The following is a 57,671-nucleotide window of genomic DNA, read 5'->3' as shown; positions in this document are numbered from 1 at the left end:
AGGAATGGGCACGGGGAACGTTTGTCAAACCGACGCTGATCGAGCTGGAAAGCGTAGACGAACTGCAAAAGGAGATATTTGGCCCGGTATTGCACGTCGTGCGGTATCAAAGCCAACATCTCAATGCGCTGATCGAGCAGATTAATGCGGCAGGATATGGTTTGACGCTGGGCCTGCACACCCGCATTGATGAAACCATCACGCGCGTAACCCGTCATGCCAGAGTGGGCAACCAGTACGTCAATCGCAATATGGTCGGCGCCGTGGTCGGCGTTCAGCCGTTTGGCGGCGAGGGTTTGTCCGGCACTGGACCGAAAGCGGGCGGGCCGCTCTATCTTTACCGGCTGTTGTCATACAAACCGGATGACGCGGTGCTGAACGGACTGGCTCGGCGGGATCGCGGGCAACCGGTGGATGACAGCGCGCGAGTGACGTTATTGACAGCATTGCAGGCATTGGAAAAATGGGCCGTTGCCGAGCAACATCGTGATTTGGCGGTGATATGCCAGCAATATGCGGTGCAAGGATTGGGCGGCACAACGCGTCTGCTGCCGGGGCCGACCGGAGAACGCAACACCTATACGTTGACGCCGCGTGAGCGCGTGTTGTGCCTGGCGGATAACGATGAGGATGCGCTGATTCAACTGGCCGCGGTGCTGGCAACGGGAGGACATGTGCTATGGGAGGAGACGATGTTCCTGCAAGCGCTGTATCGCCGTTTGCCGGATGTCGTTCAATCACGTATTCAGTTCAGCCAGGACTGGCGGCAAGACGATCGGCGATTTGATGCGGTAATCTATCATGGCGATGCGGATCAATTACGCCAATTGAGCCAACAGCTTGCCGAACGTCAAGGCCCGATCGTTTCCTTACAGGGCTTGAACCGCGGTGAAACCCATATCTTGCTGGAGCGGCTATTGTATGAACGTTCGCTGAGTATTAACACCGCCGCCGCAGGGGGCAACGCCAGCCTGATGACGATTGGCTAACCCCGTGGGAAGATTGTCCCCTTTCCTTTGCGGGAAAGGGGAAACTGGGTCAGTTACGGTACAGCACTTTAATCAGGTGATAGCCAAACTGGGTTTTCACCGGGCCGACGGGCTTCAGTAACTCGCAGGAAAAGACCGTTTTATCGAAGGCGGGCACCATGTCGCCTTTGCGAAATTCGCCCAAATCGCCGCCGTTACGTTTTGACGGGCAGGTGGAATATTGTTGCGCCAGTTTCTGAAAGTCGGCGCCCTGCTCCAACTGCGCCAGAATATCATTAGCCTGCTGCTCGGTATCCACCAGGATGTGCAGTGCTGCTGCGGTATTTGCCATGTCGTTACCTATTTAAGAGAGAGAGATTCCTGTACGCAATGTAACATCTGCAACGTCAGATGTGGATTGCGGCGTGCTTTCCGCGATGATCATTCCCCGCTCAAGATTGATTCTGCTTTCTGCTACAATCCCTTTCCGTTTGATGAGTGAGCAATATCGTTATGCGTTTAAACCCCAGCCAACAACACGCTGTCGAATTTGTTACCGGCCCTTGTCTGGTGTTGGCGGGGGCGGGTACGGGCAAGACTCGCGTTATCACCAATAAAATTGCGCATTTGATTCGTCAGTGCGGGTATCAGGCCCGGCACATCGCCGCCGTAACCTTCACCAACAAAGCGGCGCGTGAGATGAAAGAGCGGGTATCGCAAACGCTGGGGCGTAAGGAAACCCGCGGGCTGATGATTGCAACCTTTCATACGTTGGGGCTGGAGATCATCAAGCGCGAGTACGCGGCGCTAGGTATGAAAGCCAATTTCTCTCTGTTTGACGATCAGGACCAGATGGCATTGCTGAAAGAGTTGACCGAGCAGTGGCTGGAAAACGACAAAACGCTGTTGCAGCAGTTAACGTCGACGATCTCAAACTGGAAAAACGATCTTGTCGATCCCTCCGGCGCGGCGGTAACGGCGAGTTCCGAGCGCGATAAGCTGTTCGCCCACTGCTATTCGCTGTACCACGACCATCTGCGCGCCTGTAATGTACTGGATTTTGACGATCTGATCCTGTTGCCGACGCTGCTGTTCAAACGTAATGATGAAGTGCGGGAACGCTGGCAGAACCGCTTGCGTTATTTGCTGGTGGATGAATATCAGGACACCAACACCAGCCAATATGAACTGGTGAAATTGCTGGTGGGTAATCGGGCGCGGTTTACCGTGGTGGGCGATGACGACCAGTCGATTTATTCCTGGCGTGGTGCCCGGCCGCAAAATCTGGCGCTGTTGCAGCAGGATTTCCCAACGCTCGAAGTCATCAAGCTGGAGCAGAACTACCGTTCTTCCGGCCGCATTCTGAAAGCCGCCAATATCCTGATTGCCAACAATCCGCATGTTTTTGAAAAACAGCTGTTTTCAGCGCTGGGATATGGTGATGAGCTGAAAGTGATTACCGCCAATAACGAGGATCACGAAGCCGAACGCGTGGTGGGCGAGCTGATTGCGCACCATTTCATCAAAAAGACCCAGTATGGCGACTATGCCATCTTGTATCGCGGTAATCACCAATCCCGGCTATTTGAAAAAATGCTGATGCAGAATCGTATCCCTTACCGGATCTCTGGCGGCACATCGTTTTTCTCGCGTCCCGAGATAAAGGATCTGCTGGCGTATTTGCGCGTTCTGACCAACCCGGATGACGATAGCGCGTTCTTGCGTATCGTCAACACGCCAAGACGCGAGATTGGACCGGCGACGTTGAAGAAGCTTGGAGAGTGGGCAAATCAGCGCAACAAAAGCCTGTTTAACGCCAGCTTTGACCTGGGGTTGGGGCAGTCACTGACCAGGCGCGGGCTGGAGTCCCTGCAACGGTTTACTGAGTGGCTGGCGGACATTTCCCGTCTGGCCGATCGAGAACCGGTGGCGGCGGTTCGCGATCTGATCCACGGGCTGGATTATGAAAGCTGGCTGTATGAAACCTCGCCCAGTCCCAAAGCCGCAGAAATGCGGATGAAAAACGTGAATCAGCTTTTTAGCTGGATGACGGAAATGCTCGAAGGTTCAGATCTGGATGAGCCGATGACGCTGACGCAGGTCGTCACACGCTTCACCCTGCGGGATATGATGGAACGAGGGGAAAATGATGAAGAACTGGATCAGGTACAGTTAATGACGCTGCACGCCTCGAAAGGCCTGGAATTTCCCTATGTGTTTCTGATCGGTATGGAAGAAGGGCTGTTACCGCATCAAAGCAGCATCGATGAAGACAATGTCGATGAAGAGCGGCGGCTGGCGTATGTCGGTATTACCCGTGCCCGGCGCGAACTGATATTTACCCTGTGCAAAGAGCGGCGTCAATACGGGGAACTGGTGCGTCCCGAACCCAGCCGTTTCCTGCTTGAGCTACCGCAGGATGATTTGATTTGGGAGACTGAGCGCAAGGTGGTCAGCGCTCAGGAACGGATGCAGAAAGGACAAAGTCATCTGGCCAGCATCCGTGCACAGTTGGCGAAAGCCAAAGGGGAGTAGCGTTCCCTTGTTTAAAGGCTTCAACACCTCGATCAGCGAGGGCCTTCTTCCAGCATAAGCGGCCAGTGGACATAGCTCTGCCAGCGGCTTTCCTGCTCCAGAGCTTCTGTCCGCAACGGGTGTTGCGCCATCCATCCCGCCGGCAGAACGACCCGTAAAACTTCACCTTCTGCGCGCAGACGCACCGCGGGGAGCGTGTCGTCTCGACGGCGGCTGGCGAAAATAATCGCCAGACGCAGCAGGCGGCACAGACGCTGGGCCTCTGCAACCGGCAGCGCATTTTGCTGACTAAGCGGTATCAGGTCGACATGGTTGCTTTGATTTTGTAACAGCGTGGCCAGCAGTTTTTTTTGCGCCGGGGTAAAACCGGGAAGATCGCTGTTGCGGATGAGATAGGCCGCATGTTGGCAGGATTGGCGGAAATCAATACTCAGACCGATTTCGTGAACCAGACAGGCGCTTTGCAGTAGCTCACGACATCGATTGTCCAACTGCCAGTCGCGCGCCACTTGTTGCAGGAAGTTATCGGCCAGCGAACTCACCCGCTCGGCCTGTTCAATATCCAGCAAATAGCGGCGTTGCAGATTATGCAGAGTCCGGTGGCGGATGTCCTGCTCAATCGGTAGATGCAGCATGCCATACACCAGGCCCTCGCGTAGCGCGCCGCCGGCCAGCGTCATGGTTTTTATGCCGAGTTCCTGAAATATGGCCAGCAGGATCGCCAGCCCGCTGGGGAAAACCAAGGCTCTTTCCAGCGTCAGACCTTCAATTTCAAGCTCTTCCAGTTTGTCGCACTGGATCGCATGCTGTTTTAGCTGCTGGAGTTTCGCCAGCGTGATGTATTCGTCCATCCCCTGCGCGACCATAATCTCTTGCAGGGCCTGTACCGTACCCGATGCGCCGACGCAGATTTGCCAGCCCTGTTCGCGCAATGAAGCCGCAACCGGACGCAGCATTTTTCGAGCCGCCTGTTCAGCACGCTCAAAATTTCCTGCTTCCAGATTACGATCGCTAAAATAACGCTCAAGCCAGGTCACGCAGCCCATGGGCAAGCTGATGAGCCTGGTTGTTTTGGCGCCCAAGCCGGTTGCCAATTCCGTACTGCCACCGCCGATATCCACCACCAAACGCTGATCCGGTCCACCCGTGGTGTGGGCAACACCCTGATAAATCAGCCGGGCTTCTTCTTCACCGCTGATAACCTGAACCGGTAATCCCAGAATTTGTTGGGCCTGTCGCAAAAATTCGTCGGCGTTGGTGGCCTGCCGTAACGTGGCGGTGGCGACGATGCGTACCTGTTCCCGCGGGATATCCTGCAATCGTTCTGAGAACAGTTGCAGACACTGCCAGCCTCGCTGCATCGCCTCCTGCGATAACCGATTCTGATTATCCAATCCTGCGGCAAGACGTACTTTCCGTTTTATCTTTGCCAGCGTCTGAATGCTGCCTGCGGCTTCCCGGACCACCAGCATATGAAAGCTGTTGGAACCGAGATCGATAGCTGCATAAAGTGAAGAGGCGCTTAGCATTCGCGATCAACCCGGCCGTTTACGATTGTTACGGGGCGCTCCGCTGCGGCGCGAAGCGTTATTTCTGCGCGGGCCGTGATTGTTACGTGTCGGGCGCGTTAAGCGCTTGGGCGCCGGTAAATCGGTAAGTAGTGCATCGCTGTTGTATTTGCTGACCGGAATACCGTGACCAATGTAGGTTTCGATAGCGGGCAGATTCAGCGCGTATTCTTCACAGGCCAAACTGATGGAGAAACCGCTTTGGCCTGCGCGACCGGTACGGCCGATACGGTGGACATAGTCTTCACAATCATCCGGCAGATCGTAGTTGAAGACATGCGTGACTGACGGAATATGCAGCCCGCGTGCCGCTACGTCAGTCGCAACCAGAATGTCCAGATTGCCGTTGGTGAATTCATCCAGAATACGCAGGCGTTTTTTCTGCGCCACGTCACCCGTCAACAGACCGACGCGGTGGCCGTCGGCGGCCAAGTGGCCCCAGATATCCTCACAGCGGTGTTTGGTATTGGCGAAAATAATGCAGCGATCCGGCCACTCTTCCTCGAGCAGCGTCTGGAGCAGGCGCATTTTTTCTTCATTAGACGGATAAAATAGCTCTTCTTTGATGCGGTGGCCGGTCTTTTGATCTGGTTCGACTTCCACAGACTCGGCGTTATTCATTTGTTCAAAAGCGAGTTCACGTACGCGATAGGAAAGCGTCGCGGAAAAAAGCATGTTTAGTCGCTGGGTTACCGGCGGCATGCGACGGAACAGCCAGCGGATATCTTTGATAAAGCCGAGGTCGTACATGCGATCAGCTTCATCCAGAATCACGACCTGAATTGCGCCCAGATTAATATGATTCTGTTTGACGTAGTCGATTAGGCGGCCTGTAGTGCCAACCAGAATATCGACGCCGCTTTCCAGTACCTTAAGCTGTTTGTCGTAGCCATCGCCGCCATAAGCCAGACCAAGTTTCAATCCTGTCAGGCGAGAAAGGGCTTCTGCGTCAGAGTGAATTTGCACGGCTAATTCACGCGTCGGCGCCATGATTAAAGCACGCGGCTGATTGATCTGACGCTCTGCGTTTGCAGGATGCGAAAGCAAATAATGGAAAGTAGACGCGAGAAAAGCCAGCGTCTTGCCAGTACCGGTTTGCGCCTGACCTGCTACATCACGCCCTGACAAAGCCAGCGGCAATGCTAACGCCTGAATAGGTGTACAGTTATGAAACCCTTTACTTTCAAGAGCTTCGATAACCAGCGGGTGCAGGGCGAAGTCGGAAAACTTCTGTTCTGTTAAGTGTGTTTTGCTCATAGTGTGATAGAATATCAGCTAACTATTGCTTTACGAAAGCGTATCCGGTGAAATAAAGTCAACCTTGTTGTTGGTTAATGCTACACCAACAAGGTAAAGATAATCCTGTGGAGTAAAACATGAGCGATAAAATTATTCACCTGACCGATGACTGTTTCGATACGAAAGTATTGCAGGCTGAGGGCGTAACCCTGGTTGATTTCTGGGCTGAGTGGTGTGGTCCCTGTAAAATGATCGCTCCAATTCTGGATGAAATTGCAGAAGAGTTCTACGATAAACTGACGGTTGCCAAGCTCAATATTGATGAGAATCCGGCGACTGCGCCGAAATACGGTATTCGTGGTATTCCTACTCTGCTGTTGTTTAAGAATGGCGAAGTGGCGGCGACCAAAGTGGGTGCGCTGTCTAAAGGACAATTGAAAGAGTTCCTGACCGCCAACCTGTAATTCGTCTTGTATTTCCATTCCTGAGGGTGGCAGCCAACATGAGTAATTCTCTATTGACCGCTTGCCGCCCATCAGGAAGCGTGTTAGATTCATCAATACTGCATATCGTACTTACCTACGTTTGAGCCCTTAAGCTTAAACCTGAAAGTTTGAATCTAAAGTATTATTCTGTGCCAAAACCGGAAAGTCATTGATTTACAAAAACGTTTGTTACTGGTTTGGGCAATCTAATAGTTTTAAAATAATTGGTTTTAGTATCTTCGATCCCTTGCTGTCGTTTTGCGCAGACTCTGCATGCGTTAAGAACGCAACAAAACGGGGGTTCGGTGGTTGAAGGTTATTATAGAGGCACGGATGACCCTGCCATACCATTCACGTTAATAGTTCGAGATTTACCCCGAGTTTAAGAACCCACCACTATGAATCTTACCGAATTAAAGAATACGCCAGTTTCTGAGTTGATTACTCTTGGCGAAAATATGGGACTGGAAAACCTCGCTCGCATGCGCAAGCAGGATATTATTTTTGCCATTCTCAAGCAACACGCGAAAAGTGGCGAGGATATTTTCGGCGACGGTGTGCTGGAGATATTGCAGGATGGCTTCGGCTTCCTCCGTTCAGCAGACAGTTCCTACCTTGCCGGTCCTGATGATATCTATGTTTCCCCCAGCCAAATCCGCCGTTTTAACCTTCGTACTGGTGACACCATTTCAGGAAAAATTCGCCCGCCGAAAGAAGGCGAACGCTATTTTGCCCTGCTGAAAGTTAACGAAGTCAATTACGACAAACCAGAAAACGCCCGCAGTAAAATCCTGTTTGAAAACCTTACTCCCCTGCACGCGAATTCCCGCCTGCGTATGGAGCGGGGTAATGGATCCACAGAAGATTTGACGGCCCGCGTACTGGATTTGGCAGCGCCTATCGGCCGCGGTCAGCGTGGTCTGATCGTAGCTCCGCCGAAAGCGGGTAAAACAATGCTGCTGCAAAACATCGCACAAAGCATTGCCTACAACCATCCTGACTGTGTGCTGATGGTGCTGTTGATTGACGAGCGCCCGGAAGAAGTGACCGAGATGCAGCGTCTGGTCAAAGGAGAAGTCGTTGCTTCTACCTTTGATGAACCGGCTTCCCGCCATGTTCAGGTTGCCGAAATGGTCATCGAAAAAGCGAAGCGTCTGGTTGAACATAAAAAAGACGTCATCATTCTGCTGGATTCCATCACACGTCTGGCGCGTGCATATAACACTGTGGTGCCTGCTTCCGGTAAAGTATTGACCGGTGGTGTGGACGCCAACGCCCTGCATCGTCCAAAACGCTTCTTTGGCGCCGCCCGAAACGTTGAAGAAGGCGGTAGTTTAACGATCATTGCCACCGCACTGGTTGATACCGGATCGAAAATGGACGAAGTGATTTACGAAGAGTTTAAAGGCACCGGTAACATGGAGCTGCATCTCGCGCGTAAAATTGCTGAAAAACGTGTATTCCCGGCTATCGATTACAACCGGTCCGGTACGCGTAAAGAAGAATTGCTTACCACGTCTGAAGAACTTCAGAAAATGTGGATTCTGCGCAAGATCATTCACCCGATGGGTGAGATTGACGCGATGGAGTTCTTGATTAACAAGTTGGCGATGACCAAAACTAACGATGAATTCTTCGATATGATGAAGCGTTCGTAAAGCACAGATGAACTCGGGGAACGCCACGCAGGGTCGTGGCGTTTTTTATATCTGTACCGGTAAATGGGGCGTTATTTGAACCATTTAAGGTAATAAACTGCGTTCTTTTAGACTATGCTGACCGCCAGGAGGCAGGCTTATCCTATTCGAGTTGCAGGACAACACGTTGTCGTTTTGAACAACGCATATGCAGCTTGAAGTATGATGAGTCGATGTGATGTTGCCTTGCTGAATGGAGAAGTATCATTGCGATTGGTAGTATTCAAGGCGTAAACCGAGCATATATTAAGCAGCCACAGCGAGCTGTGAACGGTGAATTTACTCATTATGAGTATCGAATTATTAATCATTTTCCTGTTTTCTCTGGGCTTCCTGTTTTTTGCTCGCCAGGTGGCGAAAAAGATAGGGCTTGTCGATCGCCCGAACTACCGTAAACGGCACCGGGGAGTAATTCCTTTGGTTGGCGGAATTTCCGTGTACGCCGGGATTTGCTTTACCTTTCTGATCACCGATTTCTACATTCCCAATTTCCGACTTTACCTGTTTTGCGCCGGTGTGCTGGTGTTTGTCGGCGCGCTGGACGACCGTTTTGATATCAGCGTGAAGATCCGAGCTGTCGTGCAGGCATGCGTCGCGGCCATCATGATGGGATTCGCAGGACTCTCCTTACATAATCTGGGAAACATTTTGGGGCCGTGGCAAATGGGACTGGGGCCTTTTAGTTATCTGTTCACGCTGTTTGCGGTCTGGGCCGCAATAAATGCCTTCAACATGGTCGACGGGATTGACGGATTATTGGGCGGATTATCCAGCGTCTCGTTTGGTGCGATGGGGATATTGCTCTATCTGAACGGCCATATGAATCTGGCACTGTGGTGCTTTGCCATGATCGCCGCTACGCTACCCTACATTCTACTGAATCTCGGCGTTTTCGGTAAACGCTTCAAGGTGTTCATGGGCGATGCCGGGAGCACGATGATCGGTTTCACGGCGATTTGGATACTGATTCAGACCACACAAGGTAACCAGCATCCGATCAATCCAGTTACCGCATTATGGATTATCGCGATCCCTCTCATTGATATGATTGCGATTATGTATCGCCGCTTACGTAAGGGGATGAGCCCGTTTTCTCCCGACCGCCAGCATATTCATCATTTAATGATGCGGGCGGGCTTTACGTCCCGGCAGGCTTTTGTATTGATTACATTAGCAGCAGCACTACTGGCGGCGATCGGCGTACTTGGAGAATATCTCTCTTTTGTTCCAGAATGGACTATGTTGGCATTATTCTTGCTAGTGTTTTTGCTCTATGGCTACTGCCTGAAACGCGCATGGCGAGTCGCGCGTTTTATTAAGCGAATCAAACGCCGCATGCGGCATACCGATGAGCAGAAGCTGTTACCTTGACCAAATAACGTTGGGGAAGTAATGAAATCAGAGAACCTGTCTACCATGGATACGTTAGTCGATAATGAGTTGGACATTCGCAGCTTAGCTCGCGCGCTGTGGCGCGGTAAGCTTTGGATCATCGCTGTTGCGTTGCTGTTTGGCGCGACGGCTTTACTCTATTCCTACTTGGTAAAACAGGCGTGGAGTGCGATGGCGATTACCGATAAACCGACGGTAACGATGTTAGGCGGGTACTATTCGCAGCAGCAGTTTCTGCGCAATCTGGATGCGAAAGCCTTTTCTGTCCCGCAATCGGAACAGCCTTCTATTTCCGCCGATGTTTATAATGAGTTCATCATGCAACTGGCGGCATATGACACCCGCCGGGATTTCTGGTTGCAGACCGACTATTACAAACAGCGTCAGGAAGGGGACGTGAAGGCTGATGCCGCGCTGCTGGATGAGTTGGTGAATAATATTCAGTTTACGCCGCGTGATGAGGCTAAAAAAATCCTTGATACGGTGAAGCTGGTCGCGGAAACGCCCGCCGATGCCAATACATTACTTCGTCAGTATGTGGCGTTTGCCAGTCAACATGCGGCGGGCCACTTGAATGAAGAGATCATGGGCGCATGGGCGGCCAGAACCATTTTTATCAAGTCGCAGATCAAGCGGCAGGAAGCCGTCGCCAGGGCGATTTATGAACGTGAAATCCGTAGCGTCGAACAGGCGCTGAAAATCGCCCAGCAGCAAGGCATAAGCCGTAGCCAGACCGATACGCCGACGGATGAGCTGCCGGCATCAGAAATGTTTTTACTGGGAAGGCCAATGTTGCAGGCACGTCTGGAGTCTTTGCAAGTCAGCGGGCCGCACTATGATCTCGAGTACGATCAAAATCGCGCCATGCTGACCACTCTGAATGTCGGGCCTACACTTGACGCCGATTTCCAGACCTACCGTTACTTGCGTACGCCAGAAGAACCGGTGAAGCGTGATAGTCCGCGCCGCGCTTTTCTGATGGTGATGTGGGGAATGATCGGTGCCTTAGTGGGCGCAGGTTTTGCTTTGTTACGCCGTCCACGTTAATCAGCTTGTTGATTGACATCCGATTCGCAGTCAAAAGTCTGCGTCTAACCTGACTAAAGAGATTCGCTGTGAAAGTGTTGACTGTTTTCGGCACCCGGCCGGAGGCCATTAAAATGGCGCCGCTGGTTCATGCCCTGTCTCAAGATGAAGCTCTTGAATTGAGAGTTTGCGTAACGGCCCAGCATCGGGAGATGTTGGATCAGGTATTGCGCTTGTTCAGTATTACGCCAGATTACGATCTGAATATCATGCAGCCTGGACAGAGTCTCTGTGAGATATCCTGTCGCATTCTGGCGGGGCTTGAGCCGGTTATGGCGGAATTTAAACCCGATCTGGTGCTGGTGCACGGCGACACCACCACCACACTCGCCACCAGTCTGGCTGCGTTTTATCAACGTATTCCCGTTGGGCATGTGGAGGCCGGGCTGCGTACCGGCAATCTCTATTCTCCCTGGCCGGAAGAGGCTAACCGGAAGCTGACCGGCCATCTGGCCATGTACCATTTTGCGCCAACGGAAAATGCCCGTCAGAATCTACTGCGCGAGAATTTGTCGGATCGGCATATTGTGGTTACCGGGAATACGGTGATAGATGCGTTGTTCTGGGTACGGGATCGCATCATCAGCGATACGGACTTGTATCGCCGTCTGGACCAGCAATACGCTTTTCTGGATGAAAGTAAGAAGCTGATTCTGGTTACCGGGCACCGCCGTGAAAGTTTTGGCGGCGGTTTTGAGCGCATATGCAGTGCGTTGGCCGATATCGCCAGACGGCATCCAAACGTACAGGTGGTTTACCCGGTACATCTTAATCCGAATGTCAGTGAGCCAGTGAACCGTATTCTGAGCGGTATCGCCAACGTGAAGCTGATTGCTCCGCAGGACTATCTGCCGTTTGTTTATCTGATGAATCGTTCGTATATGATTTTGACCGATTCTGGCGGGATTCAGGAAGAGGCGCCGTCATTAGGCAAGCCGGTGCTGGTTATGCGTGAAACCACCGAGCGTCCCGAGGCGATCGAGGCCGGGACGGTGAGATTGGTGGGGACCGACGTGGTGAAGATTGTGGATACGGTTTCCCTGCTTCTGACCGATGAAAATGAATACCAGGCCATGAGCCGCGCACACAATCCTTATGGTGATGGTCAGGCCTGCCAGCGAATTATCGAAGCGTTAAAACGTTCACGCTAGTCCATGCTCGATTAAGCGGCCCGAAAGGGTGGCCATTCAGCCCGCTGTAAAAACCGCCGCTTGCGGCGGCTCGAAGAGGGACGGGCAGGAAACTGACCGTCAAAGAATACCAGGTGAGACTATGAGTTTTGACACAATTTCCGTTATTGGACTGGGTTACATCGGTTTGCCGACCGCGGCGGCGTTTGCGTCTCGGAAAAAAAATGTGGTGGGTATTGATGTCAACAAACAGGCGGTAGACACCATTAACCGGGGGGAGATTCATATTGTCGAGCCGGATTTGGACACGCTGGTAAACGCGGCGGTAAAAAACGGCTATTTGCAGGCATTGAGCAGGCCCGTTGCGGCAGATGCTTTTCTGATTGCCGTGCCGACGCCTTTCAAGGACGATCATGAACCCGACATGTGCTATGTACAAGCTGCGGCGGAGTCGATTGCTCCCGTACTGAAAAAGGGCGACCTGGTGGTTCTGGAATCCACCTCGCCTGTCGGTGCAACCGAGCAGATGGCGGCGTGGCTGGCTCAGGCCCGTCCTGACCTGACTTTCCCGCAGCAGGCGGGCGCGGCGGCGGACATCAACATCGCCTACTGTCCTGAGCGCGTTTTGCCGGGGCAGGTGATGGTCGAATTGATTAAAAACGATCGGGTCATTGGCGGTATGACGCCGGCGTGTTCCGCCAGGGCCAGCGAACTATACAAAATCTTCCTTGAAGGTGAGTGTGTAGTTACTAACTCCCGGACGGCCGAAATGTGCAAGCTGACGGAAAATAGCTTTCGTGATGTCAACATTGCGTTCGCCAATGAGCTATCGCTGATTTGTGCCGAGCAGAATATTAACGTATGGGAACTTATCCGATTGGCAAACCGCCATCCGCGCGTCAATATTCTGCAACCCGGTCCTGGTGTGGGCGGGCACTGCATAGCCGTGGACCCCTGGTTTATCGTGGCTCAGAATCCGCAACAGGCGAGACTCATCCACACGGCCAGGCTGGTGAATGACGGCAAACCGCTGTGGGTCGTCGATCGGGTTAAAGCGGCGGTGGCCGATTATCTGGCTCAGACCGACAAACGCGCCAGCGAAGTCACGATAGCCTGCTTTGGCCTGGCGTTTAAGCCGGATATTGACGACCTGCGTGAAAGCCCGGCGGCGGAAATTACGGAAATGATTGCGCAGTGGCACACGGGGAGCACGCTGGCGGTAGAGCCCAACGTGAAACAACTGCCCGCAGCGCTGGCCGGGCATGTACAGTTGGCCGATACCGCGTCGGCGTTAGGGGATGCCGATGTGCTGGTGATGCTGGTCGATCACCGACAGTTTAAAACGATAAACCCCGAAGAGATCAAACAAAAGTGGGTGATTGATACAAAAGGAGTGTGGCGTTGAAACGCGTTTTAATTACCGGCGGTGCCGGATTTATTGGTTCAGCGTTGGTAAGGCATATTCTGACCGAAACGCCGGATAGCGTAGTGGTGGTGGACAAACTCACCTACGCCGGCAACCTGTCTTCTCTGGCGCCGGTAGTGGGCAGCGACCGTTTTGCTTTTGAACCGGTTGATATTGGCGATCGGGCGGCGCTGGATCGGGTGTTTGCCGACTATCAGCCTGAGAGGGTGATGCATCTGGCGGCGGAAAGTCATGTCGATCGCTCTATTGATGCTCCGGCGGCATTCATCGAAACTAATATAGTGGGCACTTACAATCTACTGGAAGCGGCACGCTGCTATTGGCAAAGTATGGCGGCGGCGGCAAAAGAAGCGTTCCGCTTTCACCACATCTCAACCGATGAAGTGTTTGGCGATTTGCACGGTACTGACGATCTGTTTACGGAAACGACGCCTTATGCGCCGAGCAGCCCTTACTCGGCGTCTAAAGCCGCCAGCGACCATCTTGTACGCGCCTGGCTGCGCACCTACGGTCTGCCGACCATTATCACCAACTGCTCCAACAACTATGGCCCTTACCATTTCCCTGAGAAACTGATTCCGCTGGCGATCCTGAATGCGATCGCCGGTAAACCACTGCCGGTTTATGGGGATGGGACCCAGGTCCGCGACTGGCTGTTTGTAGAAGATCATGCTCGCGCACTCTATAAAGTGGCTACGGAAGGCAAGGTGGGGGAAACCTATAACATCGGTGGTCATAACGAGCGTAGAAACATTGAAGTCGTCCAGACGATCTGTGACCTTCTGGAACAACTGGCGCCGAATAAACCCGCTGGTGTGCAGCGCTATCGCGATTTAATCACCTATGTGAAAGATCGTCCCGGCCATGATATGCGTTACGCCATCGACGCGGGTAAAATTGAACGCGAGCTGGGCTGGCGGCCACAGGAAACGTTTGAAACCGGTATGAGAAAAACCGTCAACTGGTATCTGGATAATGAACCTTGGTGGCGCAGCGTGCAGGACGGCTCCTACACCGGCGAGCGTTTGGGGCTGAAGGCTGACTGATGCTGATTCATGCGAGATAAGGAGCGGACATGAAAAATTCTGGCCTCATTCCGACGGAGCAGAAGCAAACGTCCTCAGACGCGCCTGCGATCCGCGCCACGATTGAACCGCTTAATTGGGAAAGTGAATTTTTCAACCTGGCTAGCGGCAAGCTGAATTTTTCGTCTTCCGCGCCTGTCTTGACGTCAGCGGCGCTGGACCGCTATGGGCTGACGCAGGCTAAGATACCGGCAGATAATCTGGTGCTGGCGGATGCTTTGGCTGATGCCGGTTTTCGTCTGGTGGAAGGTGAGGTGGATCTCTGCTTATCACTGGATGACACGCCGACGGCGACGGCATTGCCTCGCTTGCGCGTGGCCGACAGCGCTGATATCCCGATGTTGCGGCAGGCCGCAGCACAGGTTTTCTCCCTGAGCCGTTTTCGCGCTCCCTGGTATCAGCCCGCCGACAGCGGCCGTTTTTATGCCCAGTGGATAGAAAATGCCGTGCTCGGCGCGTTTGATAACCTGTGTCTGCTGGTGGAAAACGAGGCCGGGCAGCCACAAGGCTGGGTGACGATTCGTCAGCTTGGCGATGCACAAGCGCGTATCGGGCTACTCGGCGTCTTTCCGGGCGTCGCTGTTCGCGGCGTGGGTTCACAACTGATGTCGGTGGCGGAAATGTGGTGCCGCCAGCAGGGGATACAACGTTTACAGATCGCGACACAGGTCGGTAATGTGGCGGCGCTGCGTCTTTATCTTCGCCGCGGTGCCCGGGTTGAGAACACGGCTTATTGGCTATACAGGTGATCACATGATTCCGTTTAATGCGCCTCCGATCGTAGGTACTGAGCTTGATTATATGCAGGCTGCCATGAGTAGCGGCAAACTGTGCGGCGACGGTGGTTTTACCCGTCGCTGTCAGCAGTGGCTGGAGCACTATTCCGGCAGCCAGAAAGTCCTGTTGACGCCATCTTGTACCGCCTCACTGGAAATGGCGGCCATCTTGCTGGGTATCAAACCCGGCGATGAAGTCATCATGCCGAGTTATACCTTTGTTTCGACCGCCAACGCTTTTGTGCTGCGCGGCGCCAGAATCGTGTTTGTCGATATTCGCCCGGATACCATGAATATTGATGAAACAAAAATCGAAGCCGCGATTACCGATAAAACGCGCATCATTGTACCGGTTCATTACGCGGGTGTGGCGTGCGAGATGGACGTCATCATGGCGCTGGCGAAAAAATACGATCTCTTTGTGGTTGAAGATGCGGCGCAGGGCATGATGTCGAGCTACAAAGGACGCGTACTGGGTTCGATTGGTCATATCGGCTGTTTTAGCTTCCATGAAACCAAGAATTACACCTCTGGCGGTGAAGGCGGGGCGACGCTGATTAATGACCCTGATCTGATTGAACGTGCGGAAATCGTGCGTGAAAAAGGCACCAACCGCAGCCAGTTTTTCCGGGGGCAGGTCGATAAGTACACCTGGCGGGATATCGGCTCCAGCTATCTGATGGCGGATATTCAGGCCGCTTACCTGTGGGCCCAGTTGGAGGCGGCCCGGCCGATTAACGAACGCCGTTTACGACTGTGGCAGAACTATTACGCCGCATTCAAATCGCTGGCGGATGGCGGCCGCATTACATTGCCGACGGTGCCGGCCAACTGTATTCACAACGCGCACATGTTTTATATCAAGCTGCGCGATGCGGAAGATCGGCGCGACTTTATCAACGCGATGAAAGAAGCCGAAATCCTGACGGTTTTTCATTATATTCCGCTGCATGACAGCCCTGCCGGGCTGAACTTCGGACTGTTTTCGGGTGAAGATCGTTATACCACGCAAGAAAGTGAATGTCTGGTGCGTCTGCCGCTCTTCTACAACCTGTCTGACGTCAATCAGCGTACGGTAATCAACACCATCCTGAGTTTCTTCTCCTGATATGTCGCTGGCGAAAGCATCCGTCTGGACTGCGTGCTCCACGCTGATCAAAATCGGCGCAGGGCTAATCGTGATCAAGCTGCTGGCGGTGGCATTCGGCCCTGGCGGGGTCGGGCAGGCGGGTAATTTTCGCCAGTTAATTACCGTATTGGGTGTTTTGTCCGGGGCGGGTATTTTTAACGGTGTGACCAAGTACGTAGCCGACTATCATCAGCAGCCGAACCGATTAACGCCCTTGCTCGGCACCGCCGTCTCGCTGGTGCTGGGTTTTTCCACGCTGTTGGCGGCGGTGTTGCTGTTTGCCGCGGTGCCTGTCGCCAACGCGTTGTTTGGGCACGATGACTACCAGGATGTGGTGCGGGCGCTGGCTTTTATCCAGATGGGTATCGCTTACGCCAACCTGTTTCTGGCGATCCTGAAAGGCTACCGTGACGCTATCGGGAATGCACTGGCGATCATCTGCGGCAGCCTGATTGGTCTGGTTGCCTACTGGTTGTGTTTTACGCTGGGCGGATACCCTGGCGCACTGGCGGGGTTGGCGCTGGTGCCGTCGCTGGTGGTGGCGCCCGCCGGCTGGCTGATGTTGCGGCGCACGCCGATTTTATTGGCGTCGTTGAAACCTGCCTGGGACAAGTCTCTGGCGGGTCAGCTTGGCAAATTTACCCTGATGGCGTTGATGACCGCGGTGACGCTGCCTGTGGCGTATATTATGATGCGTAACCTGCTGGCCGAGCATGACGGCTGGGACGCTGTCGGCATCTGGCAGGGCGTCAGTACTATTTCCGATGCTTATCTGCAATTCATCACCGCATCGTTCACGGTTTATCTGCTGCCGACGCTCTCACGCTTGACGGATAAAACCGCACTGACGCAGGAAATCGTCCGGTCACTGAAGTTTGTTTTACCGGTGGCCGCCGCGGTCAGTTTTAGCGTCTGGTTGCTGCGCGATTTTGCTATCTGGCTGTTGTTCTCCAGCCAGTTTACCGCGATGAGAGATTTATTCGCCTGGCAACTGGTGGGCGATGTGATGAAAGTGGGTGCTTACGTATTTGGTTATCTGGTGATCGCCAAAGCCGCACTGCGTTTTTATCTGCTGACCGAGGCGAGCCAGTTCCTGCTGCTCACCGGATTTGCGCACTGGCTGATCCCCATCAATGGCGCGTTGGGGGCGGCGCAGGCGTACATGGCAACGTATCTGGTCTATTTTTTACTTTGTTGTGGCGTTTTCATTATTTACCGTAGGCGAACATGACGACACTGATTCATGTCCTGGGATCTGATATCCCGCATCATAACCAGACAGTTTTGCGTTTCTTTAATGATGTTCTGGCAGCCGAATTGCCGGGGCAGCAGGTGTGCCATTTTATGGCGGCGGCGCGTGAGGCGTTGCCGCGGGCCGATTTTCCGGCACTCGATATTGAAATGTACGCGGATAAAAAGACGCTGGCGCGGGCGGTGATAGCGAAAGCAAAGGGCGATCGAAACACCCGTTTCTTTCTGCACGGGCAATTTAATCCCACGCTGTGGCTGGCGTTGCTGAGTGGTAAAATCAAGCCCGCGCAGGTCTATTGGCATATCTGGGGCGCGGACCTGTATGAAGAAGGCGCTGGCCTGAAGTATCGCCTGTTTTATCTGTTGCGCCGTATGGCGCAACACCGGGTCGGACACGTTTTTGCGACGCAGGGCGATTTGGCATGGTATCAGCAGCGGCACCCGCATGTGCCGACGTCCCTGCTTTACTTCCCGACGCGAATGAATCCCGCGTTGACGGGCATTGAGGTAGACAAGTCTCTGGCGGGGCCGCTGACGATTCTGGTGGGCAATTCAGGCGATCGCACCAATCGCCATCAGGAAGCGTTGCGCGCCATTCACCAGCAGTTCGGCGCCAATGTGCGGGTGATCGTGCCGATGGGCTATCCCGCCAATAACGCGGACTACATTGAGCAGGTTGAGAAAGAAGGGCTGGCGCTGTTCGGCGTGAAACATTTTCAGTTACTGAAAGACCAACTGGCGTTTGATGATTATCTGAATATGCTGCGCACCTGTGATTTGGGTTACTTTATTTTTGATCGTCAACAGGGCATCGGCACGCTGTGCCTGTTGATTCAGTTTGGCGTTCCCTTTGTGATTAGCCGCAAAAATCCGTTCTGGCAGGATTTGGCGCAGCAACATTTGCCGGTGCTTTTTTACGGCGATAGCCTGGACGAAGCGCTGGTGCGTGAAGCTCAGCGTCAACTGGCGTCCGTTAATAAGCATCGCATCGCGTTCTTTAGTCCTAATTATCTGCACGGTTGGCGGCAGGCGCTGGCGCTGGCAGTGGGAGAACCGACATGACGCTGGGACAATTTGGCGGCCTGTTTGTGGTTTACCTTATTTCGGTCATTTTTATCCTGACGCTGACCTGGCAGGAGTTTCGCCGCGTACGTTTTAACTTCAATGTTCTGTTCTCGCTGCTTTATCTGCTGACATTCTATTTTGGTTTTCCGTTCACCTGCGTGTTGGTCTTTCGCTTTGGCATTGAGGTGGCGCCCGTGCCGTATTTGCTACAGGCGCTGCTCTCCGCCACGGCGTTTTACGCGATTTACCATGTCAGCTATAAAACCCGCCTACGGCGGAAAACGGTAACCGTGCGTCCGCCGTTTCTTAGCATGAACCGAGTGGAAACCAATCTGACTTGGATGTTGCTGGCGCTGATCGCGGTAGCGACGGTGGGTATGTTCTTCCTTAACAACGGTTTTCTGCTATTCAAATTAAGCACTTACAACCAGATTTTTTCCAGCGAAGTTTCCGGCGTGGCATTGAAGCGCTTTTTCTATTTCTTTATTCCGTCCATGCTGGTGGTGTACTTCCTGCGTCAGACGCAGTCAGCCTGGCTGCTGTTTCTTATCGGGACGGTGGCATTTGGCATGCTGACGTATGTAATCGTCGGAGGCACGCGGGCGAATGTGATCATCGCGTTTGCCCTCTTCCTGTTTATTGGCATTGTGCGGGGCTGGGTAACCTTATGGATGCTGGCGGCGGCAGGGGTTTTCGGGATCGTGGGCATGTTCTGGCTGGCGCTCAAACGCTACGGCATGGATGTCAACGGCGATGAAGCATTTTATACTTTCCTGTACCTGACTCGCGATACCTTCTCGCCGTGGGAAAACCTGGCGTTGTTGTGGCAGAACTACGACAAGATAGATTTTCAAGGGATTGCGCCTATCGTACGCGATTTCTACGTGTTTATCCCTTCATGGCTGTGGCCCGAACGCCCCAATCTGGTACTGAACAGCGCCAACTACTTTACCTGGGATGTGTTGAATAACCATTCCGGGCTGGCCATTTCCCCAACGCTATTAGGCTCGCTGGTGGTGATGGGCGGGGTGCTGTTCATTCCGCTGGGCGCAATTGCCGTTGGGTTGATTATCAAGTGGTTCGACTGGGTTTACGAACAGGGCAGGAACGACGGTAATCGATATAAATCCGCGATTTTACAGGCGTTTTGCTTCGGGGCGGTGTTCAACATCATTGTCCTGACGCGTGAAGGGGTGGACGCGTTTGTTTCACGCGTGGTGTTTTTCTGCCTTGTCTTTGGCCTCTGCTTACTGCTGGCCAAATTACTGTATTGGCTGCTGGAAAGCGCGGGGTTAATCAGGCAACGTGCATTGTCTTCCCGGCAGCAGGCGGGAGCGTCAACCACGCCGCCGGTTTCGTCCTCTCGCGGGGTGCTGTAAGGGTTTAAGAATGAAAGAAAAAACCGTGATCCCACTGTATTCGATTCGGGGACTATCCATCCACGGATTTCGCCACATTGCACAGTTTGTCGACTATCTGTTTGCCGGGCATCGGGTGCAGACCGGCACGCTGGTGGCGATTAACGCTGAGAAAGTCTTGACCGCCGAGAAAGATGTCGCCCTGCGTACATTGCTGGATAAGGCTGAATTTAAATATGCGGACGGGATCAGCATTGTTCGTTCGATTCGCCGCAAATATCCGCAGGCTGATGTAAGCCGCATTGCCGGAGCCGATTTGTGGGAATCGCTGATGCAGAGGGCCGGTCAGGAAGGGACGCCGGTTTTCCTGATCGGTGGTAAGCCTGATGTGCTGGCACAAACGGCAGCGAAGCTTCGGGTGCAGTGGCGCGTCAATATTGTTGGCAGTCAGGATGGCTATTTCGCCCCGTCAGAGCGTGACGCATTGTTTGAGCGTGTCCGCGCCAGCAGTGCGCAGATTGTCACCGTGGCGATGGGGTCGCCGCGGCAGGAAATTCTGATGCGTGATTGCCGCAGCTATCACCCCGATGCGTTGTATATGGGGGTCGGCGGTACATATGATGTGTTTACCGGTCAGGTAAAGCGGGCGCCGCTGGTCTGGCAAAATTTGGGGCTGGAATGGCTTTATCGTTTGGTGTCTCAACCCGGCCGTATTTTCCGCCAGGTGAAGTTACTTAAATATGTTGCTTATCACTACAGCGGGCGTTTGTAGCTTTCCTTCTCATTAGCGCGGCGATCGCTTGCTTCAACCTTTCTCCTTAGCATATAAAACTATCTTTTTATGCTTATTTGGTTTTAATTGCCTATTTGCCAATCGATAAGAAATACAGAATCCTATTCATCGGTTTGTTGATCAAATCTGATGCGTGATTCCAATTCACATTGTTGTATCTTCGCAACCGCTAATTTACGGCAACGCACAGTGCGTTGGAGGCTGATAACAACAATAACCGGCAGACGCCGGGATAAACACAACACAGTAAGGACAGAAGATTTATGGCGGAAGATGTAAAACAGGAAAAGCTCCATCGGGGCTTGGAAGCGCGGCACATTGAGCTGATTGCGCTGGGCGGGACGATCGGCGTCGGGTTGTTTATGGGGGCGGCCAGTGCGCTAAAATGGGCAGGGCCATCGGTTTTGCTGGCCTATATCGTCGCGGGGATATTCGTTTTCTTTATCATGCGTTCAATGGGCGAGATGCTGTATCTGGAGCCTGTTGCGGGTTCCTTCGCGGTGTACGCCCATAAGTATATGAATCCTTTTTTCGGCTATCTCACCGCATGGGGTTATTGGTTCATGTGGATGGCTGTCGGGATCTCCGAAATCACGGCGATTGGGGTTTATGTGCAGTACTGGTTTCCCGAATTGCCGCAATGGATACCCGCGATTGCGGCGGTTGTACTTGTCGCAGGGGCAAATCTGGCGGCGGTACGTCTGTATGGTGAGATCGAGTTCTGGTTCGCGATGATTAAAATCACCACGATTATTGTGATGATCGTGGTCGGGCTGGGGGTGATTTTCTTCGGTTTCGGTAATTACGGGCAGGCGACCGGTTTAACCAATCTGACCGCGCACGGCGGTTTTCTTGCCGGCGGCTGGAAAGGTTTGCTGTTTGCGCTGTGTCTGGTCGTAGCGTCTTATCAGGGCGTTGAGCTGGTCGGCATCACGGCAGGTGAGGCCAAAAATCCGCAGGTGACGCTGAAGCGCGCCATCAATAATATTTTATGGCGCATTCTGATTTTCTACGTGGGCGCGATTTTTGTCATCGTGACCATCTTTCCGTGGAATGAAATCGGCACATCCGGCAGCCCATTTGTCCTGACCTTCGCAAAAATCGGCATCACCGCGGCGGCTGGGATCATTAATTTTGTCGTCCTGACGGCGGCGTTATCCGGTTGCAACAGCGGAATGTATAGCTGTGGGCGTATGCTTTATTCACTGGCTAATAACCGTCAACTGCCTGCATGGTTGGGTAAAGTGACGGCCAGTGGCGTCCCGGCGGCCGGCGTCACAATTTCTATTCTCTGCCTGTTGGCGGGTTCGCTGCTTAATTACATTATCCCGAATCCAGAAAAGGTATTTGTTTATGTGTATAGTGCCAGCGTGTTGCCGGGGATGGTGCCGTGGTTTGTGGTGCTGATTAGCCAACTGCGTTTTCGTGAGCAGCATCGCGCGGCTTTAATGAACCATCCGTTCAAATCTGTGTTTTTCCCCTGGATGAACTATTTGACGATGGCGTTTTTGCTGTGTGTTCTGGTGGGGATGTACATAAATATTGATACGCGTATGTCATTACTTGTCGGTATGGCGTTTTTGGCGTTGGTCAGCCTGTGTTATTTTGCGCTGGGGCTGGGTAATAAAGGAGTGATTATCGGGGCAAAATCGTAGTTTTTCGGGGAGGGGAAAACGGATTTGTACGTTATTTAACGTGAAATGAGCAAAGCATAAGCAAACACAACATTTCGATAAAAAAGCACTAGACAGGCACCTGCTAAATACGTAGTATCCCCTCCCGCAACGGCGCTAAGCGCCCGTAGCTCAGCTGGATAGAGCGCTGCCCTCCGGAGGCAGAGGTCTCAGGTTCGAATCCTGTCGGGCGCACCACTAAGTTGTGTGCAAGAGCTGCGGTGGTACATTTACCCCGTAAAGTAAGTACCGCGTAATAAAGCAGTAAAAGTCAGCGTGGTTTATGGTGGCTATAGCTCAGTTGGTAGAGCCCTGGATTGTGATTCCAGTTGTCGTGGGTTCGAGTCCCATTAGCCACCCCAGACTGAAGCGTTTGTGATATAGGGTTATGCGAAGGTGGCGGAATTGGTAGACGCGCTAGCTTCAGGTGTTAGTGTCTTAACGGACGTGAGGGTTCAAGTCCCTCTCTTCGCACCACACAGACGACAAGCATCCGTGATGCTTAAGCAATAAAGCAGTGCATTCGGCGAGTAGCGCAGCTTGGTAGCGCAACTGGTTTGGGACCAGTGGGTCGGAGGTTCGAATCCTCTCTCGCCGACCAACTTCAGAGAAAAGCATATCGAAAGATGTGCTTTTTTTTCGTCTGCATCGGTTTTGACGTCACCGCGCTATTGCCCTGCCGCTAAACCATTCAAGGCGTGGTGGGGTTTCCATCATCATAACTTTTAATAAAACTTTTTGATCTATGATAGATCCCGAAGGTATAAGCCACCTAATTTGCACATGTTATATTTTTAAAGATTAAAAACAAGACATAAACCCCGCCTGATAAATCCAATACTAACGAGTAAATTATGGCATCACATCTTATTGATTTTCTTCTTATAGGGAATAATTTTGGCACGCCTGAAATGCGGGACGTGTGGTCAGAGCAGAACCGCCTGACAAAACAGGTTGAAGTGGAAGTTGCTTTGGCGCTGGCCGAAGGAGAGCTCGGTATTATCCCGCAAGAAGCGGCGAACACCATTGCTGAAAAAGCGGATGCCGGCGCGCTGAATGTGGAAGATATCGCCAAAGATGCCGCCCGCATGAAGCATTCCTTGATGCCGACGATTACCGCGATTCAGAAGCAGTGTGGCGCGGCGGGCGAATTTATCCATTATGGCGTAACAACGCAGGACATTGTCGATACCGCTACCGTTCTGCAATTAAAGCAGTCTTTTGACATTGTTTTCCGTGATACTCAACTGCTGGCTGTTGAATTAAAACGCCTGTCGAAGAAACACCAATACACACTTATGACCGGACGGACTCACGGCATGCAAGCGCTGCCGACCACGTTTGGTTTTAAACTGGCGGTCTGGCTGGATGAGTTTGTCCGTCATCTTGAACGTCTGAGCGAAATTAAACAGCGTGTACTGGTTGGTAACATCAACGGCGCTATCGGAACCTATGCCTCTTTTGGTGAAAAAGGCCCTGAAATTGAGCGCCTGACGCTGGATAAGCTGGGTCTGAATACGCCAAATATTGGCTGGCAGTCCGCCCGCGACCGTTTCTCCGAGTATGCTTCCATTGTTGTGCTTATCAGCGGTACGCTGGGTAAGATCGGCAACGAGCTTTATAACCTGATGCGTACCGAAATTAACGAGATCGAAGAACCTTTTTCCGAAGGAAAAATCGGGTCCACGACCATGCCGCACAAACGCAACCCGGCCGCGCTGGAAGGGCTGGCCAGCCTGACCGCGCCGGTGTTTAAAAGCGCCGCGCTCATCCATGAGTCCATGAAAGTGGAACATGAGCGTGACGCCATGAGCTGGCGTGCCGAGTGGATCGCATTGCCGGAAATCAACATCTATCTGTCCGCACAACTCCAGAATGCGTTGGGTATTCTGCGTGGTATGTCGGTGAATGAAAAACAGATGTTGGCGAATCTGGAATTGCAAAACGGGTTGCTGCTATCCGAGAAGGTGATGTTTGAGATTGGCACGCGTCTTGGCAAACAGACGGCACATCATCTGGTTTATGAATGCGCTATGCGGGCGTTCGAGAAGAACCAGTCATTCAAATCTGTCCTCCTGGAACACCCTGTATTATCTGCTCAACTGACATCGGCTGAGTTGGATGAATGGCTGAACCCGGCTAACTATCTGGGCAGCGCGCCTCAGAAAGTAGATGATGTTATACGCTACGCGAATAACTCAGGTCTGCTGCCTGCGTAAAGGTGAAATCATGAGTATTGTATTTCGCCAGGCTATGCTGGAGGATGATGAATCATTCCTGGCGTTGGCGTTGTCCGCTTTTGAGCCGATACGTCAGCTAGGCATCAATTTTTCTGCGGCGCATGCGGACATTGACATGGTTCGCAGACACATTTCATCTCACGGCGTGTACGTGATGGAGAAGGACGGCATTATGGTGTCCTCATTCACTATCCGTTATCCCTGGGGACCGGAGCCCGGCCCTTATGGGTTGCCGCATCTCGGATGGTTTGCCACGCATCCCGATTATAAAAAGCAGGGACTGGGCAAGCAAATGATGGCCTGGCTTGAGCAGAATATTTTAATTGGTCAGCTTAAGGCTCCCGCAGTGTCATTAGGGACGGCGCAAAGCCATCCTTGGCTGATTGAGATGTATAAGCATTATGGTTTCAGGGAAGTCGGGCAAGCCAATTTGGGGAAAGGGCACCTGACGATTTATATGCAAAAAATCCTTGATGACCCATTATATGACCAGTGGAAAAAAAGAAATTTAAAATAAGAGGCATGAAAATGATAATGAAAAAATTAACTTTGTCTGTTTTAGCGCTGACGACTGCCTTTCTTGTAGCAGGCTGTGATTCTCAGGATACGACTCAGGGTGAGAAAGTGTTGAAAGTGGGGTCAACGGGCCAAAGCTATCCCAGCGGTTTTAAGCAAGATAATAAACTGGTCGGTTTTGACGTTGAGATCACGGAAACCATCGCTAAGGATTTAAACTATAAAGTTGAATGGGTCACGGCTGATTTTAGCGGCCTTATGGGGCAATTGGAGGCGGGTAAACTGGATACCGTCGCCAATGTGGTGGCCATTACGCCAGTCCGTCAGGAGAAGTATAATTTCGCACGCCCTTACAGCTTCTACGGCAGCCAGATTGTAACCCACAAAGATAATAACGATATCAACTCGCTGGACGATCTGAAAGGAAAAACGGTCGCCGGTGTGCTGGGCTCTAACCACATCAACAATTTAAAGAAAGCGTTCCCTGACGGCAGCGTGAACATCCGTACTTATGAGACACGCGATGGCGCAATGAACGATGCCCTGTCCAAACGTGTCGAGGGCTACGTGAACTCCCGTCCGATTCTGCTGGCGGAAATTAACAAGCGTAACCTGCCATTCAAGTTGGTTGGTAATTCGCTGGTGGTGGAAGAGGTCAGTTTCCCGTTCCATAAAAACGAGAAGGGTGATGCACTGCGTAAACAGTTTGATGAAGAGCTGGATAAAATGCGTGCTGACGGGCGTTTGAAAGATCTGGCGATTAAATATTTCGGTGAAGATATCACGACGCCCCCTTCTGCTCAGTAATTCGTGGCAGTCTCACGACAATCTTAATGCCGTCGGCGCGGTGTCCACCGTACGATGGCAGTACCCATGGTATCACTCATGAATATCGATCTCGCCTATCTGTTAAAGGTATTCCCCCAGGTATTAGCTTATTTACCGACCACGTTGTTGCTTGCCGTGGTTTCGATGTTTTTTGCTATGCTCATCGGCTTGGTATTGGCGCTGGTTCGCGAAACCAAAAACATCATCGTGGTGAAAATCGTGGAACTCTACATCTCTTTGTTCCGTGGTATTCCTTCTCTGGTACAGTTGTTTATCATCTATTTTGGTTTGCCGCAGCTTTTTCCCGGACTATCCAACCTCGATGCGATGACGGCGGCGATCATTGGCTTCAGTCTGAAGACATCGGCTTACATGGCGGAAATATTTCGCGCTGCCCTGGCGTCTGTGGATTTCGGTCAAACAGAAGCCGGTTTATCCATTGGTATGAACAAAGCGCAGATTTACCGCAGGATTGTGCTCCCTCAGGCTATGCTCAATGCCTTACCCGCAACGGGCAACACATTTATTTCCCTGATTAAAGATACATCGGTGGCATTTGCGCTGGGCGTATCCGAACTGTTTGCGGAAGGCAAGATGATTGCCGCAGAGTCATTGCGTTTCTTTGAAACCTTCCTGGTTGTGGGTTTGATTTATTGGCTGGTGATCATTGTTTATGCCTGGCTGCAAAAGCAGCTGGAAAAGAAACTAAATCACTCGCTACAGCGATAAGGGGCTGAAATGATCAGTGTAAAGAATCTCACGAAAAGCTTTGGCGATCAGGTGGTGCTGAATAACATCAGTCTGGATATCGCCAAAGGCGAAGTCGTGGCCATTATTGGGCCATCCGGTTCGGGTAAATCGACCCTATTACGCTGTTTGAACCTGCTGGAAACACCGGAGTCAGGAACGATTGAGATCGGCGAACAACGTCTGGACACGCGCCACTATTCAACTAAGGCGGCCTATGCGCTGCGCCGCCAAACGGCGATGGTGTTCCAGAACTATAATCTGTTCAAAAATAAGACGGCGCTGGAAAACATTACTGAAGCGCTGATTGTTGTGAAGAAAATGCCTAAAAAACAGGCGAATGAGATGGGTCTTGCGCTGCTGGAACAGGTGGGGTTGTTGCCGCAGGCGGCGCAATATCCGGTGACGTTATCCGGCGGGCAGCAACAGCGCGTGAGTATTGCTCGGGCGTTGGCGGTCGATCCGAAAGCGATCCTGTTTGACGAGCCGACGTCGGCACTGGACCCGGAACGCGTCCATGAAGTGTTGCAGGTTATTCAGAAACTGGCGAAAAACAACACGACGATGGTTATCGTGACGCATGAGATGCAATTCGCTCAGGAAGTGGCGGATCGGGTCATTTTCATGGCGGACGGTCATATTGTTGAAGAAGGTCCGGCGGAAAAAGTGATCAGTTTTTCTGATAATCCGCAGACACAGCGTTTCCTGCGTCAGCTAACTAAGATCCCTGAGCCGGTTGAGTATGATATTTAACCGAAAACAAAAGATTCACCTGCACGCCCGTAAATTGGGCGGACAATGTTGGAGTAAACATCAATGAAAATAGCATCTCAGCATGAACCGCTGGCGCAATTTATTCAGGCATTCCGGCACGATCTGCATCGGCACCCTGAATTATCGAACCAGGAATTTGAAACCACCCGCAAGATCAGAGAAGCGCTGGAGAAAGAAGGGATTCGTATCCTAGAGCTGCCGCTGAAAACGGGTTTGGTGGCTGAAGTGGGCGGGCAACAGGATGGGCCGCTGGTGATCGTCCGGTCTGATATTGATGCCTTGCCGATCGAAGAAGAATCAGGCGTGGAATTCACTTCAACCAGCAAAGGCGTAATGCATGCCTGCGGGCATGATTTCCACTCTTCCGCCGCGCTGGGCGCCGCGATTTTGCTGAAGAAGATTGAAACGGAATTGAAAGGCACCGTACGTATTCTGTTCCAGGCCGCTGAAGAAACCGGTCTGGGCGCACCGGAAGTGATTGCGACTGGCGCGCTGGATAATGCGGCGGCGATTTTTGGTATTCATAATGATCCGACGCTGCCCGTCGGCGTGATTGGCGGAAAAGAGGGCGCACTGACGGCGGGCGTCGACCGTTTTGAAATCAAGATTGCTGCAAAAGGCTGCCATGCGGCGAAGCCGCATGAGGGCAACGATCCGATTATTATTCTGGGCCAGTTGATTTCATCGGTGCAGAGTATCATCAGTCGTACCGTTCCTTCTGATAACAATGCCGTGGTGTCGATTACCCAGGTGCATAGCGGCAGTACCTGGAACGTGATTCCTGATACGGCTTATCTTGAAGGCACGGTGAGAACGTTTAATCAGGAGGTACGCGATTTGATTGAACAGCGTTTTCGTCAAATCGTGGCAGGTGTTGCCAGTACCTTTGGCGCGGAAATTGAGTTTATCTGGCATGCAGGACCGCCGTCCGTGGTCAACACGGCAGAATGGGTTGATTTCGCGCTACAGGTGGCGGATGAAGAAGGCTTTGAAGCGCGTCGTATCGAAGCCAGCCCGATTGGTGAAGATTTCGCGTTCTACCAGCAGAGGTTGCCCGGCACTTTTATGATGGTCGGTTCCGGCGGCCCATATGCGTTGCATCATCCCAAGTTCCGCGTGGATGATCGCGCCCTGTTCCCTACGGCCCACTATTTGTACCAGATGGCGAAACAAAGTCTGGAACAACTGGCGTCCCGTTAGCGGACAGCCCATGCCGGCGGAACGCACGCCAGCATGGGCTGACTTCGTCTAATGTCTCCGAAAGGAGACGTTTAATATATTGATTAATAATGATTTGTAGATAAATACACTAATGTGTCTCATAATGGCGACGTTTTTGTGAGTCAGCCCTCGCCTCCAGCGCTCTGTCTGCCGGTATCATTAATCAAGTTTTAAAAATAATTTATAATGATCAGGTGGTTATTATTAGATAACGCCGTCGCGCCAGTTGATTTTTGTTTGTTGGCATAGTTCGTGCTTAAATACAGAGGTAGATGCTCATTCCACCTTCTATGTTCGCCTCGGCTTCATAAACCTGGGAATGACGCAGAGCCAATTTGAGGTGCCTATCGTCCAACTCCAGATGAAGGTTATATTGTCTCCATCGGATTATTTTCCCGGACATTACGTTGAGTGAGGCACCATACTGTTGTCTTAAAGACCTGATTTTTTTCGACGCTTACCGTTTATCGGTAAGCGTTTTTTTTTCAGTGAACAAAGCGGGAGAGGCCCTTCCGTTGACGCGGTTAGGTTGTCGGCTGCTGTAAGGTGAGCAATAGCCCTTCGCGCCGCATTTGGGCGGCCTCCTCTGGTAAATGCAGGCGATCGAGCGCATCCGCGCGCCAGGCGTAGTCATACGCATCGGGGCGTTGTTCCAACGCCGCGCGGAACGCATCGTTGGCCTGTTGCCATTCGCCGTGCTTCAACAGCAGTTGCCCCAGCGTACTATTCAAAAGCGGTGTCGCGCCCTGCTGTTTGATTTTCTGGCGCAGCATTTTTTCCAGTTGCTCCGGGTTGCCCGCTTTAAGGCGCGGCATCAGCAGAACCAGCCGTTCGTCATACTGGCGTTTAAGACCATCCAGGACGATTTTTTGCGCGGTATCGTGATCGTCACATTCAATCAAATGTTCGACCATGACCGCCTGTAACGGCACCTCATGGCGGATTTTGCGACTTTGGCTGTTCCACCACTGTTTCAGGCCCTCACTGCCGCCATCCGCCATCGCCTGATTCATCAGGCCGATATAGGCTTGCTGTTGCAGTGCCAGCACATGCTCTTCGTCGTACGCCGGCATTTTGCGCATGGCAGGCAGAATATCCAATAGCGCGTTATAGGCACTGGTGCGCAGAAATGCCTGTTCAGCCAGACGTAAGACTTCTGGGTGACGCGGTGCGGTTTCCAGCAGACGGTCAACGCCGTGACGCGCGGCATGGTCTTCATGACGCGCCAACTGAATGCGTACGCGGGTGATCTCCACCGGTAGCTGGTTGGTGTCCGCAATTTCCGCCGCCCGTTCCAGATACTGTTTGGTGCGAAATTCGTCGCCACGCTGCTGAGCGGCTTCTGCGGCGAGCAGGTAGTTGACCACCGGTTGTTCGGCATGATCGGCATTGCGCGTCAGTAATTTCTCGACCTGCAAATAGTCCCCTTCCACCAGTTTGAGCAACGCGGCTTTGGTCTGTTTTCTGGCCCGGCTGCGTTTACGGCCGAGGAACCAGCCACGTGTGCGTGCGCCGGTACGAAAAATACGACGGATCACCCATTCAACGCTCAGCAGGGCAAGGAACAGCAATACCAACATGATCGCCAGCCCGGTAACGCTGGTTTCAATGTTGTAGCTATGCGTTTGAATCAGTACATAGCCTTGATGACCAGCGACCATCGGGCCGAGCACCACGCCCGCAATCAGGATCAGAAACAGCAACAAAACTCTCAGCATGTTCAGCCCTCCTGCTGCGTCGCTGGCGTCTGAGCCAGTAAGTTGCGAACCCGGGTTTGCATCAGTTTTTCCAGCAGCGGCTGACTTTGCAATTCAGCAGGCACATCCATCGAGATCGATTGTTGGCTCAGCGCATCAAGCTGTTCCAGAAATGCCTGAGTCGTTGGATCGGCCGTATCGAAATACGCTCTTACCCACGTGGAAGCGGTTTCCAATGATTGTTTATACACTTCATTCTGATGGCGCGGGATCGCCTGAGCAGCGACCAGCAAACGAGAACGGATATTTTCGCGCAGATAAACATCCTGACTGGGGGCTAACAGCGGTTCTGCCGCGCTGTCCCGGCGCCGAATGGTAATGAAGTCCGCCAGAAAGTTATGCCAGCTTTTGCTGAGATTCTGCCGCCATTCGCTGAGCGTGGCGGACAGTTCCGTGCCGTCTTCATCCATTGGCGCGTTATCGGTATCGTTATTGGCAAGGCGCAAGTTATCGACCTGATCGGTCAATTGGTTCACTTTAAGAATGATACCATCGAAATCGATCTGGCTTATGCTTGCCAGCGTACTGATGTCACTGGTCAACGCGCGGCGGATTTCAATCAGGCTCGGATCGTTCATTTCCGCCAGACTGGCGTCCGCGCTTTTCAGCAACGCGCCTGCCGTGGTGACATCTTTATCGCTCCATAACTTTCTGGCGGCCAGTTTGACCAGAAAATCAGACTGCGCCAGCAACCAGGTATTGGTGTCGTGATTGGAAAGCGCGGCCAGTTTTTCACGCTGTTCATCTGATTGACGAGTCAGGGCATTCAGACGCTGTTCGGCTGCGTCCTGCGCTTTGGCGTATTCCTGTTGCGTATCTTGCCACTGCCGGCCTTGCTGCTGTAGCTGTTGTTGCAACGAGAGTAGCTGGGATTCCAACCGTTGAATGGCCGCGGTCTCTTGCTGCGCCTGCTGATGACCGTAATAGTAAAGCCCACCGCTCAGCGCCAGTGCAATCACGATCGCGATAGCTCCCAACAATATCCCCGTTCGCCTGGCCGGTTGCGGTTCGGGTTCCTGCGGTTGATGCGCGGGTTCAACCCGCTCTGCAACCTCTTCGGATGGGGCTGTGGGGGTATTGTGTTCCGTCATAATGGTACATCCCATGATCAGGTTTATTGTAGTGCGCGCATGAGCGCATCGTTGTCGGCGTTATCGGCTACTCGAATATCACGCCAGCCGAGCTGACGGGCCTGTGCTGCCAGACGTTCACTGACTACGATCACCTGGCATCCCAGTAGCCAGGAAGCCCGATAGTAATCAGGAACTAAAGTATAGATCCGTTGTAGCATTTCTCCGCTGGTGATCACTAACCTGTCAATACCTGCCTGTTGCCAGTGGTGGCTTTGTTCCAGCCCGTCATAATGCACGGCGCGGCGCTGATAGCATTCACAGTAAACCACTTCGGCGCCGCGTTCGGTGAGGGTGGTCGCTAATAGCTCTCTGCCGCCATTACCCCGTAATAATAGTGCCTGTTTGCCATTAATATGCTGAAGTTCGGGGAGTTGTAATAAAGTTTCGCTGGTTTCTCTATCCTGAGGGTAGGAAACAGGTTGTGCGCTGACCTTGTGCAATGCCAGCGCGGTTGTCCGGCCGATGGCATAATAGTCAAGCGTAGACGGCCAGCCACCACCAGCACGGCTCAGCAGCGGATCGGCATAGTCTATCGCATGCCGTGAAAGGGCGAACACCATGCCGCCGGGCCGTAAGCCCGCCACTAAAGCGGGTAGCCGGTCCAGTTCACCCCCCGGAGAGAATTCAATCAACGGGCTATGCCAGGCGCTATAGCCCAGTTTTCTCAAGCGAGTCACCAGTTGCTCACCAGCCGGCGACGGACGGGTCACCAGAATGGTCATAATGGAGGCGTTTCCTGATAGACGGCACGTAGGATCTCGCGGGCGCCTTTCTCCAATAGTTCTTCCGCCAGCGCAATGCCGATTTGCTGTGCGTCGGCGATGTTGCCAGTGCGTTCACCGACGATCGTCCGGCTGCCATCGGGAACGCCAACCAGCGCGCGTAGCCACAGGGTATCGCCCTCTAGTTCGGCATAACTGCCGATAGGCACCTGACACCCGCCTTCCAGACGTACGTTCATCGCCCGTTCCGCCTCAACGCGCGCGGCGGTAGCGGCGTGATTCAGCGGCGTAAGCAACTGCCGGGTACGGTCGTCATTCAGGCGGCATTCGATGCCAATCGCCCCCTGACCGACGGCGGGCAGCGATTCTTCCGGGCTGAGCGCACTGCGTATGCGACCGCCCAGCTTCAGGCGTTTTAAGCCTGCGACCGCCAGAATGATGGCGTCGTATTCACCGCGATCCAGTTTTGACAAGCGCGTGCCCACGTTGCCGCGTAAATCCCGAATAATCAGGTCGGGCCGTCTGGCGCGCAACTGGCACTGGCGGCGTAGGCTGGAAGTGCCGACACAACTGCCCGGCGGCAGTTGATCAAGACTGGCATAGTGATTGGAAACGAAGGCGTCCCGGGGATCGTCGCGCTCACAAATCGTGACCAGACCAAGACCGTCAGGGAATTCAACGGGCACATCTTTCATGGAGTGAACGGCGATATCGGCACGGTCTTCCAACAGGGCTAACTCTAACTCTTTAACAAACAAACCCTTGCCGCCGACCTTCGCCAACGGCGTATCAAGAATGATATCACCACGGGTCACCATGGGAACCAGCTCGACCTGAAGCCCAGGGTGGAAGTGCATCAAACGCTGTTGAACATATTGTGCCTGCCACAGCGCAAGCGGGCTTTGTCGGGTGGCAATTCTAATAATATTATCTAACATGCTTTGATACCGTTTTTATGATTTTCCGCTATCGTATCATTGATGGTGCGCCTTTAGCACAATGATAGTGGGACGCAGGGAGGAGGGGATGAGACGTTGGGCTGATTCAGTAATGAAAAAACATAATAAAAGCAAGACAGATAAGTCTAACTTTCTTTACTTTCTTTACGCTTAATCAGCAAGGTGTTAAATTGATCACGTTTCCAGCAATATTTTGCCAAACATTCTTCTAATTTCATCATTGGCGAATTTGGAATACGGGGTTTTTTATAGGCACTGGGATAATCAGGCGATAATGTCTTGTACTTTTACATCGAGACTTTGAAGCAAAGACTGGATGCGATCAACCAACTGCGTGTTGACCGTGCTCTGGGAGCGATGAAGCCCGCTTTTCAGCGGGTTTACAGTCTTCTGCCGATTTTATTACATCATCATCACCCGCTGATGCCGGGCTACCTTGAAGGCAAGGTTCCGCACGGCATCTGTTTTTACACGCCTGATGAAAAACAGCAACACTACCTGGATAACATCGAATTAAGATGGGGTCAGTTGGAAAATTCGCACCAGCAAGGCGAATTGCCGATTACTGGCGTTTACTCTATGGGCAGCACAGCCTCGATTGGACAGAGTTTCAGTTCCGATCTGGATATCTGGGTTTGTCATCAGTCCTGGCTCGATAATGAAGAGCGTTTGCGGTTACAGCAGAAATGTACGCTGCTGGAGCAATGGGCCGCCGCGCAGGGCGTGGATGTCAGCTTCTTCCTGATGGACGAAAATCGCTTCCGCCATAACGAAAGCGGCAGTCTCGGCGGTGAGGATTGCGGTTCCACACAACATATTCTGTTGCTGGATGAGTTCTACCGTACCGCCGTCCGCATGGCGGGCAAGCGCGTTTTGTGGAACATGGTGCCGGTGGAAGAAGAATCAAACTACGACGAATACGTTTTGTCTCTGTATGCACAGGGCGTACTGGCCCCTAACGAGTGGCTGGATTTGGGCGGGCTGAGTACGCTTTCCGCCGAAGAGTATTTCGGCGCCAGTTTGTGGCAACTCTATAAAAGTATCGATTCCCCTTACAAGGCCGTATTGAAAACGCTGCTGCTGGAAGCCTACTCCTGGGAATATCCTGATACCCGCCTGCTTTCCATGGATATAAAACAGCGTTTGCATCACGGCGAGATTGTCTCTTTCGGCCTCGATCCTTACTGCATGATGCTGGAACGAGTGACCCATTATCTGACGGCAATAAATGACCCTACCCGTCTGGATTTGGCTCGCCGATGTTTTTATTTGAAAGTCTGTGAAAAATTATCAAGCGAGCATGCCTGTGTGGGCTGGCGGCGTCAGATCCTGAGCCAATTGGTACAGGAATGGGGCTGGACCGATGAACATCTGGCCATGCTGGATAACCGCGCCAACTGGAAAATTGAACGGGTTCGCGAAGCGCACAATGAACTGCTCGACGCAATGATGCAGACCTATCGCAACTTGATCCGTTTCGCCCGCCGCAACAATCTGAGCGTGAGCGCCAGCCCGCAAGATATCGGCGTATTAACCCGTAAGCTCTATGCCGCATTTGAAGCCCTGCCAGGCAAAGTCACATTGCTGAATCCGCAGATTTCCCCCGATTTATCAGAGCCGAATCTAACCTTTATTTATGTTCCCGCCGGGCGAGCCAACCGTTCCGGCTGGTATCTGTACAATCAGGCGCCGTCAATGGACGCCATCGTCAGTCATCAGCCGCTGGAATATAACCGCTATTTAAACAAGTTGGTGGCTTGGGCCTACTTCAACGGCTTGCTGACGCCCAGCACGCGTTTGTATATCAAGGGTAATGCGTTGTGCGACGTCACTCGTTTGCAGGCCTTGGTCGCCGATGTGTCAAGCCATTTCCCACTACGCTTGCCTGCGCCGACGCCGAAAGCGTTGTACAGCCCGTGTGAGATTCGTCATCTGGCGATCATCGTGAATTTGGAACATGATCCTACCGCGGCCTTCCGTAATCAGGTGGTGCATTTTGATTTTCGCCAGTTGGATGTTTTCAGTTTCGGCCAACAGCAGCAATGTCTGGTGGGGAGTGTCGACTTGCTTTATCGCAACTCCTGGAATGAAGTGCGTACGCTGCATTTCAGTGGGGAACAAGCGGTATTGGAAGCGCTGAGGACCATTTTGGGCAAGATGCATCAGGATGCCGCGTTGCCGGAATCGCTGGAAGTATTCTGCTATAGCCAGCATTTACGCGGGTTGATTCGTACTCGTGTGCAGCAACTGGTCTCGGAATGTATTGAGCTACGCTTAACCAGTACGCATCAGGAGCCGGGACGTTTCAAAGCGGTGAAAGTGGCGGGACAGACCTGGGGATTGTTTTTTGAACGTTTGAGCGTCTCCGTACAGAAGCTGGAAAATGCCGTCGAGTTTTACGGCGCGATTTCCAACAACAAACTGCAAGGTTTGCCTGTTCAGGTGGAAACGAATCATGTGCATTTGCCGCCGGTGGTGGATGGCGTGGCGAGTGAAGGCATCATTCAATTCTTCTTTGAGGATCTGGAAGAAAATCAGGGTTTTAATATCTATATTCTGGACGAATCCAACCGGGTAGAAGTTTATCACCACTGTGAAGGCTGCAAAGAAGAGTTGGTACGTGATGTCAGTCGATTCTATTCGTCTTCCCACGATCGCTTCACGTATGGTTCCAGCTTTATCAATTTCAACCTGCCGCAGTTTTACCAGATTGTGCAGTTGGATGGCCGAACTCAGGTGATCCCTTTCCGCAGCAGCGCGCTTTCTCATTTGTGCATCACGCCTGCGGCGGAGAAAACGTCGATGGTCATGAATCAGCGGTTACAGATACTTTAACGCCCAACCCTGCGAATTTTCACCAGACCCGGTTATTACTTTCGCCTTATTTGGAAAAGGACTTCGTCATGGATTCGTTGCGGTTCAATAACCTGTTATTACTGGCCTTTGGCGAATATGACCGGTATCGGGATGCGTTCGCTTGCGCGGAACAGGTTTCGCATAGCAACGCCAAAAGTCATTGACGTTGCGAGCGCATACCCAGCGATCCTCCTGATAATTGGGGCGATCGCCTCTGGTCGGATATGATGCATTGGCTTCTAACGAATAATCACGATTCTGCTGCCATATTCCAAACTTAGACGTCAGTACGCCACCGTTGGTTTCATAATCGATGTCGGCGTTACCTTCAAACTAATCCAGTGTTTCTTCCAACTGACGCATCCATTTGCCGGCTATTTGATAGGACTCGCTATCGTTCATTTTCGATTCCTATTGATTTTCATGATCCACCTGCGATTATAGAGAGCATACGAGTATGAATTACAGGTCTTAATGTTATGAAAAAAGTCGTTCGTCAGTTTTTTCTGGCGTTATCGTTGCTGAGCCTGTTTGGGTGCGGCCTCAAAGGGCCGCTGTATATGCCACCCGATCAGAAAGCCCCATCGACAACCGGTGAGCAGAATGCGAATCAGGCATCACATCAAAAAGCGTCCATGTGACGTTAATGCGTGACGATGTGTCTATTATTATTTTATAACTGGTCACGATAAGGTTTACCGCGCCTGGTTAAGCTAGCGGAGTCAGGATAATGCAGTTCGCTAAGATGCACGGCTTAGGCAACGATTTCATGGTTGTTGATGCTGTAACGCAGAATGTTTATTTTTCCCCCGAGTTGATCCGCCGTTTGTCGGATCGATATTGCGGCGTCGGTTTTGATCAACTTCTGGTGGTGGAACCTCCTTACGATCCCGAACTGGATTTCCATTATCGTATTTTCAACGCTGACGGCAGTGAAGTCGCGCAATGCGGCAATGGCGCGCGCTGTTTCGCCCGCTTCGTTCGCCTGAAAGGGCTGACCAACAAGCGCGATATTGCGGTCAGTACCCAGACCGGGCGCATGATCCTCTCCGTCACCGATGACGAGCTGGTTCGGGTCAATATGGGAGAGCCCAATTTTGAACCGCAACAAGTGCCGTTTCGGGCGGTAAAAGCAGAGAAAACCTACATCATGCGCGCCGGGGAACACACCATACTTTGTGGCGTGGTATCCATGGGAAACCCGCACTGCGTGATTCAGGTCGATGATGTGAGTGTCGCCAAGGTGGAAGAGGTCGGGCCGTTGCTGGAGAGCCATGAGCGTTTTCCAGAACGTGCCAATATCGGTTTTATGCAGGTGGTCGATCGTCATACGGTTCGCCTGCGAGTTTACGAGCGTGGCGCCGGCGAAACGCAAGCATGCGGCAGCGGCGCCTGTGCCGCTGTTGCCGTTGGGGTACAGCAGGGGTTGTTGTCTTCACAGGTGCGCGTATCGCTGCCGGGCGGCGGTCTGGATATTCATTGGGATGGTCCGGGGCATCCGTTGTTTATGACCGGTCCTGCAACGCATGTTTACGATGGATTTATTCATTTATGAAGAATGTCGAGGAGCAGGCAGAGCGCCAGATCGAACTCAGTGACGAAATGGTTTTGCAGTTCCTGCAACAGAATCCTGATTTTTTTATCCGCAATGCCCGGCCTATCGAGCAGATGCGGATCCCTCACCCCGTTAGGGGCAGCGTATCGCTGGTCGAGTGGCAGCTTGCCCGTCAGCGCAACCATATCACTCAGCTTGAGGAAGAAATCACGCTGCTGATGGAGCAGGCGGGCGCGAACGAGGTGCTGTTCAAACGGCTTCTCGGCCTGCAAACCAAACTGGCGTCGGCCGACAGCCTACTGGATATGCTCGACAGACTCCAGCGCTGGGCGCGTAAGCTGGGGCTGGCGGGCGCATCCGTTCGTCTGTTCAGTGATAAATGGCGAATCGGCGCGCCTTCCGGTTTTACCCATTTATCGCTGAATCGAGCCCTATTTGAACCTCTGCGTATTCAGCGTCTTGGTCAGTCCAACCATTTTCTGGGAAGTTTGAACGGTCCTGAATTGCTGCTGGTGTTGCCTCAGGCCAAGCAGGTAGGATCGGTGGCGTTATCGCTAATGGGTGAAAATCACGATTTGGGGTTGTTGATCTTCAGCAGCCGCGACACGCATCACTATCAGGATGGAATGGGAACGGTCCTGTTACAGCAGTTGGCGACCATGTTGCCAGCCATGCTGGAGCGCTGGGTTGAGCGGATATGAGCCAGGTCGCCTCGTCTTCTACCTGTGCCTGTCTGCAACGCAGCGTGGATGATTTTCTGCGCTATCTGAAAGTGGAACGTCAACTGAGTCCCTTGACGCAAACCAGCTACGCCCGCCAGTTGGCTGCCGCGATCGCGATTGTGGCGGCGGGTGGAGTAACGGATTGGAAAAAACTGGATGCGAGCGGCGTCCGCGCTGTGGTTTCCCGCAGCAAGCGGGACGGACTGCACGCGGCAAGTCTGGCGCTGCGTTTGTCGGCGTTGCGCAGTTTTCTTGATTGGATGGTGTCGCGTGGCGAACTGGGCGCGAATCCGGCCAAAGGGGTTTCCACCCCGCGAGCCGGGCGTCATTTACCCAAAAACATGGATGTTGACGAGATGAACCGTCTGCTGGATATCGATCCGAACGATCCGCTGGCCGTACGCGATCGGACGATGCTGGAAGTGATGTACGGTGCGGGCCTGCGTCTGGCAGAACTGGTGGGAATGGATTGCCAGCATGTCAATCTTGCTGCGGGTGAAGTCCGGGTCGTGGGAAAAGGCAGCAAAGAGCGCAAACTGCCGATGGGGAAAACGGCGGTGGCCTGGCTTGAGCACTGGCTGGCGTTGCGCGAACTGTTCGGGCCGCAGAATGACGCCATTTTTGTTTCCAATCAGGGGCGGCGTATCTCCATGCGCAATGTGCAGAAGCGTTTTGCCGAGTGGGGTGTGAAACAAGGGGTCAACAGTCACGTTCACCCCCACAAGCTGCGTCACTCATTTGCCACTCATCTGCTGGAATCCAGCGGCGATTTACGCGCGGTGCAGGAGTTGCTGGGGCACGCCAACCTTTCGACGACACAGATTTATACTCATCTGGACTTTCAACATTTAGCGTCGGTGTATGATGCCGCGCATCCACGCGCCAAACGAGGAAAAACCTGATGCATTTTTATCGGCCTCTGGGTCAAGTTCGCGCGATCACCTTCGATTTGGATGACACCCTGTACGACAATTATGAGGTGATACGGCGGACTGAGCGGGAGTCGGTGAGCTTTTTGCAGCACTACCATCCCGCGTTACGCGATTTTCAGTTAGTGGACTTCAAGCATCTGCGCAATGAACTGCGTTCTCGGGAACCGGATATTTATCATGACGTTACGGAATGGCGGCGTCGTACGGTCTTACAGGTTATGCTGAATGCCGGTTTGCAGGCGGATGAAGCGGTTGCCGGTGCAAAGGCGGCGATGGAAGATTTCGCCCGCTGGCGCAGCCAAATCGATGTGACGCAAGAGACGCACCGCACGCTGGCCGCCTTAGCCGAACGTTTACCGCTGGCGGCGATCACCAATGGTAACGCCGAGCCGCATCTGTTTGGGTTAGATCATTACTTTACCTTTATTCTCCGCGCCGGTCCTCACGGGCGCGCAAAGCCGTTTTATGATATGTATCATCTGGCAGCGGAAAAACTCGATCTGCCCCTGAATCAGATGCTGCATGTGGGCGACGATCTCACTACCGATGTCGCAGGCGCGGTTCGCTGCGGTATGCAGGCGTGCTGGATCAATCTGCGCGAAGGCAGGCTCATGCATATTAATGACGCCCGGCTGTTGCCTCATATTGAGATTTCGCGGTTGGCATCGCTGACAGCATTGGTATAATCATTCATCAAACTGTACAAATAACCAGTGGGAAAGTGTCTTCTTTGCGATGACACGGTTTCCCGTCAATGGATAACCGGTATCTATGGACGTTTCTGAACTGCTCGATGGCCTCAACGACAATCAACGCGCTGCGGTAGCCGCGCCGCGTGGCAATTTATTGGTGCTGGCCGGGGCAGGCAGTGGCAAAACCCGGGTATTGGTGCACCGTATTGCCTGGCTGCTGTCCGTCGAAAATTGCTCCCCTTATTCCGTTATGGCGGTGACCTTTACCAATAAGGCGGCAGCGGAAATGCGGCACCGCATCGAGCACTTGATCGGCACCAGTCAGGGCGGGATGTGGATTGGCACTTTTCATGGCTTAGCCCACCGTTTGCTGCGCGCGCACCATATGGATGCCGGGTTGCCGCAGGATTTTCAGATTCTGGACAGCGATGATCAACTGCGGTTGCTCAAACGTCTAATACGAGCGCTGAATCTGGATGAGAAGCAGTGGCCGCCGCGTCAGGCCATGTGGTACATCAACGGAAAAAAAGACGAAGGGTTGCGTCCCCAACATATCGAAAGTTACGGCAACCCAATCGAACAAACCTGGCAGCGAGTTTATCAAGCCTATCAGGAAGCCTGCGATCGCGCCGGGCTGGTGGATTTTGCCGAATTGCTGCTGCGCGCGCACGAACTGTGGCTGAACAAACCGCACGTGCTGAACCATTACCGTGAGCGCTTTACCAATATTTTGGTGGATGAGTTTCAGGATACCAACCGTATCCAGTATGCATGGATTCGCATACTGGCAGGCGATAGCGCCAAGGTGATGATCGTTGGCGATGACGACCAGTCAATCTATGGCTGGCGTGGGGCTCAGGTTGAAAATATCCAATTGTTCCTGAAAGACTTTACCGGCGCTGAGACGATCCGGCTGGAGCAGAATTACCGTTCAACCAGCAACATCCTGAAGGCGGCCAACGCGCTGATTGCGCACAACGGCGGACGCCTGGGGAAAAATCTGTGGACGGACGGCGTGGATGGCGAGCCGATTTCACTCTACTGTGCATTTAATGAACTGGACGAAGCGCGGTTTGTCGTCAACCGGATTAAAGTCTGGCAGGAAAACGGCGGCGCGTTGAACGATAACGCTATCCTATACCGTAGCAACGCCCAGTCGCGTGTGCTGGAAGAAGCGCTGTTACAACAAAGCATGTCTTACCGTATTTACGGCGGCATGCGGTTCTTTGAGCGTCAGGAAATAAAAGATGCGTTGGCGTATCTTCGTCTGATTGCCAACCGTAATGATGATGCGGCGTTTGAGCGGGTGGTGAATACCCCGACGCGCGGCATTGGCGACAGAACGCTGGATGTGGTGCGCCAAACCGCCCGCGACAGACAGTTGACGTTGTGGCAGTCAACCCGAGTGTTATTGCAGGACAAAGTGCTGGCGGGACGCGCAAGCGCCTCGCTACAGCGCTTTATGGAGCTGGTTGATGCGCTGGCTTATGAAACCGCCGAACTGCCATTGCATGTGCAGACGGATCGGGTGATTAAAGATTCCGGCCTGTGGAGCATGTACGAGCAGGAGAAAGGGGAGAAAGGTCAGGCGCGGATAGAAAACCTTGAAGAACTGGTCACCGCCACGCGACAATTCAGCTATCAGGATGAAGACCAGGATCTGATGCCGTTACAGGCTTTCTTGTCGCACGCGGCGCTGGAGGCAGGAGAAGGCCAGGCGGACGCCAATCAGGACGCGGTGCAACTCATGACGCTGCATTCGGCGAAAGGGCTGGAGTTTCCGCAGGTTTTCATCGTCGGGATGGAAGAGGGCATGTTCCCCAGCCAGATGTCGCTGGATGAAGGCGGCCGGCTGGAAGAGGAACGCCGGCTGGCCTATGTGGGCGTGACCCGCGCCATGCAAAAGCTGACGTTGACCTATGCGGAATCCCGGCGTTTATACGGCAAAGAAGCTTATCATCGTCCTTCGCGTTTTGTGGGAGAGTTGCCGCCCGAATGCGTCGAAGAAGTCCGCTTGCGGGCCAGCGTCTCTCGCCCGGTTAATCACCGGCGCCTGGGAACGCCGGTCAGCCAGAATGACAGTGGTTATTCGCTGGGCCAGCGGGTTCGGCACACTAAATTTGGTGAAGGCACCATCGTTAATCTTGAGGGTAGCGGTGATCATTGCCGGATTCAGGTGGCGTTTCAGGGACAGGGAATTAAATGGCTGGTGGCGGCTTACGCCCGACTTGAAACGGTGTGATATGTTAAAAATGGTGTTTTTCCAAAGCAGAGACGACGGTAAAAAAGCGAGGGAAAGAGTATGGGAAATAACAGCTACGCTATTGTTACGTGAGATTTAAAACGGCGGGCGGCCTTAATCAGTTTTCCCGCACGCTGGCGTATTTCATTTTTTTTCCATAATTTCGTAGAACTCTCGAACCCTTTTTTTTATTAAATTGCCGACTTAGATATCAACATCTCTTTATTCGTCGAGTTGAAGGTTATTTAACAGACTTGGAATCTTATTAGAAATCGCCATATATAATATAATGCTATAATAAATAATGTTATTATTCTGATTTTATTCTTTTCTACGAAAAAAAATGGAATAAATAAAGGAAAAATAATGAAGAAGAAAAACCCATCGCCATCTCCTTTCGGAACATCGCAAAAGCTTTTGATCCCCATATCATCGATCATCCACGCATATTCTATTGTGAAGAACAGATAGATAAAAAAACACAAATAATTACGTAACCATAGAATAAAAAAGAGGGAAAAAATATTTTTTTTCAACATCTAGCGTAAATACTTTTTTAGCTTATTTATCATGAGCCTTGTTTGACGGCGTGACCATAAAGCAACTTAGTTGCTCTTTCTTTATGTTTCAGCATCGATCTGCCATATGATGTCTATTCTCTCTCTGGTGCGACTTCTTTTGCGTTAATTGATCCAATGAAATCATGGAAATTGCGTTGAATACCTCTGTTGTAGCGAGAACCTACACAATCAACTGCTCGTCGGTTAGATAGAGAGTATCGAGATTGGGATAATCATATTTGATTAAATCATAGAGGTGTTGTGTAACTTTGGCTAAATTTAAATGATCTTTTTGTAAGCAACTTGAGATGTATATTATCTCTACGTGACTTAAATTATTTGGATTTTTTCCAAAACTCTCTGCGACGACTCTTATTTGCATGGCAATAACACCCATTGATGTTTTTTCGGGACGTGAGGTTACTGTCAAGTTGTTATCTATCCCGTCATTACCGAGATAATCAAATTGTCTTGCAACTAAGACGCTATATTTAAAGTAATCCGGCATTCCTCCAGCTTCAGTTCTGGCGACTAACGCCAAGAGAATGGCTGGTATTTTGTATTGCCGAGCTATTTCTTTTATTTTTTCCTTATGAAACAGGATACATCCATCTTTACTCAGATATAAGTCCCTGCGTTTGTCCCTTTATTTTCATAAAAATAGAATTAGCCATCGATATAACTCCTTGTATCAAATATTCCTTAATGATGACGTTATAACGTCTTTTTGTTTTAAATAAAATAGGTTAATCAATTTATTTTTCAATATTAAAGATTAGCTGCGAAAAAGCAAATTTGATACCCATATAATGAATGTATCTTATTGTTTTTATAGGTATTGTAATTGCTCTTTAAGGCATCATGAAATAGATTTATTTCATGATCGTGATAATAATATTATGCGTTATATGTTGGTGGTTATTTAATGTGTGTGCTGTGTGCAATACATCAACGCGTATTGTGTATTGATAAATTGAAAGGTTTAATACGTTATCAGCCCACTTCATCCTTGAACAGATTGGTCTGGCAATGATGGCCTCATCATTCATTTAACCATTGCCACATCACCAATCTCTGGGGGCAAAACCAGAAAATTTATTCAATCGGCAACAGCGGGTTTTAAAGTTGACAGCCTTTTTCATCTCGGCGTAACATGCGCGCATCATTATTCCCGGAGGACCCACGCCTTGGACACACCCAGTCGATGCTGGCTCAATAACCTTATCGTTAGGTACAACTTCTAAGGCTATCTTCCTGTCGCTGATAGCCTTCGTGGTTGTCAGCGATGCTATTTATGTCGCTACGAGTCAGATCCGTCGAACGGACTGAAACCTGCCGGTGATGTTTTCACCTCTGTTTCTGTGCTTCAATCGCGTTGTCCATCTCTGTTACCGAAAGGGAGCTATGGCCTATGCTGAGCGCGTTTAAACTGGATCACTGCCGTTTATCTCGTCTGGAATTGGATGACTCCGATGATCTCACCTCCTCTGTCTGGGTCGATTTGATCGAGCCTGAAGATGACGAGCGAGAGAAAGTACAAAAGGAACTGGGACAAAGTCTGGCTACCCGGCCGGAGCTGGAGGATATCGAGGCGTCGGCGCGTTTCTTTGAAGACGAAGACGGGCTGCACATTCACTCCTTCTTCTTTTTTGAAGATGCGGAAGATCACGCCGGTAACGCGACCGTGGCGTTTACCATTCGTGATGGCCGCCTGTATACGCTGCGCGAACGCGAACTGCCCGCGTTTCGCCTGTACCGGATGCGCGCTCGCAATCAAACGCTGGTCGATGGCAACGCCTACGAACTGCTGCTGGATTTATTTGAAACCAAAATTGAACAACTGGCCGACGAAATCGAGAATATCTACAGCGATTTGGAATCGCTAAGCCGCGTCATTATGGAAGGGCGTCAGGGCGAAGAGTACGATGACGCGCTTTCAACGTTGGCGGAGCTGGAAGATGTGGGCTGGAAAGTTCGCCTGTGTTTAATGGACACGCAGCGCGCGCTGAATTTTCTGGTTCGCAAGACCCGTTTACCATCAGGTCAACTGGAGCAGGCCCGCGAAATTCTGCGCGATATCGAGTCCCTGCTGCCCCATAACGAATCTCTGTTTCAAAAAGTCAACTTTTTGATGCAGGCGGCGATGGGTTTTATCAATATTGAGCAAAGCCGTATCATCAAGATCTTCTCGGTGGTTTCCGTGGTCTTTCTGCCGCCAACGCTGGTGGCGTCCAGCTATGGGATGAACTTTGAGTTCATGCCTGAACTCAAATGGTCATTCGGGTATCCGGGCGCGATTGTGTTGATGATCCTGGCAGGTCTGGCTCCCTATCTTTATTTCAAACGTAAAAACTGGCTCTGAGTCCTTGTGCGCTCCCGCTGTGGTGGAGCGCACATTCCCTCAACACTTCATCTTTCCCACGCAGGCGCACAGGTTGGCATCAGGCATTGTGGTCTGTTTGCCGCAGGCTGAATACTGATTGGTTATAACTGCCTGTTGTCCTGCTACAAATTACCCTATCCATTATCTGGCCAATCTGTTTAGAATGGCTGACAATTCCTCTTTCTGAGACAGGGAGTTCGCATGAAAAAGGTTTTCCCCTTGATGCAATGGGGGATTCTACTGTCAGTTTCATTGATAGTGGGATTCGGGCTACGGGTGTACCATGTTCCGGCAGCGCTGTTACTGGGGCCTATGCTGGTTGGCGTGGTGATGGGGTTGAACGGTGCAACCATTCGTATCCCTCCCGTATTTTTTCTCGGCAGCTATGCGATACTCGGTTGTCTGGTCGCACAAAGTCTCTCGCTTTCCATCCTCACCCCTTTACTCAGCCAATGGGCGTTGGTGCTGTTCATTTTAGTGGCGACGCTCGCCGCCAGCGGACTTTCTGGCTGGATGTTAACGAAGTTCAGCGGACTGCCCGGCACGACGGGCACTTGGGGCGCCTCACCCGGCGGGGCTTCCGCGATGGTGGCAATGGCGGCGGAATTTGGCGCCGATGTTCGGTTGGTGGCGTTTATGCAGTATTTACGGGTGCTGATGGTGACTGCCGCCGCAGCGTTTGTCGCGCGTCTCAGCCTGGGGGACGCCGCCGCGGAAAATAATGCCGGACTGGTCTGGTTTCCGCCACTGGACTGGCGCTTTCTTGCCACCTTGTGCGTCGCGTTTGGCGGCGCATGGCTGGGGAGACGTCTCCGTATTCCTTCCGGCGCGCTGTTGGGACCGATGATTATTGGCTCGTTCCTGCACGCCAGCGGAACGATGAGTCTGGAGACGCCGGAATGGCTGCTGGCGCTGGCGTATGCTCTTATTGGCTGGAGCGTCGGTTTGAGTTTTACCCGCCCGGTATTTATTCTCGCCTTGCGTTCCTTGCCGCACATAATGATTTCAATCGTCGGACTGATGCTGCTGTGCGGCGGCATGGCGTTAATGATAACTCGGGTATTGCCTATGGATCTGTTGACTGCTTATCTGGCAACCAGCCCCGGCGGGCTGGATTCTATCGCCATTATTGCCGCAGGCAGCGGGGTCGATATGGGGTTTGTCATTGCGATGCAAACGCTGCGGCTATTTTCGACCCTGCTCTTTAGCCCGCTGTTATCACGCTTTATTTCGCGCCGGGTTGTATCCGACGCGGCGTAACCTGAACCCGACGCAGCTTACGCTGGTTATAAAGCGCGTCCAGAATGAACAGGGCCAGCGCGCTCCAGATAAAGGCGAACGCAATCAGTTTATCGCTACCCATCGTTTCACCATAAAAAATCACGGCCAGCATGAACATCAGGGTTGGACCGAGATACTGGAAAAAGCCCAGCGTGGAAAGGCGTAACCGCATGGCCGCTGCGGTGAAAAACAGCAACGGCACAGTAGTGATCATACCGGCGGCGATCAACAGCAGGTTCAGTGACCAGGGGTTGGCCGTCATATGGCTGCTTGGGCTGTCGGCGATAAAAAACAGGTAGATTACTGCCATCGGCAACAGCCACAGCGTTTCAATCAGCATCCCGGTTTGTCCGTCAATCCCGATCTTTTTGCGCAGCAGGCCGTATAGCGCAAAGCTGAAGGCTAGCCCCAGGGCGATGATCGGCAGCGAACCGAAGGTCCATAGTTGGACGAGCACGCCGGTAACCGCCAGTAATACCGCCATCCATTGCAGGCGCCGGAAGCGCTCGCCCAGAAACAGCATTCCCAGCATGACATTAACCAGCGGATTGATAAAGTAGCCGAGGCTGGCTTCCAGCATATGATGGTTATTGACCGCCCAGATATAGAGTAACCAGTTGCCGCCAATGAGTACGGCGGTCAGCGCCAGCAATAGCAGGTGTTTGACATTACGACAGGCGTAACGGACCTGACGCCATTTCCGGCTGAGGGTCAGCAGGATCAGCATAAAGAAAAACGACCAGATGATACGATGTGTCAGTATTTCATCGGGCGGAACATGCGCCAGCAACTTAAAGTAGACCGGTGCAATTCCCCAAATAAAGTAGGCGCCCAGGGCGAAAAAGATCCCCTTGCGGGTTTGTTGCGAATTCATTGGTGACTCGATAACGAAGGCGAGATACGCGCCAGTTTACGCAAAGTATCAGGCATTTTCACCTGGGCTGTGAATCCGCGATGCAGGTTGTGACCGCAGTGGGAATAATTCGAAATCTATCGGGCATAAAAGTTAATCAATCATTTATAAAGACTGAGAAAGCATCGAACATAGATTCAAATATCGGCGAACTGTGTAGAATGTCGGTTTTGTATTGGTATTGATTGCCTGGCTGAGACAGGGATCATGAACGCTTGGGAGAAAAGGTGGATGCGTAAAATTGTAGGGGGGTTGGCCGTGCTGTTGGCGACATATGCTCAGGCGGAAGAAGCAAAAATAAAGCCGGTGCATGATAAACCCGCGGTACGCGGCAGCATTATAGCCAGCTTTCTACAGGATCATGATAGCCCGTTTATTCTTTATCCTTATGAAAGCAACTATCTGCTGTACACCTATACCAGCAATATCAACAAAGCGGCGATACAGAGTTATAACTGGGCTGATGAAGCGCACAAAGATGAAATAAATTTCCAGCTTAGCCTGGGTTTTCCGCTCTGGCGCGGAATCTTCGGTGACAGCTCTTTGCTGGGCGCGTCCTATACGCAACGTTCTTGGTGGCAGTTATCCAATAAAAGCGAGTCTTCCCCGTTTCGTGAAACCAATTATGAACCGCAGATTTTTTTGGGCTGGGCGACAGATTATACTTTTGCCGGCTGGACGCTGCGGGATGTTGAAATGGGGTTTAATCATCAGTCGAACGGACGCTCCGAGCCGACTTCGCGTAGCTGGGATCGCGTCTATGCCCGGCTGATGGCGCAAAACGGCAACTGGCAGGTGGATTTGAAACCGTGGATTCGATTATCGGACAGCCAGGATGATAACCCGGACATTACCAAGTATATGGGGCACTATCGCCTGCGCGTCGGCTATATCTGGGGCGACAGCGTGTTCAGCGCGGAAGGGCGCTATAACTGGAACAGCGGCTATGGCGGCGGCGAACTGGGCTGGAGCTATCCATTGACGAAACATGTGCGTTTTTATACCAAAGTGTTTAGCGGCTATGGCGAATCGCTCATTGATTACAACCATCGCCAGACACGTTTCGGCGTCGGGGTCACGCTGAACGATATGTTCTAGTCACGACCGATTTCAGGCGTTGTTGTCCGCTCGCATTTTTTTTGCGCAGACTGACAACGCGGGAGAAATATTTCGGGGATGTGGGCAAGAATGGCGATAATCATGGCGCATGACGATTTAAAACATTGCAGTTTTACCGGACGGCGCTGAAAATAGCGCCTGTTTGATTTCATCGGATTGGGGAACGCGTGTCTACGGCGGAAGTATTGAATAAGGAAACGTTTGCTGTTCGGGTTTTACGGGAGACGTTTGGCTACCAGCAGTTCCGGCCGGGTCAGCAAGAGATCATCAACGCGACGATCGGCGGGCAGGACTGCCTGGTCGTGATGCCGACGGGCGGCGGGAAATCACTCTGTTATCAGATCCCCGCGCTGGTGATGGATGGCTTGACGCTGGTCGTGTCGCCCCTTATTTCGCTGATGAAAGATCAGGTCGATCAGTTACAGGCTTATGGCGTACCGGCCGCCTGCCTGAACTCCACCCAGACACGCGAGCAACAGTTTGAGGTGATGGCGGGCTGTCGCACCGGGCAGATCAAGCTGCTGTATATCGCGCCGGAGCGTCTGACGACGGACGGTTTTCTCGACCAGCTCATTCACTGGCAGCCGGCATTGATTGCGGTGGACGAAGCGCACTGCATTTCCCAGTGGGGTCATGATTTTCGGCCGGAATACCGGGCGCTGGGACAGGTTAAACAGCATTTCCCCACACTGCCGATCATTGCGCTAACCGCCACCGCCGATGAAACCACGCGGCGCGATATTATTCGACTGCTGGATCTTCAGTCGCCTCTCATTCAAATCAGCAGTTTTGACCGACCCAATATTCGTTACACGCTGGTGGAGAAATTCAAACCGCTCGACCAACTGTGGATGTTTGTTCAGGGGCAGCGCGGCAAAAGCGGCATTATTTATTGTAACAGCCGGGCGAAGGTGGAAGACATCAGCGCTCGTCTGCAAAGCCGCGGGCTAAGCGTGGCGGCCTATCACGCCGGGCTGGAAAATGCGCGCCGTGCGCAGGTGCAGGAAGCCTTCCAGCGTGACGATCTTCAGGTCGTGGTGGCGACGGTCGCTTTCGGTATGGGGATCAACAAGCCAAACGTACGGTTTGTGGTGCATTTTGATATCCCGCGCAATATCGAATCCTATTATCAGGAAACCGGACGCGCCGGGCGTGACGGCCTGGCCGCAGAAGCGGCGCTGTTTTACGATCCGGCGGATATGGCGTGGCTGCGGCGTTGTCTGGAAGAAAAGCCCGCCGGACAACAGTTGGACATTGAGCGTCATAAGCTGAACGCTATGGGCGCGTTTGCCGAGGCACAAACCTGTCGTCGTCTGGTGTTGCTGAACTATTTCGGGGAGGGCCGCCAGCAGACTTGCGGTAACTGTGATATCTGCCTCGACCCGCCTCAGCGTTATGATGGTCTGGTTGACGCGCAGAAAGCGCTTTCCTGCGTGTATCGGGTGGGGCAACGCTTTGGGATGAGCTACATCGTTGAAGTGCTGCGCGGGGCGAATAACCAACGTATCCGCGAGTACGGCCACGATAAACTGCCGGTTTATGGCATCGGGCGGGAAAAGTCGCAGGAACACTGGGTCAGCGTGTTGCGCCAACTGGTTCACCTCGGTTTACTGAGCCAGAATATCGCCCAGCATTCCGCGTTACAGCTTACCGAATCGGCGCGGTCGGTGCTGCGTGGCGAAGTGCCTTTGCAACTGGCCGTACCGCGGGTGATAAACCTGAAACCGCGCGTCAGTCAGAAATCCTACGGCGGAAACTATGATCGAAAATTGTTCGCTAAGCTGCGCAAGTTGCGTAAATCCATTGCCGACGAAGCCAATGTGCCGCCCTATGTGGTGTTCAGTGACGCCACCTTGCTGGAAATGGCTGAGCTGATGCCGATCAACGCGGGTGAACTGCTAAACATCAATGGCGTAGGCCATCGTAAACTTGAGCGTTTTGGTTCGCCTTTCATGAGCATGATCCGAGATCACGTTGATAATGATGACGAGTGATGGAGTTTTAACCCTGAGTATCCCTATCAAACTCAGGATGACCGGTTGAAAAAGATAAACCCGGCGGATAAATGCGTCAGGCTTTTTTGGCGCAGGCAAGCAGCGCGCCGACCAGAACAAACAGTGAACCGAATATCCGGTTGAGCGTTTTCATCTGCCGTGGCCCTTTCAGCCAGCCAGCAATCCGCGTGGCCAGCGTGGCATAGCCAATCATGACCACCACGTCGACGACAACCGTGGTGACGCCCAAAACCAGATACTGGGTGACCTGTGGTTGATGTGGAATGATGAATTGCGGAAACAGCGCGGCCAGAAACACAATACTTTTCGGATTGGTCAGGTTCACCATAATCGCGCGTTTAAAGAGCCTGCGGCGCGGTATGACGCTGGCTATCGCCTGGAGATCCAGCGCGCCGGCGGCACGCCATTGCTGGACCCCTAACCAGATGAGGTAGGCCGCCCCTAACCATTTGAGAATATCAAACGCCACCACGGATTGTGAAAGCAACGTACCTAGCCCGATACCGACCAGCACAATATGTATCGACAGCCCGACCTGTAATCCGCCAATCGAGGCGACCGTGCCGCGATAGCCGTGACTGATGCCTGTACTCATGGTGTTGATAGCCCCTGAACCGGGAGAAAGACTGAGAATGAGCGTTGTCAGTAAATAGGTTAACCACCAGTCAATGGTCATCAGCAAATACTCCCTGCGTTTTTTTACTGGAAATTTTTTATGCAACAATACGCTGATATTCCTATTTCAAAAAGTCTTCCCGATAGTTTTACTGACCTGGCGCCGGAGATGTGTGATGATTCCGTATCACAATAGCCTGTTAACGCGAGAAGCGCAGTTTTCTGCCTTCGTTACCGGAGATCTACTGAATTTTTGGCGTCAGCGAGAAGAAGGGGAGTTTATCGGCGTCGATAATGTGCCGATCCGCTTTGTTCGTTTCTCTGCGCCACAGCATAAGCATGTCGTGGCGGTATTTCCGGGGCGTATCGAAAGCTACGTAAAATACAGCGAAGTGGCTTACGATCTTTTTCACAGCGGCTATGACGTGCTGATGATGGATCATCGCGGGCAAGGCCGTTCCGGTCGGTTGCTGGAAGATGGGCACCGCGGGCACGTATTACGCTTTAGTGATTACGTGGATGACCTTGCTCTGCTGTGGCGACAGCAAATAGCGCCATGCGCTTATACCCGTCGATTCGCGCTGGCACACTCGATGGGCGGGACGATACTGTCGCATTTTCTGGCGCGACAGCCGGCAGCGTTTGATGCCGTCGCGCTTTGTGCGCCGATGTGCGGCATTCATTTGCCGATCCCTCATTGGCTGGCGTGGCGAGTGCTTGACTGGTCGGAACATCATCCTTCAGTACGTGACTATTACGCGATTGGCACCGGGCAATGGCGGCCCTTGCCCTATCTGGTCAATATATTGACGCACAGCCGTGAGCGCTATCAGCGCAGCGTCCGATTTTATGCGGATTACCCGGAATTGCGCGTTGGCGGCCCGACTTATCATTGGGTGCGTGAAGCCATGACCGCGGGTAGACAGCTATTGGCGCGGGCTGCGGATATCACGACGCCGATATTGCTATTACAGGCGCAGGAAGATCGGGTGGTGGATAACCGCAGTCAGGACGTTTTCAGTCAGGCGCTGGCGCAGGCCGGCCACCCCTGCTCTGGCGGCGCGCCCCAGGTTATCGAAGGGGCGCGCCATGAAATTCTGTTTGAGAAAGATAATATGCGCGCTCGGGCATTTGAGCTGATTCTGGCTCACTTTGCCGACTTCATTAATTAAATTTTGCGGCGAATGCCGCCGCCACACCAGAGGTTAGATCTCACCGCTATGTACCATGTCGTTGCTTCCGATTTAGATGGCACACTGCTGTCACCCGACCATACCTTATCACCGTACGCAAAAGAGACGCTCAGGTTGCTGACAGAAAAAGGTATTCATTTTGTGTTCGCAACCGGACGGCATCATAGGGATGTCGCGCAAATTCGTGATGGTCTGGGTATCAGTGCGTTTATGATCACGTCTAACGGCGCACGGGTACATAACACGCAAGGGGAACTGATTTTCAGTCATAATCTGGATCAGGACATTGCTCGCGACCTGTATTACGTGATGCACAATAACCCGGACATGCTGACGCACGTTTACCGCAACGACGACTGGTACATGAACCGCCATCGACCGGAAGAAGAACGCTTTTTCCAGGAGTCGGTTTTCAAATATAAACTGTTTGAACCGGGCCTGTTGGAGACGGATGGCATCAGTAAAGTGTTCTTTACCTGCGATTCACATGAGCAGTTGTTATCATTGGAAGAGGCGATTAATGCGCGTTGGGGCGATCGCGTCAATGTGAGTTTTTCCACGCTGACCTGTCTGGAAGTGATGGCGGGGGGGGTATCTAAAGGGCATGCGTTGGAGCAGGTGGCAAAAATTATCGGCTTTTCACTGAAAGAGTGCATCGCCTTCGGCGATGGCATGAATGATTATGAAATGCTGTCGATGGCGGGTAAAGGCTGTGTCATGGGAAATGCGCATCAGCGCCTGAAAAATCTGTTGCCGGACTGCGAATTGATTGGCACCAATGCGGAAAGTGCCGTGCCTAACTATTTGCGGGATCTGTTCCTGAGATAATTGCGCGTTGTCATCCCCGGCGGGGCGGGGATGACAAGTCTGGAAAACGCCGAACGTCGTGAGTTAATGCGGTTTTATGATTTAGGCGGGGAACCGGTAGCTATTTTCTTTCACTCAACGGGTATTCGTGTTTTCTCAGGAAGTTTGAGTTCCTGAACTCATGGTGAAAGGGGAAAGAGATGTCCGCAGGCCGAATGTTTAATGTCCTGATTGCCCAGTTATTGGATCAATATAAGATAGATAACGATTATAGCCATTCTGATGAAGATAATATTTACGCATTTGAGCTGGGTAATGGAATCAAAATAAATATTCTTTCGGATAAAAATAATTATCTTCATATGGTGGGCTTTCTGGATCTGGATATCCAACGATTGGATAATACAAAACTTGCTGAATTGCTGGATATTAATAGATTCAGCTTACAGCACCCGATATATGTTGTTGGCCTGCATCGTGAAAAAAAGCAACTTTCCCTTCATACCCGTCAGCCATTATCTGGGCTGGATTCTTCCGATGTTTTTTCGCTTTTTGAAATTTTAGTTGATAAGGCGACGGTGTTGCAACGTTGGTTGAATAATAACGTCGGCCTGAATTGGGAGAATAATTACACCTGATATTTATTTTATTAAATATTATACCCTAAGTGATTCGGGTGACTCAGTGCAGCCAATGCACATGCAACTTGAATTACGACCGGAGAAGTTAATAAAACATTCATTAGCGAGAGAATATATTATGGGAAATTTTTGTATTACAAGGAGCGCAGGTCCCGGTTCTCCAGGTTCTCCTGGAGCGGCTGAGCACGCTTCCAGTTCAACAAATGTTCATACCAGAGGCGGGCAAACCATAAACTCTGTGTATGATTTACCTTATGAAGAGAGAGAGGAATTTCTCAACGCGTACGATCCCGTACGTTCAATGGGTCTGAATGAGAATACATTGCTCTACCGTTCAACAGAAAGACGTTTTATTTCTAACAATCAACTGAAAGGTAACCCGAATTCCATCGCCAGTATATCCAACCATGAGAGAGTGCGGCCTAATCCCTACCTGGGACTGATCAGAGGTGCGACGCCTCACTTCCCGGTAGAAATGCGGGCAAGTGATCTTGGAACACCCTCCTTAAATGTGATGGTGGGCCCGCAAGCCAGAGGTACTGTCTCGCTGTATGCCAGCGGCAGGCAGAACGTTACGGTTGAAATGAGCCTGGGCGATTTTATGCGAGAGGGGGGAAGGGTTTACAATGATTCCTCTTCCGCGATGAGTTCGGAATATGCTACCGCGCTGATCGTCACGCTGCCGAGAGGCAGTTCAGTTCCGGTGAGAATCGTCTAGTCATTATGCTGGTGTATGACGACTGGCATAGAGGCATCGTCAATACGCTTTCTCCCTCTAGGAAAAATGCTGACAAGATAGCATTTGCGAAGATTGCGCATTACGTGGGTTGCATTGCTTGTTGCTGACGCCTCGATATGGGCCGGGTGTGGGATCAGGGATGACATGAGCCTGGTCTGGCAGTCAGCGAAAAAACACTTTACAGACGCGAATGATAATGATTATTATTGTCATGCGTTCCAGGAAAACCTGTCGCTCTGTTTTGTGCTATTTCATGCAGAGATGACGTTTGTATAGACGGTGTCTCTCTGCGCGATGTGCACGTAACAACTTCCGGTTTTGCTGTGAAGGCACGACATTGCTCACATTGCTTCCAGTATTTATTTAGCCAGCTCGGGTGCTGGCTTTTTTTTGCCCGCGGTTTGTTCTCCTCTGCGGTCATCTTTTGTCGCTATCCTGTTCTGATTTTTTGAACCGCGCATTAAATTTTTTACGCTATCTTATTCTGTGCCGCCCGTTAGACTTTACTTAACAAAATGCGGGAGTCACTGACATGATCTCTTTACGTAAAGCGCAAGATCGCGGGCATGCAAACCACGGTTGGCTGGATAGCTGGCACACCTTTTCATTTGCCGATTATTACGATCGTCAATTTATGGGATTTTCGGCGCTGCGCGTCATTAATGAAGACCGTATTGAAGGCGGGCAGGGTTTCGGCACGCATCCGCACAAAGATATGGAAATTCTGACGTACGTTCTCTCCGGTACAGTGGAACATCAGGATAGCATGGGTAATAAAGCGCAGGTTCAGGCGGGCGAGTTCCAGATCATGAGCGCGGGCACCGGTATCCGTCACTCGGAGTACAATGCCAGCCGCGATGAACTACTGCATCTGTATCAGATCTGGATTATCCCTGAAAAAAACGGGTTGCCGCCGCGCTACGATCAGAAACGCTTTGACGTGTCTCAGGGGCGTCAACGGGTGCTGTCGCCGGATGCCGGTGATGGATCGCTGAAAATCTTTCAGGATATGACATTATGGCGTTGGGCCTTGCAATCCCAGGAGCAATCCATCTATCAGGTCCAGGCGGAACGTCGCGTCTGGATTCAGGTGGTGCGCGGCAGCGTGGAAATCAATGGCCGCAAGGCGGAAACCAGTGACGCGTTCGCGATTTTGGACGAAGAAACGTTTATGGTTCATGCCGGCAAAGAGAGCGAGATCTTGCTGTTTGATTTGCCGCCGGTATAAGCGCGCCCCGGTTTATCATCGTTGACATTCAGGCGGGCATTCTTGCCCGCCGCCTTCAGGCCGCCACGATATGGCGCTGAAAATCGCTCCCGGTTCACAGTTTCATATATGCGCGTACTCCGTCCAGAAACATCTGGGTTGAGAGCATCACCAGAATCAACCCCATCAATTTCTCCAGTGCGCTGACGCCTTTCTCTCCCAGCAGACGTAAAAACAGATCCGACATCAACAGGATAATGAAAGTGATGCCCCAGGCGATGCCGAGCGCGAGGGTCATGTGCGACAACTGATTCGGGTATTGGTGAGACAATAGCATCAGCGCCGCGAGGATCGACGGGCCAGCGACTAGGGGGATCGCCAATGGCACCAGAAAGGGCTCTTCACCCGCGGGTAGACCGCTACTGTTTCCCTCCTTTGAGGGGAATATCATGCGAATGGCGATCAGGAACAACACAATACCGCCAGAGATGGACACCGTTTCCGTGCGCAGGTTGAGAAACGCCAAAATCCGCTCGCCGGCAAAAAGAAAAATCAGCATCAGCCCCAGTGCAATGAGCATCTCGCGGATCAGCACCACGCGTCGGCGTTTGGGATCTAAATGCTTCAATACCGACATGAAGATAGGCAGATTGCCGAGGGGGTCCATTATTAGCAGCAACAGAACCGTTGCCGAGATCATTTCTGTCATTGTGGTTTTTTTGCTCCTCAAATCCTATTTCCTGAAATCGCACGGTGACTTTGCCATCCCGCATCAAGGATGACAACATTAGAATGACTGCTAAAAAACGTGGGGCTATCGAATAAATTCACTTGCGACTTTATGTACATTTTGTATGGTGGAAATACTTGACGCTAAATGTGTTTACTACAATACACCCGTCTTCTTTCAAGTCGCATCGGTGTTAATCGCCAGAATAAATTTTGTTACCCCCAAGGCAGGACAGTTACCATGAAAAATGTTGGTTTTATTGGCTGGCGCGGTATGGTCGGTTCGGTTCTCATGCAGCGCATGATGGAAGAACGCGATTTTGATGCAATCCGCCCGGCGTTCTTTTCCACTTCCCAGCACGGCGAACCCGCACCGGCGCCGGGGGGTCAGCAAGGCGTGTTGCAGGACGCTTACAATCTGGAGGCGTTGCGGGCGCTGGATATTATCATTACCTGCCAGGGTGGTGATTATACCAATGAGGTCTATCCGAAGCTGCGTGAAAGTGGCTGGCAGGGCTACTGGATTGATGCGGCGTCCTCACTGCGTATGCAGGATGAGGCCATGATTATTCTTGATCCGGTTAACCGCGCGGTGATTAAGCAGGGGCTGGATAAAGGCATCAAGACGTTCGTCGGCGGTAACTGCACCGTCAGCCTGATGCTGATGTCGCTGGGCGGACTGTTTGCCAACGATCTGGTTGACTGGGTATCGGTGGCGACCTACCAGGCCGCGTCCGGCGGCGGGGCGCGCCATATGCGTGAACTGTTGACGCAGATGGGGATTCTGCATGGCGAAGTCGCCGGCGAACTGCAAGATCCGGCGTCAGCCATTCTGGACATTGAACGCAAAGTGACGGCCTTGACGCGCAGCGGCGCGTTGCCAACCGATAACTTCGGCGTACCGTTGGCGGGCAGCC

The 57,671-nt window shown here is 52.2% G+C and carries 51 protein-coding genes and 4 tRNA genes (2 of these 55 cut by a window edge); 43 read left to right on the top strand and 12 right to left on the bottom strand.

The features are described from left to right. Nucleotides 1–989: the 3' portion of a trifunctional transcriptional regulator/proline dehydrogenase/L-glutamate gamma-semialdehyde dehydrogenase gene (gene putA, locus EH207_RS16185; RefSeq protein ID WP_137714913.1), read on the top strand. Its footprint begins 2,983 nt before the window's first position; the window shows 989 of its 3,972 coding nt (coding positions 2,984–3,972); its start codon lies off the left edge, out of view; its stop codon occupies nucleotides 987–989. A gap of 49 nt (nucleotides 990–1,038) precedes the next feature. On the opposite strand, the gene ppiC is transcribed toward putA, so the two are convergent. Beyond that, nucleotides 1,039–1,320 (bottom strand): peptidylprolyl isomerase PpiC, encoded by a 282-nt coding sequence (gene ppiC / locus EH207_RS16180; protein WP_137714912.1) that lies wholly within the window; start codon nucleotides 1,318–1,320, stop codon nucleotides 1,039–1,041. Between the two features lie 161 nt (nucleotides 1,321–1,481). On the opposite strand from ppiC, the gene rep reads away from it, so the two are divergent. Next, the gene (gene rep / locus EH207_RS16175) at nucleotides 1,482–3,503 is read left to right on the top strand and encodes a DNA helicase Rep (protein ID WP_137714911.1); all 2,022 of its coding nucleotides are present in this window, start codon (nucleotides 1,482–1,484) and stop codon (nucleotides 3,501–3,503) included. A gap of 32 nt (nucleotides 3,504–3,535) precedes the next feature. On the opposite strand, the gene ppx is transcribed toward rep, so the two are convergent. Together ppx and rhlB are read right to left on the bottom strand one after the other, a co-directional pair. Next, entirely contained in the window at nucleotides 3,536–5,032 is a 1,497-nt protein-coding gene (ppx, locus tag EH207_RS16170; RefSeq protein ID WP_137714910.1) for an exopolyphosphatase, read from the bottom strand. 6 nt (nucleotides 5,033–5,038) lie between these two features. Then, a complete protein-coding gene (gene rhlB, locus EH207_RS16165) occupies nucleotides 5,039–6,328 on the bottom strand; it encodes an ATP-dependent RNA helicase RhlB (RefSeq protein ID WP_137714909.1) in 1,290 nt (429 codons plus the stop codon). 119 nt (nucleotides 6,329–6,447) lie between these two features. Between rhlB and trxA the strand changes: the two genes are divergently transcribed. The 24 genes from trxA (at nucleotide 6,448) to EH207_RS16045 (ending at nucleotide 28,961) form a co-directional block, all read left to right on the top strand. Continuing rightward, nucleotides 6,448–6,774, top strand: a complete 327-nt coding sequence (gene trxA / locus EH207_RS16160; RefSeq protein WP_137714908.1) for a thioredoxin TrxA — start codon at nucleotides 6,448–6,450, stop codon at nucleotides 6,772–6,774. 419 nt (nucleotides 6,775–7,193) lie between these two features. Beyond that, entirely contained in the window at nucleotides 7,194–8,453 is a 1,260-nt protein-coding gene (gene rho / locus EH207_RS16155; RefSeq protein WP_109054855.1) for a transcription termination factor Rho, read from the top strand. A gap of 327 nt (nucleotides 8,454–8,780) precedes the next feature. Then, nucleotides 8,781–9,863: a UDP-N-acetylglucosamine--undecaprenyl-phosphate N-acetylglucosaminephosphotransferase gene (wecA, locus tag EH207_RS16150; RefSeq protein ID WP_175413699.1), complete on the top strand. Its 1,083-nt coding sequence runs from the start codon at nucleotides 8,781–8,783 to the stop codon at nucleotides 9,861–9,863. Between the two features lie 21 nt (nucleotides 9,864–9,884). Then, nucleotides 9,885–10,931, top strand: a complete 1,047-nt coding sequence (wzzE, locus tag EH207_RS16145; protein ID WP_137714906.1) for an ECA polysaccharide chain length modulation protein — start codon at nucleotides 9,885–9,887, stop codon at nucleotides 10,929–10,931. Between the two features lie 68 nt (nucleotides 10,932–10,999). Further along, nucleotides 11,000–12,121: a non-hydrolyzing UDP-N-acetylglucosamine 2-epimerase gene (gene wecB, locus EH207_RS16140; RefSeq protein ID WP_137714905.1), complete on the top strand. Its 1,122-nt coding sequence runs from the start codon at nucleotides 11,000–11,002 to the stop codon at nucleotides 12,119–12,121. Between the two features lie 121 nt (nucleotides 12,122–12,242). Then, nucleotides 12,243–13,505 (top strand): UDP-N-acetyl-D-mannosamine dehydrogenase, encoded by a 1,263-nt coding sequence (gene wecC / locus EH207_RS16135; protein ID WP_137714904.1) that lies wholly within the window; start codon nucleotides 12,243–12,245, stop codon nucleotides 13,503–13,505. Beyond that, nucleotides 13,502–14,572 (top strand): dTDP-glucose 4,6-dehydratase, encoded by a 1,071-nt coding sequence (gene rffG, locus EH207_RS16130; protein ID WP_137714903.1) that lies wholly within the window; start codon nucleotides 13,502–13,504, stop codon nucleotides 14,570–14,572. Before wecC ends, rffG begins: the two co-directional genes overlap by 4 nt. Before the next feature lie 29 nt (nucleotides 14,573–14,601). Continuing rightward, on the top strand, nucleotides 14,602–15,360 hold the full coding sequence (gene rffC / locus EH207_RS16125; protein WP_137714902.1) for a dTDP-4-amino-4,6-dideoxy-D-galactose acyltransferase: 759 nt from the start codon (nucleotides 14,602–14,604) through the stop codon (nucleotides 15,358–15,360). Between the two features lie 4 nt (nucleotides 15,361–15,364). Then, entirely contained in the window at nucleotides 15,365–16,495 is a 1,131-nt protein-coding gene (rffA, locus tag EH207_RS16120; protein ID WP_137714901.1) for a dTDP-4-amino-4,6-dideoxygalactose transaminase, read from the top strand. 1 nt (nucleotide 16,496) lies between these two features. Beyond that, the gene (wzxE, locus tag EH207_RS16115; RefSeq protein ID WP_137714900.1) at nucleotides 16,497–17,747 is read left to right on the top strand and encodes a lipid III flippase WzxE; all 1,251 of its coding nucleotides are present in this window, start codon (nucleotides 16,497–16,499) and stop codon (nucleotides 17,745–17,747) included. Then, the gene (locus EH207_RS16110; RefSeq protein WP_137714899.1) at nucleotides 17,744–18,829 is read left to right on the top strand and encodes a TDP-N-acetylfucosamine:lipid II N-acetylfucosaminyltransferase; all 1,086 of its coding nucleotides are present in this window, start codon (nucleotides 17,744–17,746) and stop codon (nucleotides 18,827–18,829) included. The genes wzxE and EH207_RS16110 overlap by 4 nt, the downstream gene beginning before the upstream one ends. Then, on the top strand, nucleotides 18,826–20,211 hold the full coding sequence (wzyE, locus tag EH207_RS16105) for an ECA oligosaccharide polymerase (RefSeq protein WP_137714898.1): 1,386 nt from the start codon (nucleotides 18,826–18,828) through the stop codon (nucleotides 20,209–20,211). Before EH207_RS16110 ends, wzyE begins: the two co-directional genes overlap by 4 nt. A 10-nt stretch (nucleotides 20,212–20,221) precedes the next feature. After that, on the top strand, nucleotides 20,222–20,962 hold the full coding sequence (gene wecG / locus EH207_RS16100) for a lipopolysaccharide N-acetylmannosaminouronosyltransferase (protein WP_137714897.1): 741 nt from the start codon (nucleotides 20,222–20,224) through the stop codon (nucleotides 20,960–20,962). A 284-nt stretch (nucleotides 20,963–21,246) separates the two neighbouring features. After that, nucleotides 21,247–22,638, top strand: coding sequence for a bifunctional threonine/serine APC transporter ThrP (gene thrP, locus EH207_RS16095; RefSeq protein ID WP_137714896.1), 1,392 nt, complete (start codon nucleotides 21,247–21,249; stop codon nucleotides 22,636–22,638). 139 nt (nucleotides 22,639–22,777) lie between these two features. Beyond that, a tRNA-Arg gene (locus EH207_RS16090) sits at nucleotides 22,778–22,854 on the top strand. Between the two features lie 88 nt (nucleotides 22,855–22,942). Then, nucleotides 22,943–23,018 (top strand) — tRNA-His (locus EH207_RS16085). A gap of 28 nt (nucleotides 23,019–23,046) precedes the next feature. Further along, nucleotides 23,047–23,133 (top strand) — tRNA-Leu (locus EH207_RS16080). A gap of 47 nt (nucleotides 23,134–23,180) precedes the next feature. Next, nucleotides 23,181–23,257 (top strand) — tRNA-Pro (locus EH207_RS16075). A gap of 253 nt (nucleotides 23,258–23,510) precedes the next feature. Further along, nucleotides 23,511–24,875 (top strand): adenylosuccinate lyase, encoded by a 1,365-nt coding sequence (gene purB / locus EH207_RS16070; RefSeq protein WP_137714895.1) that lies wholly within the window; start codon nucleotides 23,511–23,513, stop codon nucleotides 24,873–24,875. Nucleotides 24,876–24,885: 10 nt separating this feature from the next. Next, on the top strand, nucleotides 24,886–25,413 hold the full coding sequence (locus EH207_RS16065) for a GNAT family N-acetyltransferase (protein WP_137714894.1): 528 nt from the start codon (nucleotides 24,886–24,888) through the stop codon (nucleotides 25,411–25,413). 11 nt (nucleotides 25,414–25,424) lie between these two features. Then, nucleotides 25,425–26,219, top strand: coding sequence for an amino acid ABC transporter substrate-binding protein (locus tag EH207_RS16060; RefSeq protein ID WP_175413698.1), 795 nt, complete (start codon nucleotides 25,425–25,427; stop codon nucleotides 26,217–26,219). 78 nt (nucleotides 26,220–26,297) lie between these two features. Continuing rightward, nucleotides 26,298–26,969, top strand: a complete 672-nt coding sequence (locus tag EH207_RS16055; protein ID WP_137714893.1) for an amino acid ABC transporter permease — start codon at nucleotides 26,298–26,300, stop codon at nucleotides 26,967–26,969. Between the two features lie 9 nt (nucleotides 26,970–26,978). Then, on the top strand, nucleotides 26,979–27,740 hold the full coding sequence (locus EH207_RS16050; RefSeq protein WP_137714892.1) for an amino acid ABC transporter ATP-binding protein: 762 nt from the start codon (nucleotides 26,979–26,981) through the stop codon (nucleotides 27,738–27,740). 63 nt (nucleotides 27,741–27,803) lie between these two features. After that, entirely contained in the window at nucleotides 27,804–28,961 is a 1,158-nt protein-coding gene (locus tag EH207_RS16045) for a M20 peptidase aminoacylase family protein (RefSeq protein ID WP_137714891.1), read from the top strand. Nucleotides 28,962–29,506: 545 nt separating this feature from the next. Here EH207_RS16045 and hemY read toward each other — a convergent pair. Genes hemY through hemC form a run of 4 tightly spaced genes read right to left on the bottom strand, consistent with a single transcriptional unit; the run spans nucleotide 29,507 to nucleotide 33,532 of the window. After that, complete coding sequence (hemY, locus tag EH207_RS16040) at nucleotides 29,507–30,700, bottom strand: protoheme IX biogenesis protein HemY (protein WP_137714890.1); 1,194 nt, start codon at nucleotides 30,698–30,700, stop codon at nucleotides 29,507–29,509. Nucleotides 30,701–30,702: 2 nt separating this feature from the next. Beyond that, on the bottom strand, nucleotides 30,703–31,830 hold the full coding sequence (gene hemX / locus EH207_RS16035) for a uroporphyrinogen-III C-methyltransferase (protein ID WP_137714889.1): 1,128 nt from the start codon (nucleotides 31,828–31,830) through the stop codon (nucleotides 30,703–30,705). Nucleotides 31,831–31,853: 23 nt separating this feature from the next. Then, nucleotides 31,854–32,594 carry a uroporphyrinogen-III synthase gene (hemD, locus tag EH207_RS16030; RefSeq protein ID WP_137714888.1) on the bottom strand — a complete coding sequence of 247 codons (741 nt, stop codon included), beginning with the start codon at nucleotides 32,592–32,594 and terminating at the stop codon, nucleotides 31,854–31,856. Next, nucleotides 32,591–33,532: a hydroxymethylbilane synthase gene (gene hemC / locus EH207_RS16025; protein WP_137714887.1), complete on the bottom strand. Its 942-nt coding sequence runs from the start codon at nucleotides 33,530–33,532 to the stop codon at nucleotides 32,591–32,593. Before hemC ends, hemD begins: the two co-directional genes overlap by 4 nt. A gap of 300 nt (nucleotides 33,533–33,832) precedes the next feature. Here hemC and EH207_RS16020 point away from each other — a divergent pair, with 300 nt between their 5' ends. The 7 genes from EH207_RS16020 (at nucleotide 33,833) to uvrD (ending at nucleotide 42,552) form a co-directional block, all read left to right on the top strand. Next, nucleotides 33,833–36,388 (top strand): class I adenylate cyclase, encoded by a 2,556-nt coding sequence (locus EH207_RS16020; protein WP_137714886.1) that lies wholly within the window; start codon nucleotides 33,833–33,835, stop codon nucleotides 36,386–36,388. A 500-nt stretch (nucleotides 36,389–36,888) separates the two neighbouring features. Then, nucleotides 36,889–37,050: an LPS translocon maturation chaperone LptM gene (lptM, locus tag EH207_RS16010; RefSeq protein ID WP_246048899.1), complete on the top strand. Its 162-nt coding sequence runs from the start codon at nucleotides 36,889–36,891 to the stop codon at nucleotides 37,048–37,050. A gap of 89 nt (nucleotides 37,051–37,139) precedes the next feature. After that, the gene (dapF, locus tag EH207_RS16005; RefSeq protein ID WP_137714884.1) at nucleotides 37,140–37,964 is read left to right on the top strand and encodes a diaminopimelate epimerase; all 825 of its coding nucleotides are present in this window, start codon (nucleotides 37,140–37,142) and stop codon (nucleotides 37,962–37,964) included. Further along, nucleotides 37,961–38,665, top strand: coding sequence for a DUF484 domain-containing protein (locus EH207_RS16000; RefSeq protein ID WP_137714883.1), 705 nt, complete (start codon nucleotides 37,961–37,963; stop codon nucleotides 38,663–38,665). Before dapF ends, EH207_RS16000 begins: the two co-directional genes overlap by 4 nt. Then, on the top strand, nucleotides 38,662–39,588 hold the full coding sequence (gene xerC / locus EH207_RS15995; RefSeq protein ID WP_137714882.1) for a tyrosine recombinase XerC: 927 nt from the start codon (nucleotides 38,662–38,664) through the stop codon (nucleotides 39,586–39,588). Before EH207_RS16000 ends, xerC begins: the two co-directional genes overlap by 4 nt. Further along, nucleotides 39,588–40,304: a 5-amino-6-(5-phospho-D-ribitylamino)uracil phosphatase YigB gene (yigB, locus tag EH207_RS15990; protein WP_137714881.1), complete on the top strand. Its 717-nt coding sequence runs from the start codon at nucleotides 39,588–39,590 to the stop codon at nucleotides 40,302–40,304. The genes xerC and yigB overlap by 1 nt, the downstream gene beginning before the upstream one ends. A gap of 85 nt (nucleotides 40,305–40,389) precedes the next feature. Further along, a complete protein-coding gene (gene uvrD, locus EH207_RS15985; protein WP_137714880.1) occupies nucleotides 40,390–42,552 on the top strand; it encodes a DNA helicase II in 2,163 nt (720 codons plus the stop codon). A 245-nt stretch (nucleotides 42,553–42,797) separates the two neighbouring features. Here uvrD and EH207_RS18450 read toward each other — a convergent pair whose 3' ends face one another. Both EH207_RS18450 and EH207_RS15975 read right to left on the bottom strand, forming a co-directional pair. Next, a complete protein-coding gene (locus EH207_RS18450) occupies nucleotides 42,798–42,980 on the bottom strand; it encodes a DUF2645 family protein (protein ID WP_246048981.1) in 183 nt (60 codons plus the stop codon). Nucleotides 42,981–43,293: 313 nt separating this feature from the next. After that, a complete protein-coding gene (locus tag EH207_RS15975) occupies nucleotides 43,294–43,653 on the bottom strand; it encodes a hypothetical protein (RefSeq protein WP_137714878.1) in 360 nt (119 codons plus the stop codon). A gap of 870 nt (nucleotides 43,654–44,523) precedes the next feature. Here EH207_RS15975 and corA point away from each other — a divergent pair. Together corA and EH207_RS15965 are read left to right on the top strand one after the other, a co-directional pair. Then, on the top strand, nucleotides 44,524–45,474 hold the full coding sequence (gene corA / locus EH207_RS15970) for a magnesium/cobalt transporter CorA (RefSeq protein WP_137714877.1): 951 nt from the start codon (nucleotides 44,524–44,526) through the stop codon (nucleotides 45,472–45,474). 222 nt (nucleotides 45,475–45,696) lie between these two features. Further along, on the top strand, nucleotides 45,697–46,755 hold the full coding sequence (locus EH207_RS15965; protein ID WP_137714876.1) for an AbrB family transcriptional regulator: 1,059 nt from the start codon (nucleotides 45,697–45,699) through the stop codon (nucleotides 46,753–46,755). Here the strand turns inward: EH207_RS15965 and rarD are convergent. Continuing rightward, complete coding sequence (gene rarD, locus EH207_RS15960) at nucleotides 46,721–47,650, bottom strand: EamA family transporter RarD (protein ID WP_137714875.1); 930 nt, start codon at nucleotides 47,648–47,650, stop codon at nucleotides 46,721–46,723. The genes EH207_RS15965 and rarD overlap by 35 nt on opposite strands. Nucleotides 47,651–47,920: 270 nt before the next feature. Between rarD and pldA the strand changes: the two genes are divergently transcribed. Further along, a complete protein-coding gene (gene pldA, locus EH207_RS15955; protein WP_137714874.1) occupies nucleotides 47,921–48,787 on the top strand; it encodes a phospholipase A in 867 nt (288 codons plus the stop codon). A 188-nt stretch (nucleotides 48,788–48,975) separates the two neighbouring features. Then, nucleotides 48,976–50,802: an ATP-dependent DNA helicase RecQ gene (recQ, locus tag EH207_RS15950; protein ID WP_137714873.1), complete on the top strand. Its 1,827-nt coding sequence runs from the start codon at nucleotides 48,976–48,978 to the stop codon at nucleotides 50,800–50,802. A 76-nt stretch (nucleotides 50,803–50,878) separates the two neighbouring features. On the opposite strand, the gene rhtB is transcribed toward recQ, so the two are convergent. After that, nucleotides 50,879–51,499, bottom strand: coding sequence for a homoserine/homoserine lactone efflux protein (gene rhtB, locus EH207_RS15945; RefSeq protein ID WP_137714872.1), 621 nt, complete (start codon nucleotides 51,497–51,499; stop codon nucleotides 50,879–50,881). 115 nt (nucleotides 51,500–51,614) lie between these two features. On the opposite strand from rhtB, the gene pldB reads away from it, so the two are divergent. From pldB to EH207_RS15920, 5 genes are all read left to right on the top strand, one after another. Then, nucleotides 51,615–52,610, top strand: coding sequence for a lysophospholipase L2 (gene pldB / locus EH207_RS15940; protein ID WP_137714871.1), 996 nt, complete (start codon nucleotides 51,615–51,617; stop codon nucleotides 52,608–52,610). 48 nt (nucleotides 52,611–52,658) lie between these two features. Next, nucleotides 52,659–53,459 (top strand): sugar/pyridoxal phosphate phosphatase YigL, encoded by an 801-nt coding sequence (yigL, locus tag EH207_RS15935; protein WP_137714870.1) that lies wholly within the window; start codon nucleotides 52,659–52,661, stop codon nucleotides 53,457–53,459. A 179-nt stretch (nucleotides 53,460–53,638) separates the two neighbouring features. Continuing rightward, complete coding sequence (locus EH207_RS15930) at nucleotides 53,639–54,076, top strand: CesT family type III secretion system chaperone (RefSeq protein WP_137714869.1); 438 nt, start codon at nucleotides 53,639–53,641, stop codon at nucleotides 54,074–54,076. A gap of 61 nt (nucleotides 54,077–54,137) precedes the next feature. Further along, on the top strand, nucleotides 54,138–54,797 hold the full coding sequence (locus EH207_RS15925) for an AvrPphF family type III effector (protein WP_217496105.1): 660 nt from the start codon (nucleotides 54,138–54,140) through the stop codon (nucleotides 54,795–54,797). Between the two features lie 553 nt (nucleotides 54,798–55,350). Continuing rightward, entirely contained in the window at nucleotides 55,351–56,046 is a 696-nt protein-coding gene (locus EH207_RS15920; RefSeq protein WP_137714868.1) for a pirin family protein, read from the top strand. A gap of 94 nt (nucleotides 56,047–56,140) precedes the next feature. Here the strand turns inward: EH207_RS15920 and EH207_RS15915 are convergent, their stop codons facing one another. Continuing rightward, a complete protein-coding gene (locus tag EH207_RS15915) occupies nucleotides 56,141–56,734 on the bottom strand; it encodes a YhgN family NAAT transporter (protein ID WP_137714867.1) in 594 nt (197 codons plus the stop codon). Between the two features lie 261 nt (nucleotides 56,735–56,995). Between EH207_RS15915 and asd the strand changes: the two genes are divergently transcribed. Further along, nucleotides 56,996–57,671, top strand: the 5' portion of a protein-coding gene (gene asd / locus EH207_RS15910; RefSeq protein ID WP_137714866.1) for an aspartate-semialdehyde dehydrogenase. Its footprint extends 428 nt past the window's final position; 676 of the gene's 1,104 nt are visible here — the first part of the coding sequence; its start codon is at nucleotides 56,996–56,998; its stop codon lies beyond the right edge, outside the window.

Origin of the sequence: Brenneria rubrifaciens (assembly GCF_005484945.1) — a bacterium.
In the GTDB taxonomy this organism is placed as follows: domain Bacteria; phylum Pseudomonadota; class Gammaproteobacteria; order Enterobacterales; family Enterobacteriaceae; genus Brenneria; species Brenneria rubrifaciens.
Note: the sequence above shows the minus strand (reverse complement) of the source record. Positions and strands in the feature narration are given on the sequence as shown.

What these genes read in the sequence shown, in the direction of transcription:
- ppiC (WP_137714912.1), bottom strand. Translation starts at nt 1,320, where the DNA reads ATGGCAAATACCGCAGCAGCACTGCACATCCTGGTGGATACCGAGCAG.
- rep (WP_137714911.1), top strand. Translation starts at nt 1,482, where the DNA reads ATGCGTTTAAACCCCAGCCAACAACACGCTGTCGAATTTGTTACCGGC.
- ppx (WP_137714910.1), bottom strand. Translation starts at nt 5,032, where the DNA reads ATGCTAAGCGCCTCTTCACTTTATGCAGCTATCGATCTCGGTTCCAAC.
- rhlB (WP_137714909.1), bottom strand. Translation starts at nt 6,328, where the DNA reads ATGAGCAAAACACACTTAACAGAACAGAAGTTTTCCGACTTCGCCCTG.
- trxA (WP_137714908.1), top strand. Translation starts at nt 6,448, where the DNA reads ATGAGCGATAAAATTATTCACCTGACCGATGACTGTTTCGATACGAAA.
- rho (WP_109054855.1), top strand. Translation starts at nt 7,194, where the DNA reads ATGAATCTTACCGAATTAAAGAATACGCCAGTTTCTGAGTTGATTACT.
- wecA (WP_175413699.1), top strand. Translation starts at nt 8,781, where the DNA reads ATGAGTATCGAATTATTAATCATTTTCCTGTTTTCTCTGGGCTTCCTG.
- wzzE (WP_137714906.1), top strand. Translation starts at nt 9,885, where the DNA reads ATGAAATCAGAGAACCTGTCTACCATGGATACGTTAGTCGATAATGAG.
- wecC (WP_137714904.1), top strand. Translation starts at nt 12,243, where the DNA reads ATGAGTTTTGACACAATTTCCGTTATTGGACTGGGTTACATCGGTTTG.
- rffC (WP_137714902.1), top strand. Translation starts at nt 14,602, where the DNA reads ATGAAAAATTCTGGCCTCATTCCGACGGAGCAGAAGCAAACGTCCTCA.
- rffA (WP_137714901.1), top strand. Translation starts at nt 15,365, where the DNA reads ATGATTCCGTTTAATGCGCCTCCGATCGTAGGTACTGAGCTTGATTAT.
- wzxE (WP_137714900.1), top strand. Translation starts at nt 16,497, where the DNA reads ATGTCGCTGGCGAAAGCATCCGTCTGGACTGCGTGCTCCACGCTGATC.
- EH207_RS16110 (WP_137714899.1), top strand. Translation starts at nt 17,744, where the DNA reads ATGACGACACTGATTCATGTCCTGGGATCTGATATCCCGCATCATAAC.
- wzyE (WP_137714898.1), top strand. Translation starts at nt 18,826, where the DNA reads ATGACGCTGGGACAATTTGGCGGCCTGTTTGTGGTTTACCTTATTTCG.
- wecG (WP_137714897.1), top strand. Translation starts at nt 20,222, where the DNA reads ATGAAAGAAAAAACCGTGATCCCACTGTATTCGATTCGGGGACTATCC.
- thrP (WP_137714896.1), top strand. Translation starts at nt 21,247, where the DNA reads ATGGCGGAAGATGTAAAACAGGAAAAGCTCCATCGGGGCTTGGAAGCG.
- purB (WP_137714895.1), top strand. Translation starts at nt 23,511, where the DNA reads ATGGCATCACATCTTATTGATTTTCTTCTTATAGGGAATAATTTTGGC.
- EH207_RS16065 (WP_137714894.1), top strand. Translation starts at nt 24,886, where the DNA reads ATGAGTATTGTATTTCGCCAGGCTATGCTGGAGGATGATGAATCATTC.
- EH207_RS16060 (WP_175413698.1), top strand. Translation starts at nt 25,425, where the DNA reads ATGATAATGAAAAAATTAACTTTGTCTGTTTTAGCGCTGACGACTGCC.
- EH207_RS16055 (WP_137714893.1), top strand. Translation starts at nt 26,298, where the DNA reads ATGAATATCGATCTCGCCTATCTGTTAAAGGTATTCCCCCAGGTATTA.
- EH207_RS16050 (WP_137714892.1), top strand. Translation starts at nt 26,979, where the DNA reads ATGATCAGTGTAAAGAATCTCACGAAAAGCTTTGGCGATCAGGTGGTG.
- EH207_RS16045 (WP_137714891.1), top strand. Translation starts at nt 27,804, where the DNA reads ATGAAAATAGCATCTCAGCATGAACCGCTGGCGCAATTTATTCAGGCA.
- hemY (WP_137714890.1), bottom strand. Translation starts at nt 30,700, where the DNA reads ATGCTGAGAGTTTTGTTGCTGTTTCTGATCCTGATTGCGGGCGTGGTG.
- hemX (WP_137714889.1), bottom strand. Translation starts at nt 31,830, where the DNA reads ATGACGGAACACAATACCCCCACAGCCCCATCCGAAGAGGTTGCAGAG.
- hemD (WP_137714888.1), bottom strand. Translation starts at nt 32,594, where the DNA reads ATGACCATTCTGGTGACCCGTCCGTCGCCGGCTGGTGAGCAACTGGTG.
- hemC (WP_137714887.1), bottom strand. Translation starts at nt 33,532, where the DNA reads ATGTTAGATAATATTATTAGAATTGCCACCCGACAAAGCCCGCTTGCG.
- lptM (WP_246048899.1), top strand. Translation starts at nt 36,889, where the DNA reads ATGAAAAAAGTCGTTCGTCAGTTTTTTCTGGCGTTATCGTTGCTGAGC.
- dapF (WP_137714884.1), top strand. Translation starts at nt 37,140, where the DNA reads ATGCAGTTCGCTAAGATGCACGGCTTAGGCAACGATTTCATGGTTGTT.
- EH207_RS16000 (WP_137714883.1), top strand. Translation starts at nt 37,961, where the DNA reads ATGAAGAATGTCGAGGAGCAGGCAGAGCGCCAGATCGAACTCAGTGAC.
- xerC (WP_137714882.1), top strand. Translation starts at nt 38,662, where the DNA reads ATGAGCCAGGTCGCCTCGTCTTCTACCTGTGCCTGTCTGCAACGCAGC.
- yigB (WP_137714881.1), top strand. Translation starts at nt 39,588, where the DNA reads ATGCATTTTTATCGGCCTCTGGGTCAAGTTCGCGCGATCACCTTCGAT.
- uvrD (WP_137714880.1), top strand. Translation starts at nt 40,390, where the DNA reads ATGGACGTTTCTGAACTGCTCGATGGCCTCAACGACAATCAACGCGCT.
- EH207_RS18450 (WP_246048981.1), bottom strand. Translation starts at nt 42,980, where the DNA reads ATGGGGATCAAAAGCTTTTGCGATGTTCCGAAAGGAGATGGCGATGGG.
- corA (WP_137714877.1), top strand. Translation starts at nt 44,524, where the DNA reads ATGCTGAGCGCGTTTAAACTGGATCACTGCCGTTTATCTCGTCTGGAA.
- EH207_RS15965 (WP_137714876.1), top strand. Translation starts at nt 45,697, where the DNA reads ATGAAAAAGGTTTTCCCCTTGATGCAATGGGGGATTCTACTGTCAGTT.
- rarD (WP_137714875.1), bottom strand. Translation starts at nt 47,650, where the DNA reads ATGAATTCGCAACAAACCCGCAAGGGGATCTTTTTCGCCCTGGGCGCC.
- pldA (WP_137714874.1), top strand. Translation starts at nt 47,921, where the DNA reads ATGCGTAAAATTGTAGGGGGGTTGGCCGTGCTGTTGGCGACATATGCT.
- rhtB (WP_137714872.1), bottom strand. Translation starts at nt 51,499, where the DNA reads ATGACCATTGACTGGTGGTTAACCTATTTACTGACAACGCTCATTCTC.
- pldB (WP_137714871.1), top strand. Translation starts at nt 51,615, where the DNA reads ATGATTCCGTATCACAATAGCCTGTTAACGCGAGAAGCGCAGTTTTCT.
- yigL (WP_137714870.1), top strand. Translation starts at nt 52,659, where the DNA reads ATGTACCATGTCGTTGCTTCCGATTTAGATGGCACACTGCTGTCACCC.
- EH207_RS15930 (WP_137714869.1), top strand. Translation starts at nt 53,639, where the DNA reads ATGTCCGCAGGCCGAATGTTTAATGTCCTGATTGCCCAGTTATTGGAT.
- EH207_RS15925 (WP_217496105.1), top strand. Translation starts at nt 54,138, where the DNA reads ATGCAACTTGAATTACGACCGGAGAAGTTAATAAAACATTCATTAGCG.
- EH207_RS15920 (WP_137714868.1), top strand. Translation starts at nt 55,351, where the DNA reads ATGATCTCTTTACGTAAAGCGCAAGATCGCGGGCATGCAAACCACGGT.
- EH207_RS15915 (WP_137714867.1), bottom strand. Translation starts at nt 56,734, where the DNA reads ATGACAGAAATGATCTCGGCAACGGTTCTGTTGCTGCTAATAATGGAC.